The 57,671-nt window shown below is 39.0% G+C and carries 44 protein-coding genes and 1 pseudogene (2 of these 45 cut by a window edge); 36 read left to right on the top strand and 9 right to left on the bottom strand.

What is annotated here, in order from left to right:
* The 33 genes from RM545_RS00460 to RM545_RS00300 all read left to right on the top strand — a co-directional run.
* Nucleotides 1–28: the 3' portion of a glycoside hydrolase family 43 protein gene (locus tag RM545_RS00460; RefSeq protein ID WP_311493298.1), read on the top strand. 1,601 nt of this gene lie to the left of the window's left edge; 28 of the gene's 1,629 nt are visible here — the last part of the coding sequence; its start codon lies off the left edge, out of view; the stop codon is at nt 26–28.
* Nucleotides 29–138: 110 nt separating this feature from the next.
* Complete coding sequence (locus RM545_RS00455; protein WP_311493297.1) at nt 139–2,958, top strand: right-handed parallel beta-helix repeat-containing protein; 2,820 nt, start codon at nt 139–141, stop codon at nt 2,956–2,958.
* Nucleotides 2,958–3,749 carry a rhamnogalacturonan acetylesterase gene (locus RM545_RS00450; RefSeq protein WP_311493296.1) on the top strand — a complete coding sequence of 264 codons (792 nt, stop codon included), beginning with the start codon at nt 2,958–2,960 and terminating at the stop codon, nt 3,747–3,749. Before RM545_RS00455 ends, RM545_RS00450 begins: the two co-directional genes overlap by 1 nt.
* A complete protein-coding gene (locus RM545_RS00445; RefSeq protein WP_311493295.1) occupies nt 3,749–6,202 on the top strand; it encodes a glycoside hydrolase family 95 protein in 2,454 nt (817 codons plus the stop codon). Before RM545_RS00450 ends, RM545_RS00445 begins: the two co-directional genes overlap by 1 nt.
* A gap of 1 nt (nt 6,203) precedes the next feature.
* Complete coding sequence (locus tag RM545_RS00440) at nt 6,204–8,099, top strand: pectinesterase family protein (protein ID WP_311493294.1); 1,896 nt, start codon at nt 6,204–6,206, stop codon at nt 8,097–8,099.
* 13 nt (nt 8,100–8,112) lie between these two features.
* Nucleotides 8,113–8,883, top strand: coding sequence for a rhamnogalacturonan acetylesterase (locus RM545_RS00435; protein WP_311493293.1), 771 nt, complete (start codon nt 8,113–8,115; stop codon nt 8,881–8,883).
* Between the two features lie 113 nt (nt 8,884–8,996).
* Nucleotides 8,997–10,094 (top strand): pectate lyase, encoded by a 1,098-nt coding sequence (gene pelA / locus RM545_RS00430; protein WP_311493292.1) that lies wholly within the window; start codon nt 8,997–8,999, stop codon nt 10,092–10,094.
* Nucleotides 10,095–10,223: 129 nt separating this feature from the next.
* On the top strand, nt 10,224–10,559 hold the full coding sequence (locus RM545_RS00425) for a cupin domain-containing protein (protein WP_311493291.1): 336 nt from the start codon (nt 10,224–10,226) through the stop codon (nt 10,557–10,559).
* 109 nt (nt 10,560–10,668) lie between these two features.
* Nucleotides 10,669–11,865 (top strand): mannonate dehydratase, encoded by a 1,197-nt coding sequence (gene uxuA / locus RM545_RS00420; RefSeq protein ID WP_311493290.1) that lies wholly within the window; start codon nt 10,669–10,671, stop codon nt 11,863–11,865.
* A gap of 12 nt (nt 11,866–11,877) precedes the next feature.
* Nucleotides 11,878–12,885, top strand: coding sequence for a class 1 fructose-bisphosphatase (gene fbp / locus RM545_RS00415; RefSeq protein ID WP_311493289.1), 1,008 nt, complete (start codon nt 11,878–11,880; stop codon nt 12,883–12,885).
* Between the two features lie 386 nt (nt 12,886–13,271).
* On the top strand, nt 13,272–14,669 hold the full coding sequence (locus RM545_RS00410) for a Gfo/Idh/MocA family protein (RefSeq protein ID WP_311493288.1): 1,398 nt from the start codon (nt 13,272–13,274) through the stop codon (nt 14,667–14,669).
* A gap of 101 nt (nt 14,670–14,770) precedes the next feature.
* Nucleotides 14,771–15,133 carry a hypothetical protein gene (locus RM545_RS00405; protein WP_311493287.1) on the top strand — a complete coding sequence of 121 codons (363 nt, stop codon included), beginning with the start codon at nt 14,771–14,773 and terminating at the stop codon, nt 15,131–15,133.
* 408 nt (nt 15,134–15,541) lie between these two features.
* Complete coding sequence (kduI, locus tag RM545_RS00400) at nt 15,542–16,378, top strand: 5-dehydro-4-deoxy-D-glucuronate isomerase (RefSeq protein ID WP_311493286.1); 837 nt, start codon at nt 15,542–15,544, stop codon at nt 16,376–16,378.
* Nucleotides 16,379–16,386: 8 nt separating this feature from the next.
* The gene (locus RM545_RS00395) at nt 16,387–17,148 is read left to right on the top strand and encodes an SDR family NAD(P)-dependent oxidoreductase (protein WP_311493285.1); all 762 of its coding nucleotides are present in this window, start codon (nt 16,387–16,389) and stop codon (nt 17,146–17,148) included.
* A gap of 88 nt (nt 17,149–17,236) precedes the next feature.
* Nucleotides 17,237–18,640 (top strand): glucuronate isomerase, encoded by a 1,404-nt coding sequence (gene uxaC / locus RM545_RS00390; protein ID WP_311493284.1) that lies wholly within the window; start codon nt 17,237–17,239, stop codon nt 18,638–18,640.
* 41 nt (nt 18,641–18,681) lie between these two features.
* Nucleotides 18,682–19,722 carry a PfkB family carbohydrate kinase gene (locus RM545_RS00385; protein WP_311493283.1) on the top strand — a complete coding sequence of 347 codons (1,041 nt, stop codon included), beginning with the start codon at nt 18,682–18,684 and terminating at the stop codon, nt 19,720–19,722.
* Between the two features lie 16 nt (nt 19,723–19,738).
* Nucleotides 19,739–20,407 carry a bifunctional 4-hydroxy-2-oxoglutarate aldolase/2-dehydro-3-deoxy-phosphogluconate aldolase gene (locus RM545_RS00380; protein ID WP_311493282.1) on the top strand — a complete coding sequence of 223 codons (669 nt, stop codon included), beginning with the start codon at nt 19,739–19,741 and terminating at the stop codon, nt 20,405–20,407.
* 97 nt (nt 20,408–20,504) lie between these two features.
* A complete protein-coding gene (locus tag RM545_RS00375; RefSeq protein WP_311493281.1) occupies nt 20,505–21,530 on the top strand; it encodes a sugar kinase in 1,026 nt (341 codons plus the stop codon).
* 24 nt (nt 21,531–21,554) lie between these two features.
* On the top strand, nt 21,555–22,535 hold the full coding sequence (locus RM545_RS00370) for a TRAP transporter substrate-binding protein (RefSeq protein WP_311493280.1): 981 nt from the start codon (nt 21,555–21,557) through the stop codon (nt 22,533–22,535).
* Between the two features lie 4 nt (nt 22,536–22,539).
* Nucleotides 22,540–23,007, top strand: a complete 468-nt coding sequence (locus RM545_RS00365; RefSeq protein ID WP_311493279.1) for a TRAP transporter small permease — start codon at nt 22,540–22,542, stop codon at nt 23,005–23,007.
* Entirely contained in the window at nt 23,004–24,293 is a 1,290-nt protein-coding gene (locus tag RM545_RS00360) for a TRAP transporter large permease (RefSeq protein ID WP_432264565.1), read from the top strand. Before RM545_RS00365 ends, RM545_RS00360 begins: the two co-directional genes overlap by 4 nt.
* Nucleotides 24,294–24,311: 18 nt before the next feature.
* Nucleotides 24,312–25,775, top strand: coding sequence for a tagaturonate reductase (locus RM545_RS00355; RefSeq protein ID WP_311493278.1), 1,464 nt, complete (start codon nt 24,312–24,314; stop codon nt 25,773–25,775).
* 18 nt (nt 25,776–25,793) lie between these two features.
* Nucleotides 25,794–27,410, top strand: a complete 1,617-nt coding sequence (locus tag RM545_RS00350; protein ID WP_311493277.1) for a UxaA family hydrolase — start codon at nt 25,794–25,796, stop codon at nt 27,408–27,410.
* Between the two features lie 11 nt (nt 27,411–27,421).
* Nucleotides 27,422–28,609 (top strand): Gfo/Idh/MocA family protein, encoded by a 1,188-nt coding sequence (locus RM545_RS00345; RefSeq protein WP_311493276.1) that lies wholly within the window; start codon nt 27,422–27,424, stop codon nt 28,607–28,609.
* Between the two features lie 242 nt (nt 28,610–28,851).
* A complete protein-coding gene (locus RM545_RS00340) occupies nt 28,852–29,667 on the top strand; it encodes an SDR family oxidoreductase (protein ID WP_311493275.1) in 816 nt (271 codons plus the stop codon).
* 12 nt (nt 29,668–29,679) lie between these two features.
* Nucleotides 29,680–30,915, top strand: coding sequence for a tagaturonate epimerase family protein (locus RM545_RS00335; protein WP_311493274.1), 1,236 nt, complete (start codon nt 29,680–29,682; stop codon nt 30,913–30,915).
* 334 nt (nt 30,916–31,249) lie between these two features.
* Nucleotides 31,250–33,664, top strand: coding sequence for an ATP-binding protein (locus RM545_RS00330; protein ID WP_311493273.1), 2,415 nt, complete (start codon nt 31,250–31,252; stop codon nt 33,662–33,664).
* Nucleotides 33,661–34,029, top strand: coding sequence for a response regulator transcription factor (locus tag RM545_RS00325; RefSeq protein WP_311493272.1), 369 nt, complete (start codon nt 33,661–33,663; stop codon nt 34,027–34,029). Before RM545_RS00330 ends, RM545_RS00325 begins: the two co-directional genes overlap by 4 nt.
* A gap of 33 nt (nt 34,030–34,062) precedes the next feature.
* Entirely contained in the window at nt 34,063–34,893 is an 831-nt protein-coding gene (locus RM545_RS00320; RefSeq protein WP_311493271.1) for a hypothetical protein, read from the top strand.
* A gap of 1 nt (nt 34,894) precedes the next feature.
* Nucleotides 34,895–36,328, top strand: a complete 1,434-nt coding sequence (locus tag RM545_RS00315) for a glycosyltransferase family 2 protein (RefSeq protein ID WP_311493270.1) — start codon at nt 34,895–34,897, stop codon at nt 36,326–36,328.
* A gap of 266 nt (nt 36,329–36,594) precedes the next feature.
* Nucleotides 36,595–37,911 carry an L-fucose:H+ symporter permease gene (gene fucP / locus RM545_RS00310; RefSeq protein WP_311493269.1) on the top strand — a complete coding sequence of 439 codons (1,317 nt, stop codon included), beginning with the start codon at nt 36,595–36,597 and terminating at the stop codon, nt 37,909–37,911.
* A gap of 272 nt (nt 37,912–38,183) precedes the next feature.
* On the top strand, nt 38,184–39,761 hold the full coding sequence (locus RM545_RS00305; protein WP_311493268.1) for an NADP-dependent glyceraldehyde-3-phosphate dehydrogenase: 1,578 nt from the start codon (nt 38,184–38,186) through the stop codon (nt 39,759–39,761).
* 1,073 nt (nt 39,762–40,834) lie between these two features.
* Nucleotides 40,835–41,872 (top strand): helix-turn-helix domain-containing protein, encoded by a 1,038-nt coding sequence (locus RM545_RS00300; protein ID WP_311493267.1) that lies wholly within the window; start codon nt 40,835–40,837, stop codon nt 41,870–41,872.
* A gap of 6 nt (nt 41,873–41,878) precedes the next feature.
* Here the strand turns inward: RM545_RS00300 and RM545_RS00295 are convergent, their stop codons facing one another.
* The 3 genes from RM545_RS00295 to RM545_RS00285 all read right to left on the bottom strand — a co-directional run bounded on the left by RM545_RS00295 (nt 41,879) and on the right by RM545_RS00285 (nt 43,583).
* Nucleotides 41,879–42,619, bottom strand: coding sequence for a TrkA C-terminal domain-containing protein (locus tag RM545_RS00295; RefSeq protein WP_311493266.1), 741 nt, complete (start codon nt 42,617–42,619; stop codon nt 41,879–41,881).
* Nucleotides 42,620–42,707: 88 nt separating this feature from the next.
* A complete protein-coding gene (locus tag RM545_RS00290) occupies nt 42,708–43,169 on the bottom strand; it encodes a hemerythrin domain-containing protein (protein ID WP_311493265.1) in 462 nt (153 codons plus the stop codon).
* Between the two features lie 66 nt (nt 43,170–43,235).
* Nucleotides 43,236–43,583 carry an SCO family protein gene (locus tag RM545_RS00285; protein WP_311493264.1) on the bottom strand — a complete coding sequence of 116 codons (348 nt, stop codon included), beginning with the start codon at nt 43,581–43,583 and terminating at the stop codon, nt 43,236–43,238.
* A gap of 104 nt (nt 43,584–43,687) precedes the next feature.
* Between RM545_RS00285 and RM545_RS00280 the strand changes: the two are divergent.
* The 3 genes and pseudogenes from RM545_RS00280 to RM545_RS00270 form a co-directional block, all read left to right on the top strand.
* Nucleotides 43,688–43,819 (top strand): annotated as a pseudogene (locus RM545_RS00280) (helix-turn-helix domain-containing protein); the annotation flags it as partial.
* 149 nt (nt 43,820–43,968) lie between these two features.
* Nucleotides 43,969–44,742, top strand: a complete 774-nt coding sequence (locus RM545_RS00275) for a sterol desaturase family protein (protein ID WP_311493263.1) — start codon at nt 43,969–43,971, stop codon at nt 44,740–44,742.
* Nucleotides 44,743–45,122: 380 nt separating this feature from the next.
* Entirely contained in the window at nt 45,123–45,995 is an 873-nt protein-coding gene (locus RM545_RS00270; RefSeq protein WP_311493262.1) for a manganese catalase family protein, read from the top strand.
* Between the two features lie 96 nt (nt 45,996–46,091).
* Here the strand turns inward: RM545_RS00270 and RM545_RS00265 are convergent, their stop codons facing one another.
* The 6 genes from RM545_RS00265 to RM545_RS00240 all read right to left on the bottom strand — a co-directional run.
* A complete protein-coding gene (locus RM545_RS00265) occupies nt 46,092–47,108 on the bottom strand; it encodes a hypothetical protein (RefSeq protein WP_311493261.1) in 1,017 nt (338 codons plus the stop codon).
* A gap of 115 nt (nt 47,109–47,223) precedes the next feature.
* Nucleotides 47,224–48,033 (bottom strand): SDR family NAD(P)-dependent oxidoreductase, encoded by an 810-nt coding sequence (locus tag RM545_RS00260; RefSeq protein WP_311493260.1) that lies wholly within the window; start codon nt 48,031–48,033, stop codon nt 47,224–47,226.
* A 652-nt stretch (nt 48,034–48,685) separates the two neighbouring features.
* Nucleotides 48,686–52,105 (bottom strand): PAS domain-containing protein, encoded by a 3,420-nt coding sequence (locus RM545_RS00255; protein WP_311493259.1) that lies wholly within the window; start codon nt 52,103–52,105, stop codon nt 48,686–48,688.
* A gap of 232 nt (nt 52,106–52,337) precedes the next feature.
* A complete protein-coding gene (locus tag RM545_RS00250; RefSeq protein WP_311493258.1) occupies nt 52,338–54,314 on the bottom strand; it encodes a glycoside hydrolase in 1,977 nt (658 codons plus the stop codon).
* Nucleotides 54,292–55,281: a glycosyl hydrolase gene (locus tag RM545_RS00245; RefSeq protein ID WP_311493257.1), complete on the bottom strand. Its 990-nt coding sequence runs from the start codon at nt 55,279–55,281 to the stop codon at nt 54,292–54,294. Before RM545_RS00245 ends, RM545_RS00250 begins: the two co-directional genes overlap by 23 nt.
* 9 nt (nt 55,282–55,290) lie before the next feature.
* On the bottom strand, nt 55,291–57,671 hold the 3' portion of the coding sequence (locus RM545_RS00240; RefSeq protein WP_311493256.1) for a glycoside hydrolase family 9 protein. 118 nt of this gene lie beyond the right edge of the window; 2,381 of the gene's 2,499 nt are visible here — the last part of the coding sequence; its start codon lies beyond the right edge, outside the window; its stop codon occupies nt 55,291–55,293.

The following is a 57,671-nucleotide window of genomic DNA, read 5'->3' as shown; positions in this document are numbered from 1 at the left end:
TGTTCAATATTTTAGAATCATTAAGTAGGATTAGTACCAGCGCGCATCATGCTAAATCTGTTTCAGCACATCAAGAATCTGAATAGTTTTTAAGTAACAGAGTCTTTTGAAGATTACGAAATCACAAATAAGAAGTAAATGAAAATAATCAATAAAATATTGCTGTCGATTTTCGTCCTTTCCGGATTGGGAGTTATTAATGCGCAGCAAAACTCCTCCTGGGATCCTGCCAACATCTATAAGAATATAGAATTTGACATGCCCAGGGTGCAGGAACCTGCATTTCCCGATTATGATGTAAATATTATCGATCTTGGCGCTGTGGGGGACGGACTTCATAAAAACACTGAAGCCTTTAAAATGGCCATTATCGATGTTGCCGAAAATGGTGGGGGGAAAGTAATTGTGCCAAGAGGAATGTGGTTAACCGGGCCTATCCACTTCCGCAGCAATATCAACCTTCATTTGGAAGATGGTGCTTTTATTATTTTCAGCAAAGATTTTGATGATTATAATCTTGTTAAAACGAGTTTTGAAGGTTTGAACACCGTGCGTAATGAATCACCTATTAATGCCATAGAAGTTGAAAATATCGCTATTACCGGCCAGGGAGTAATCGATGGTAACGGGGGCGCATGGAGACCTGTTAAAAAAGGAAAAATGACGTCCTCCCAATGGAATGGCCTTCTAGAGTCTGGCGGAGTCCTATCTGAAGACGGAAAGCTGTGGTTCCCTACAGAAAGTTCAAAAAAAGGATATAATAGCACCACCAATTTTAATGTGCCTGATAAGCTTTCAGATGAAGATTTACAGTCGGTTAAGGATTTTTTACGGCCGGTAATGGTGAGCATTGTAAACAGTAAAAAGATTTTGCTGGATGGACCAACTTTTCAGAATTCACCTGCCTGGAACATCCACCCGCTAATGAGCGAAGATATTACTATTCGAAATCTTACCGTTAGAAATCCCTGGTATTCGCAAAACGGGGATGGACTTGACCTGGAATCCTGTAAGAATGTAGTGATCTACAACAATACCTTTGATGTGGGAGATGACGCAATTTGCTTTAAATCTGGTAAAAATGAGGACGGCCGTGAACGCGGAATTCCTACCGAAAATGTGATTGTAAAGAATAATATTGTTTACCACGGCCATGGAGGCTTTGTGATTGGCAGTGAAATGTCCGGCGGAGTTAAGAATGTGCATGTTTCAAATTGTACTTTTATGGGCACTGATGTAGGCCTGAGATTTAAGAGTACCCGTGGCCGCGGCGGAGTGGTGGAAAATATTTACATTTCTAACATAGATATGATCAATATTCCTACTGAAGCCATTCGTTTCAATCTTTTTTATGGCGGAAATTCACCAATCCTTGAGGGAGATCAGGATGCTGCTGATGAAGCACGGGACGAATCTGTGGTTCCTGTAACTGAAGAAACTCCTTCTTTTCGTGATATCCATATGAAGAATATTACAGTAACAGGATCAAATACCGCTGCCTTTTTTATGGGTTTGCCAGAAATGAAGCTGAAGAATGTGACTCTGCAAGATGCTATTCTTGAGGCAGAAAAAGGAATTACAATCATAGATGCAAATGGTATTGAACTAAAAAACGTAAAGGTTTTACAAAAGAAAGGACCTTCCCTGGTTCTTTATAACACTAAAAATGTTGATATAAATAATTTTGATTATAATAAAAATGAAAATGCAGCTTCCATACGTGTACTTGGAGAAAGTGCAGATATAGATTTTTCAGAAAGTAATATTTCTGAAGAAGATATTGAGAGAAAAGTCTCTGCAGCACTACCATCAAAAAAAAAAGCTAAAAAACTTATAGAGGTCAGCACATCCCGGCAGCTTGTAAAAGCAATTGACGATGTAGAACCCGGAGACTCTATTTTTGTTAAAGCAGGGAGATATTCTATTAGCGAAAGGATATATGTAAATGATTCCGGGACTTCAGATTATCCTATTTTTCTGATTGGCGATACATCAGGAGACAGACCTGTTCTTGATTTTTCTTCTATGAAGGAAGATTCTTCAAATCAGGGAATTGTACTAAAGGCCGATAATTGGCATATTAAGGGTCTGCAATTTTATAAAGCCGGGGATAATGGACTGCACGTAAGGGGGAATAATAATATTATTGAATTCTGCAGTTTTTCTGAATGTGCTGACACAGGTCTCCAGCTCGATGATGGTGCTTCAAATAATACTATTTTAAATTGCGATTCTTTTTATAATGCCGATTCAAAGCTGGAGAACGCCGATGGCTTTGCGGTAAAAATGGATGTGGGTTCCGGAAACAGATTTATAGGTTGTCGTGCCTGGAACAATCTTGACGATGGCTGGGACGGTTACCTTAGGGAAGCGGATAATGTAAAAACCACCTATGAAAATTGCTGGGCTTTTAATAACGGCTATTTAAAAAATGGCGACAAAGGAAAAGGCGATGGCAATGGCTTTAAAACCGGCGGGAGTGATGATAAGACACGAAAGCATAATGCTTCTTATTATCGTTGTATGGCAGTAAATAATGTGAGCGACGGGTTTGATCATAACAGCAACCGTGGTGAAGTTTCAATTTTAAACTGTTCTGCCACCGGCAATGGCCGCAATTTCGCCTTTGCTGAAAAAAACGGACTTGAAAAAATAACAATTATCAATAGTCTGGTTTTGGGAGATTTAGGAAAATATAATGCTGAAGTTGAGGAAGTGAGAAATAACAGCTGGCAGATGGATATAACCGTTGCTGAAAAGGATTTTGTTTCTGTAGATATATCTGAATTATCAAAGTCAAGAAAAAGGGATGGCAGCCTGCCGGATATCGGTTTTATGAGGCCCAGGAAAAATACTGAATTAGTAGATGCCGGTGTTGTTTTAGACAAAATTTATAGTGGTAAGGCCCCGGATCTAGGTGCTTTGGAATCAGAACCTATTGAAAATTACCTTAAGTAATGAAAAAGATATTTACAATAGCCTTGTTAAGCATTGGATTTCTGGCCTTTAATAGTCAGCAGAAGCCGGTTTCAATTTATCTGGTTGGAGATTCTACAATGGCCGATTATTCAGGAGACTATGATCCCGGAGAAGATTACATGAAAACCCGGTATCCGGTTATGGGATGGGGACAGGTTTTTCAGCAGTTTATGGTTTCAGATAGCCTTTCTAAGATCAGAGGATTAATAAAAGCAGATAGTGCCATTGTTAAAGATGTTGCACGTGGAGGTAGAAGCACCCGTACATTTTTTCAGGAGGGCCGCTGGCGTTCTGTTTTCGAAGATCTGGAAAAAGGAGATATTGTGATGATACAGTTTGGTCATAATGATGCTTCAGAAGATCATCCAATGCGTTACGTGAATATCGAAGGTTATAAAGAGTTTTTGAGATTATACGTCAGTCAGACCAGGGAAAAAGATGCTCATCCAATTATTCTTTCGCCGGTCGCCAGAAACTATCCCTGGGAAAATGGGCAATTACAAAATGTCCATGGGGAATATGATCAGGCTGCAAAAGATGTAGCTGAAGAAATGAATGTAATGTTGATAGATTTGAATCAGCGCAGCATGCACTATTTTTCTGAAAAAGGAAGAGAATATGTGACTAGTAATTATTTTATGAACCTGCCTGCGGGAAAGTATGAAGCCTATCCTGAAGGTCAGGACGATAATACTCATTTTCAGCCGGAAGGAGCCAAAGCAGTCGCCCAAATGGTTTTTGATGGAATGAAAGAATTAAAAACAGAGTAATGTTTAAAAATTTATTCATATCAGTACTCTTATTTTGCGCGTCTCTTTCTGTGGGAGCTCAGAATCATTTGTTGTGGTATGATGAGCCTTCAGAGAACTGGAATGAAGCATTACCTATAGGAAATGGTAGAATTGGGGGAATGGTCTTTGGTGAAATCCAAAATGAAAAGATTCAGCTAAACGAAGAAACTGTCTGGGCAGGGGAGCCGGGAAATAATGTGCCACAGAATGTTTTTCCGCAAATTCAGGAACTACGGAAACTTCTTTTTTCCGGTAAATATGAAGAGGCCCAGGCACTTGCAGATAAAACCTTTCCAAGACATGCCCCTGAAAATGGCAATTATGGGATGCCATATCAAACGGTTGGGGATCTTACTTTGGATTTTTCGAATCATCATAATGTAGAAAACTTCAAGCGTGATCTGGATATCAGTAATGCCATAGCTTCCGTAGAATATGATCTGGAAGGAGTTCACTATAAAAGAGACTATTTTGTTTCTAATCCCGATCAGGTAATGGTTATTCATCTTATGGCTGATGAGCCTGGCAGAATTTCTACTGAACTTGGTTTTGAAAGTCTGCAGGAAGTTCATCAGGTTTTTGCTGAAAATGATATGCTCTGGCTTACAGGTAAAAGCGGGGATGTAGATAATAAAGAAGGAAAAGTAGAATTTACGACGCTGGCTTATCCTGTTGCGGTTAACGGAGAAATTATTCCGAAGGAAAAAAGTATTAAAATAGAGAATGCAGATGAGGTTCTTATTATTGTAAGTATAGGAACCAATTTTAAAAATTACCAGGACTTAAGCAATAATGCAAACGAAATTGCTGCGGAATATTTGGCTAAGGCAAAGAAAATGTCTCTTGTCGAATTACAAAAAAATCACATAGAAGATTATAAAAACCTTTATGATAGAGTAGCATTACAGCTGGGTGATGGCGAAGCTACACATCCTACTACAGACGAAAGACTGGAAAGTTTTGCTGAAACTAGTGATCTTTCGCTGGTGTCACTTTATTTCCAGTTTGGGAGATATTTGCTTATTTCCAGTTCCCGGCCAGGAGGCCAACCCGCAAATTTGCAGGGCATTTGGAATCATCAGTTATCGCCGCCCTGGGACAGCAAGTACACGGTGAATATAAATACGGAAATGAATTACTGGCCGGCAGAGGTGACAAATTTATCTGAGTTGCATCATCCACTTTTCACAATGATCAAAGAGTTGTCTGAAACCGGGCAGGAAAGTGCAAAAGAGATGTATAACGCACGTGGATGGAACATGCATCACAATACAGATTTGTGGCGGGTAACAGGTATAATTGATGGTGGTTTCTACGGGATGTGGCCAATGGGCGGTGCCTGGCTCACTCAACATATCTGGCAGCATTATCTTTTTACAGGAGATGAAGAATTTCTAGAAGAATATTATCCGGTTTTAAAATCCATTGCACAATTTTACGCAGATGTACTTCAGGAAGAGCCGGAAAATGGCTGGTTGGTAGTAGCACCTTCTATGTCTCCTGAAAATAAATATCAGGATGGCGTGGGAATTAGTTATGGCACCACAATGGATAATCAATTGGTTTTTGATGTTTTTTCTAATGCCATTCGTGCGGCAGAAATCCTCAACGAGGACCAGCAGTTTTCAGAAAAACTAAAAAATTACAGGAAGCGGCTTCCGCCAATGCAAATCGGACAGTATTCACAATTACAGGAATGGATAAATGATTGGGATAATCCTGAAGATAAGCACCGGCATATTTCCCATTTGTATGGTCTTCATCCTGCAGCCCAGATTTCCCCTTTTAAAAATCCGGAGCTATTTTCTGCGGCAAAGAAAACGCTGGAATACCGGGGTGATAAATCTACCGGTTGGTCCATGGGCTGGAAAGTAAATTTTTGGGCACGTTTGCTTAACGGAGAGCGTGCATATGATCTTATAAAAACACAGCTCACCCTGGTGGAAGACGGAACTGAATCTGGCGGGACTTATCCTAATTTACTCGATGCCCATCCTCCCTTTCAGATAGACGGAAACTTTGGTTGTACTGCAGGGATAGCCGAAATGTTACTGCAGTCTCACGATGGAGCGGTTCATTTATTACCTGCCTTGCCAGAATCCTGGAAAAACGGAAAGGTAAAAGGACTAAAAGCCCGTGGCGATTTCGTTGTTGATTTAGAGTGGAATAATAATCATTTAGAAAATACAACGATTATCTCAAATTTGGGAGGCGTTTTGCGTATTAGAAGTGAAGGGCGCTTATTTGATAATAATGGAAATGAACTACCTAAAGCATCAGGAGAAAATCCCAATCAATTTTATCAAAATCCTGAAATAAAAACACCTCTTGTTTCAGAAAAAGCAGCGGTTGACGAACCGAATTTACCCGATTATCATATTTATGATGTAGCAACCGAAAAAGGAACAGCCTATATCTTTAAAACTAAATGAAATGAATCTTAAACACATCCTTATTTTTTTGTTTGTTTTGTTGGGCTTCACTTTCAAATCTGTTGCCCAGGAACACGAAGTAAAACCCTATACTATCGAGGGAACATATGAAAAACTGAAAAAGGATTACCCGTTCATTCGTCCGGTACAAGCGTTTTCTTCTGATAATTTTATTGCTGAAGAAGACATAGTTTATAAGAAAACGCCCGAAAAGGATTTAAAGGCAGATGTTTATATTCCAAAGGCTGAAAATGGCCAAAAATACCCTGCGGTTTTGCTGATTCATGGGGGAGGCTGGTTAACCGGGAGCAAGGAAAACGAGCGGGTGATGGCCCAGCATTTAGCTGATAATGGCTATGTTGCCGTAACTGCTGCTTACCGACTGGGAACTGAAGCAATATATCCCGCAGGAGTCCTGGATTTAAAAGACGCTGTTAAATGGATGCGGGAGAATTCTGAAAAGTATCATATTAATAAGTCGAAAATTGCCATTTTAGGAGCTTCAGCCGGAGCACAACTGGCAACATTGCTGGGAGTAACTCCCGATGCTGAAATTTATAATACTGAAAATAATAATTTTTCAGATAAAATCCAGGCGATTGTTAATGTAGACGGAATTGTCTCTTTTGTTCATCCTGAAGCAGAAGAAGGCTGGATGGCTGCCACCTGGCTGGGCGGCTCAAAATCGGAAAAACCAGAGTTATGGCAAGAAGCATCTCCGCTAGAATACATAAATGAAGATACACCGCCTACCTTGTTCATAAATAGTTCCTTTCCGAGGTTTCATGCGGGCAGGGATGATATGACCGGGATCATGGAGGAGAATGATATATATTATGAGGTGCATACCCTTGAAAATTCACCACATTCCTTTTGGTTGATGCATCCCTGGTTTGAAGAAACTCTGGAGTTAACCACCGCTTTCCTGGATAAGGTGCTTCAAAATTCTTCTTCGGCAAAAGAAGTTTACAGGGAAATTACTGTGGCACAGGATGGTTCGGGAGAGTTTAAAAAAATTCAGGAGGCAATTAATTCCACCCGGGATCTTGGGCCCGGCGAAGTGGTTATTCATATTAAAAATGGAACCTATAACGAGAAACTGGAAATTCCGAGCTGGAAACATCAATTGTCATTGGTTGGTGAAAGTAAAGATGGAACTGTAATTGTTAACAATGATTATTCAGGAAAAATGAATCCGCACACCAGTAAAGAGCATTCTACCTTTACTTCTTATTCCTTATTGGTTCGCGGTGCTGATATTAAAATTCAAGATCTGACTATCAAAAACTCTTCCTGTGGAGAAGGTCAGGCGGTGGCACTGCATGTAGAAGGCGACCGTTTCGTGATTAAAAATTGCAATATTCTGGGATGCCAGGATACCATTTACACCGCAACGGAAGGCAGTCGGCAGCTGTATCTCGACTGCTATATAGAAGGCACAACAGATTTCATATTTGGAGAAGCCACGGCCGTTTTCAAAAACTGTACGATTAAAAGCTTGCGGGATTCTTATGTCACTGCGGCTGCTACTCCTCAAAATCAGGAATTTGGCTATGTCTTTATCAATTGCAGACTTATAGCTGCCGAAGGTGTGAATGAGGTGTATCTCGGCAGGCCCTGGAGACCATATGCGCAAACGGTTTTCATTAATTCTGAACTAGGAAACCATATAGTTTCGGAAGGTTGGAACGCATGGCCTGGCGATGAAATGTTTCCCAATAAGGAAAGAACCACCTACTATGCTGAATATAATAGTTTCGGCCCCGGCGCGGCGCCTGAGAAACGGGTAGACTGGTCACATCAGCTAACCAGTGAGGAAGCGAAAAAATATACTCTAAAGAACATTTTCAGCAATACTAATGACTGGTACTGGGCTTCTCAGAGTGAGCAATATTAATTAAGAATATTAAATGATGAATTTTATTTTCTGTTTTCTGATTCTTTTTTCTGTTGCAATTTCTGCACAGGAAAAGCCAACTTTATATCTGATAGGTGATTCCACAATGTCTGATAAAAAAGATCCTGAAGAAAATCCAGAACATGGATGGGGGCAGATGCTGCCGGAATTAATGACTTCAGAAATTAATATTGAAAATCATGCGGTAAATGGAAGAAGTACCAGAAGTTTTATTGCTGAAGGAAGGTGGGAAGATATTAAGAATAAGCTGGAGCCGGGGGATTATGTTTTTATACAGTTTGGTCACAATGATCAAAAAGTAAAAGATCCAACCCGGTACACAAACCCTTTTACTCAGTACCGTGCTAATCTCGAGAAATTTGTAGAGGAAACAAAGGAAAAAGAAGCTAATCCCCTGTTATTAAGTTCTATAGTGAGGAGGAATTTTAATGAAGAAGGAGTTCTGGTAGATACTCACGGAGAATATCCGTTGGTAACCCGTATGGTGGCAAAAGATCTCCAGGTGCCTTTTATCGATATGCAGTTACTCACGGAGCAGCTGGAAATCAAATATGGGCCTGAAGATTCTAAAAATCTGCATCTGCACCTGGAACCTGGTGAGGATTCTTACGAGCCTAATGGAATGGAAGATGATACTCATTTATCTGAAATTGGAGCAACCATAGTGGCCAGCTTAGCGCTTCAGGAAATAGCAAAAAGGGATCTTGAATTGAAAGAATTTATAAAGCCTGAAATTTTAGAGAAAGATTTAATGAAAAAGTAAAAATGTCATTAGAGAGCATTATGGGCCGTGCTGAACTGTTTTTAGGCAGATAATAATAATCTCTGTATAGATCTCAGATAATTTCAGGATAATGATAATTTATAAATAAGGTGATGATGATAAATTTAAAGAAGTATGTAAAATCTGTAGTTTTTTTAATTGGTTTTTTATTGGCATTGCAGCAATCAGTTTTTGCTCAAAATGAACAAATTTCATGGGGCAGGGCGCAACACCAGGATAAAGAATGGTATGCTTCAGATGAGGCACAGCGAATTGCAGATAATGTTCTCCTTTACCAAAATGAAAATGGTGGCTGGGATAAGAATATTGACATGGCAGATAAGCTGACTTCCGCAGAAAAAGAAGAACTAAGAAATCAAAAACTTAAAAAACTGGGTGCTACAATAGATAATGGCGCCACCCATACTCAACTGAGATACCTGGCAAAAATTTATAATACCACAGGTGAAGAAAAATATAAAAAAGCTTTTCTGAAGGGCATAGATTATCTTCTTGAAGCGCAATATGATAATGGGGGCTGGCCGCAATTCTATCCCATAAAACAGGGCTATTACGAGCACATCACCTACAACGACGGCGCAATGATTGGCGTGATGGATTTATTGCGTGACATTGCCATAGAGAAACAGGATTATTCTTTTGTAGATGTCCAACGGCAACGAAAATCACAAGAAGCTATAGATAAAGGTCTTGAAGTAATATTGGCAACACAGGTAAAAGTTAATGGAAAACTTACTATTTGGTGCGCCCAACATGATAAAGACGATTTTAGTCCGGCAAAAGCCAGAGCTTATGAACTTCCTTCCTTAAGTGGAAAAGAAAGTACCGGAATTGTAGAATATCTGTTACAACTGGAAAATCCTTCAGATGAAGTTAAGCAATCAATTAGAAGTGCAGTGCAATGGTTTCAGGATCATAAGGTGATGGGTAAGAAAGTAGTTTGGGTAAAGGATTCTACTTATACTGATGGCCGGGATCGGATTGTAATAGAGGATTCTGCGGGAGGTCCGTTATGGGGACGTTTTAATGATATTACAACCGGAACACCAATATTTGTAGGCCGCGACGGAATTGTTAAATATCATATTTCCGAAATTGAGCAGGAACGAAGAGTAGGTTACAATTATATTGATAATTATGCTGAAGAATTGCTGAAAAGGGATTATCCTGAATGGGAAAAGAATCATTGAATGCCATAGACCGCTTCGCTCAAAGAAAAAAGTGAAGAGTGAAGAGTGAAGAGTGAGAAGTTCTGACTTAATATCGAAAATGGAAAAAATGAACAGATGTAAATAAATTTAAAGGTTCAAAAAGTAAATATGCTACAGGGAAAAACTTATTCAAAAGAAGAAAAATCAGGCTGGGAAGCAGCCGGAGAAGGCATCACCAGGAAAATTACCGGCCATAATACCCAAATGATGATGGTGAAAGTTAAGTTTGAAAAAGGCGCAATCGGGCATGTACATGATCATTTTCATACTCAGTCTTCCTATGTTGCCTCCGGAAAATTTAAAATAACCATAGACGGTAAGTTTGAAATTTTAGAAGCAGGAGACACATTTTTTGTACAACCAAATTTAAAGCACGGGGCAGAGTGTATGGAAGCAGGGGTTTTAATAGATGTATTTGCCCCGGTGAGAGAAGATTTTATATAAACATTCTTTTAACCATAGCTTTAAAAAAGGTTTTCCTGACACAGAAAATTTTCAGTATAAAGCAGGTAAGAGATATTAGTTACTAACTTGTTGTTCCAAAATTAGAATTATGAAAAAGATATTCGAACAAAGCTGGAGGTGGTACGGTCCGCAGGATCCTGTAGATTTAAAAACCATAAAGCAGGCCGGAGCCAATGGAGTGGTTACCGCTTTACATCATATTCCGGTGGGAGACGTGTGGAGTGTGGAGGAGATAGAAAAGCGGAAGAAGCTGCTGGAAGACAGCAATAATGAACATCCATTCCCACTGCATTGGAACGTGGTGGAAAGCCTTCCCGTGCACGAACATATTAAACAGGCAAGAACCGATAGGGAAAAGTATATTGAAAATTATAAGCAAAGCCTCAGGAACCTGGGCAAATGCGGTATTACTCGTGTATGTTACAATTTTATGCCCGTATTGGACTGGTTGCGAACCAATGTAAGATATCTGCTGGAAGATGGCAGTACGGCACTTCTTCATAACCTGGAAGACCTTATTATCTTTGATTTGTTTATTCTAAATCGTGAAAATGCAGAGGCAGATTATGAAGCAGGACTGGTGGAGAAAGCCAAAGCAAAACATGCTGAAATGAAGCAGGAAGAACTGGAGGTTCTAAAGAAAAGTCTACTGATGGCGCTACCTGGCGATAAAGAAGGTTTCACACTTGAAAAACTGAGGAATGGCCTGAAGGATTACGAAGGGATTTCAGCAGAACAGTTAAGGGAACATCTGGTAGAATTCCTTGAAAAGGTAATTCCCGTAGCTGAAGAAGCCGGGGTGGTAATGGCCATTCATCCAGATGACCCGCCATGGCCGGTACTTGGTCTGCCAAGAGTGGTGAGCACTGCTTCAGATTTGGATTATCTTTTTAACAAGGTTCCGCAGAAAGCAAACGGACTCACCTTTTGTAGTGGAAGTCTTGGTGCTTCAGCAAAGAATAATTTACCGCAGATTATCAAAGCCTATTTTGAACGTATTCATTTTGTTCATTTAAGATCGGTTCAGCGGGAAGAAAATTCAAGATTCTATGAAGCTAATCATCTGGAAGGCAGTGCAGAAATGTATAAACTGGTAAGAACCTTTTATGAACTTCAGAGTAAAGACGACAAGCAGCCACTTCCAATGCGGCCAGATCACGGGCATGAAATGCTGGACGATCAGGAAAAGCCTTATTATCCCGGTTATTCTGCAGTGGGAAGATTACGTGGCCTGGCGGAGTTACGCGGACTTGAATTCGGAATAATAAAAACATTAGAAAATTAATAGTTTTAAAAGATGGAAAGACATATTACTCTCGGGGAATTTATAATAGAGAATCAAAAAGATTTTCCATATGCAAAAGGAGAATTAAGTGCCCTGTTAAGTTCGATTCGCCTTGCCGGAAAAGTGGTGAATCAGGCGATTAACAAAGCCGGACTTTCAGAAATACTGGGAAAAGCCGGAAACGAAAACGTGCAGGGGGAGGACCAGGCTAAATTAGACGTCATGGCAAATGATGTTTTTATTGAGACGCTAAGGAACCGCGGAGAGATCTGTGGAATAGCATCAGAAGAACTGGAGGATTATCTGATTTTTGATGAGGATATGCATAAGGATGCAAAGTATATTGTTCTAATGGATCCTCTTGATGGCTCCTCCAATATAGATGTCGATATTACCGTAGGTACTATATTCAGCATTTACAGGAGGATATCAAAACCGGGAGAGTCGGTAAACAAAGAAGATTTTTTGCAGCCCGGTGAGAATCAGGTTGCAGCGGGTTACATCATTTATGGTACCTCTACCATTTTAGTTTACACCACGGGCAATGGAGTAAACGGTTTTACCTTTGATCCCGGAATAGGGTCTTTTTTCTTATCTCATCCCGAGATTAAATTTCCGGATCATGGGAAGATATATTCGGTTAATGAGGGCAATTATGTGCATTTTCCAACTGGTGTAAAGAAATATATAAAATGGGTACAGGAGATAGATGAAAAAGATGGGAGGCCATATACTTCGAGATATACCGGTTCCTTAGTTGCAGACTTTCATAGAAATATGTTGTTGGGAGGGATATATTTATATCCTACAGGAACAACATCACCTAAAGGTAAGCTACGTCTTTTGTATGAATGTAATCCAATGGCTTTTTTAACAGAACAGGCAGGAGGAAAGTGTACCGATGGCTTTACCAGAATACTTGAGCTAAAGCCTACGGAACTTCATGAAAGAGTACCCTTCTTCTGCGGAAATAAAGAAATGGTAGAAAAAGCCGAAGAATTTATGAGGGATAACCAGTAGAAAATTTTTCTGCAGGTAATACTGAAAATGAAGCAATTAAAGAAAGGTAAGCAAAGATTTTCTGAAATAAAGAAATTCTGAAAATCGGAAACCTTCAGTACCTGGGAGGATAAGAAACATTGCTATTTTAATTGAATAACCGGAACCTGTCGGGTGGATTCTCTGTGAAGGATGGAAGTTTTAATTACTTTATGTTGGGGTTCGGTAAAAGACTCTTTTAACCTATCTACAAGCACATTGCCCGCATGAATATGTTGCGGAATATAATTCCTTTTAATCAGTAAGTTCTATCAAAAAAAAGTTAGTAGTTAGTTGATTTTATGTAATTTACTTCAACTATTTATATATAAATTTTTTCTGAAGTTCATTAATTAAAGCACAAATCTATGGAAAAGTCCCGACGAATTTTTTTAAAATCAGTCAGTGCATTGGCTGCAGGAACTATGATTTTACCTTCCTGGGGTTTTGGCCTGGATAATCGAAAATTGAAGGTAGTATTGGTTGGTACAGGTGTTCGGGGCACCAGTTTCTGGGGAAAACGCTTAGTGGAGAAATACAGTGATAGTTTGGAATTTGTGGGATTATGCGATATAAACCCCGGTAGACTGGAATATGCAAAAAATTATATGGAAGTAGATTGTCCGACATTCCTCGACTTTCGGACCATGATCAATAGTTCCAGACCCGATCTTGTAATCGTGACCACTGTAGATGCCACACATCACGAATTTATTATTCAGGGGTTGGAGATGGGATGTGATGTACTTTCCGAAAAGCCTTTGACCACCGATGAAGATAAATGTCAGCAAATAGTTGATGCCGAGAGGAAGTACGACAAGAAACTTGTTTTAGGTTTTAACTATCGCTGGAGCCCGTATAATACTAAAATAAAAGAATTACTTTCAGAAGGTACTATAGGTAAAATTACTTCAGTAGATTTTCACTGGTATTTAAATACCTATCATGGTGCTTCTTATTTCAGAAGATGGCATGGCTTAAGAGAAAAGGGCGGGACTTTGCTCGTCCACAAATCCACACATCATTTCGATTTACTTAACTGGTGGCTGGATTCAGATCCTAAAGAGGTTTTTGCTTATGGCGATCTTGAATTCTATGGAGCCAATCATCCCTTCCGCGGAGACTATTGCAGACCCTGTACCCATAAATCCAACTGTGATTTTTACTGGGACATCACCGAAAGTAAAAGGGATATGGAACTTTACGTAGAAAATGAGCACCACGATGGATATATCAGAGATAATTGTGTGTGGGGAAAGGAGATTAATATTTACGATAAAATGTCTGCACAAATCAAGTACATGGATAATACGGTTGTGAATTATTCTCTCACTACGTATTCACCTTTCGAGGGGTGGCGTATCGCTTTTAACGGTACTAAAGGAAGAATTGAAGCTTCGCTTGATATCCCTTACAACAAGGAGATGGAGATGAGTCAGGAGGAATTGCATGCTATGGAAATGGCCCAGGGGGAGGAAGAACTCACTTATGAACCGATTGTTACCCATAAACTTTGGAACGATTTCGAAACTATTCAGGTAGGTATGGAAAAATCGGGACATGGCGGAGGAGATAAGCGTTTGCATGATCAGGTTTTTACACATCCGGATAAAAAAGATCCTTATGACCGTGCTGCAGGTTTGCGTGACGGGGCAATGTCTGTTTTGATCGGTGTGGCAGCACGTCACAGTATTGAAACAGGTAATCCAATAAGGATAGAGGATCTGACAGATATAAAATTAATGGAGTCTGGGAGAGGAGCCTGATAAGGCTTAGCTTTCATCTCCATTTAACCAATAGTCGTTTTCGTCTATTAGCTTTTTATGATGAAGAAATTTAAATTAGAAAAAACAGCAATTTTTGATCTATGTTCAGGAAAATGTTTACCTGGCCACCGAAAGTGCAGCGGATTCTTATACAAATCCAGAATATAAAACCGATTGCAGTTTTAGCTGCTTATGGGATGTTGCCTGATACAAATTTGCTGGATATGGAAATCATGGAGAACACCCTTGATAAAGTATGGAAGGTTTGGTCCTGGGAAGAAACCTGGGGCTGGGATTTCCCGATGACCGCTATGACTGCTGCCAGACTGGGGCAACCTGAAAAAGCTGTTGATGCATTATTTATAAGTTTGCATACCAAGACTTATTTAAAAAATGGTTATGATTATCAGGATGAGCGGCTAAGGCTTTATCTAACGGTAATGGTGGATTGCTTACTGCAGTAGCAATGATGTGTGCCGGTTGGGAGAGGGAAGCACAGAAAGAAATCCTGGGTTTCCGGATGATGGGAATTGTGAGGTAAAGTGGGAAGGTCTCGTGAAGATGCCGTAAGACCTTTTCTCTCAGGTAAAAGCATTTTTATTAAAAAAGAACTTTTTAATAACGATTTCGATTTCATGAGGTAAGAATAATTCATTTAATTGTAAAAAAGTTACGATTAATTGATGGATTCGTTTTTTTGTTTATATTTGTGTAATCGATTACATTTTTTGGTAATGTTCAGTTAATTTCTTAATATGTTCGGTGAACCTTTCAGGACTGTACAGGATACATAATAATCCGCTACTTGAGAACTTACTGAAAAGTGATTTTATCAAAAAAATAATTCAGAATTAACCAAGAATTAAAAAATTATGACAAACTCAGAATTTCGATACGCACATCACCCGGAAGATGTAAAAAGATACACAACAGAAGAGCTTCGGGACCATTTTCTAATTCCGGAAATCTTTAAGAAGGATGAAATCAATCTAACTTATACGATGTATGACCGTTTCATCGCGGGTGGAGCTTTTCCTGTAGATAAAGCTGTAAAGCTGGAAACCATAGATTATCTTAAATCTGAAAATTTCCTTGATCGTCGTGAACTTGGAATTATTAATGTTGGTGGAACCGGAAAGGTTACTGTAGATGGAGAGGTTTATGAACTTGGTCATAAAGAAGCCTTATATGTAGGCCAGGGAAATAAGGAAGTTATTTTTGAAAAATCCGGTAATGAACAACCTTATTTTTATCTGAATTCTGCTCCTGCCCATAAAGCTTATCCTACAAAAAAGGTAAGCAAGAAAGATGCTGAAGTGGTAGAGTTGGGAGATTCAAAATATTGTAATAAGCGTGTTTTAAACAAATTGATTGTAAATAGTATTGTTGAAACTTGCCAGCTACAGATGGGAATGACAGAGCTGGTAGAAGGAAACATTTGGAATACCATGCCTCCACATACACACAGCAGGAGAATGGAAGTCTACTTCTATTTTGATTTGGAAGAAGATCAAACCATCAGTCACTATATGGGACAACCTCAGGAAACCCGCCATATTTTCTTACAGAACCACCAGGCGGTAATTTCTCCGGAATGGTCTATTCATGCTGGTGCAGGAACATCTAATTATACTTTTATCTGGGGAATGGCCGGTGAGAACCTGGATTATGGCGATATGGATAAAGTGGCTGTAAACGAATTGAAATAGGAGAAAGTATGAAAATGTTTAGTTTAGAAGGTAAGACAGCTTTAGTAACCGGCTGTAAAAGAGGAATAGGGTTTGCCATGGCTGAAGCTTTGGCTGAAGCCGGAGCAAATATTTTAGGAGTTTCAGCTTCTTTGGAAACTGAAGGTTCTGAAATCGGTAAAGCTGTAGAAGCTAAAGGAAGAATTTTCCAGGGCTATCAATGTGACTTTTCAGATAGAAAATCACTTTATGCTTTTATAGAAAAAGTAAAATCTGAGCATTCTCAAATAGATATTCTGGTGAACAACGCAGGTACTATAATGAGGTCACCTGCCGCAGAACATTCTGATGAGTATTGGGATAAAGTGATTGAGGTAAATCAAAATGCACAATTTATTCTTACCAGGGAAATTGGAAAGGAAATGCTGAAAAGAGGTAGCGGAAAAGTTATTTTTACAGCTTCCCTTCTTACTTTCCAGGGCGGGATTACAGTACCGGGTTATGCCGCTTCCAAAGGCGCAATTGGCCAGTTAACCATGGCTTTTTCCAACGAATGGGCATCCAAAGGAGTGCAGGTAAATGCAATTGCTCCAGGGTATATTGCTACGGACAATACTCAAGCCCTTCGCGATAATGAAGAGAGAAGTGAAAGCATTTTATCCAGGATCCCTGCAGGAAGATGGGGTGAGCCTGAAGATTTTAAAGGGCCTGTTATTTTTCTTGCATCACAGGCCAGTAACTACATGAGTGGTTCGGTTATGTTGGTAGATGGTGGCTGGATGGGCAGATAAAATCAATAATTGCCAAATTTCCGGCATCGCTTAAATGTGTATTTGTATATTTCCGGAAATGAAAATAAATCACGAATAACAACCTCAAATGAAGAATAAAACATTTATAAATGATAACTTTTTGCTGCAAAACAGATATGCAGAAGAACTTTATCACAAATATTCGGCCGATCAGCCCATAATAGATTACCACAACCATTTATCTCCAAAAGATATTGCTGAAGATCGCAGTTTTGACAATATTACTCAGGTGTGGTTGGCAGGAGACCATTACAAGTGGCGTGCTATGCGTACTTTAGGTGTGGATGAAAAGTATATTACCGGAAATGCTTCAGATAAGGAGAAATTTCTCGCATGGGCCAGGACGGTTCCGTACACGCTAAGGAATCCGCTTTATCACTGGACACATCTTGAATTAAAAAGATACTTCGGAATTGATGAATTGCTTAATGAAGATTCCGCAGAACGTATTTATGAAGCTGTAAATAAACAATTGCAGCAACCGGAATTTTCCTCTCGTGGATTGCTGAAGAAGATGAATGTGGAGACAGTTTGCACTACTGAAGATCCTATAGATACCCTTGAATATCATCAAAAATTGGCAAAAAGTGACTTCAGTATTAAAATGAGTACTGCTTTTCGCCCTGATAAGGCTGTGATGATCGAGGCAGAAGGTTATAATGACTACCTCAATAAGTTGGGTGAAGTAGCTAAAATGGAGATTGATTCTTTTGAAGATCTGCAAAAAGCGCTTCGTAAGCGTATTGAATATTTTGATGCTAACGGTTTTAAACTTTGTGACCACGGTCTTAACTACGTGTCTTTCGAGAAATTAACCGAAGAAGAGATTGCTGGTATTTTCAGCAAGAGAAGGGAAGGAGAAGCTATTTCAGAATTGGAAGCTGAGAAGTTTAAGACAGCTATTTTGTTGTATCTGTGTGAGACTTACCACGAATTTGGCTGGGTACAGCAATTTCATCTTGGTGCCTTAAGAAACAACAACAAAAGAATGCTGGCACAGCTGGGTCCCGATACTGGTTGGGATTCTATTGCAGATTACAGTCAGGCGGAAAATTTATCTAAATTTCTAGATACCTTAGACGGAAAAAACAAGCTTACCAAAACGATACTTTATAATCTTAATCCTTCTGATAATGAGATTTTTGCGACCATGATCGGAAATTTTAATGATGGAAGTGTTAAAGGAAAGGTACAACTCGGTTCCGGCTGGTGGTTTTTAGACCAGAAGGATGGTATGGAAAGGCAAATGAATGCTTTATCTAACATGGGGCTTATCAGTTGTTTTATTGGGATGCTTACTGATTCCAGAAGTTTTCTGTCCTTCCCGCGGCATGAGTATTTTAGAAGAGTTTTATGTAACTTGTTCGGGGAAGAAATGGAAAGTGGCGAATTACCTGATGATATGGAGTTGGTTGGAAAAACTATTGCAGATATCAGTTACCACAATGCTAAAGAATACTTTGAATTTTAAAAGTTAGAGACAAATAATTTATAATAATCAACCAGAATAATATGAAAAAAGTAGTGACATTCGGTGAGATAATGCTTCGTCTTGCACCTCCTGAATTTTTAAGATTTTCTCAGGCAAACAGTTTTGACGTGGTATACGGTGGCGGCGAATCTAACGTGGCAGTTTCTCTTGCCAATTATGGAGTGCCGGTAGATTTCGTTACACGCTTGCCTAAGAATGATATTGGAGAGTGTGCCTTAATGGAAATGCGTAAAAGGAATGTTGGAGTAGATAAAATTGTATTTGGTGGCGATCGCCTGGGAATATACTTCCTGGAAACCGGTGCGGTTAACCGTGGTAGTAAGGTGGTGTATGATCGTGCTCATTCAGCCATAGCTGAAATTGAGAAAGGAATGATCAATTGGCAGGAAGTTTTTGATGGAGCAGATTGGTTCCACTGGACAGGAATTACTCCTGCAATTTCTCAGGGTGCGGCAGATGTATGCCTGGAAGCCGTAAAAGCTGCTAAAGATTTAGGTCTTACTGTTTCTACAGATTTAAACTATCGTGCGAAATTGTGGAAATATGGAGTGGAGCCTGAAGGCATAATGACAGAACTTACTTCTTATTGCGATATCGTTTTAGGAAATGAAGAAGATGCTGAAAAGCATTTTGGAATAAAGCCTGAAGGTTTGGACATTACTACTCAGGGTGAAAACGTAAAAGCAGAAGCTTTCTTGTCTGTTTGTCAACAGATGATGGAAAAATTTCCAAATGCAAAAAAAGTGATTACTACGTTACGTGGCTCTATTTCAGCTTCTCACAACACCTGGGCCGGAGTGCTTTACGACGGTAAAACCATGTTAAAATCTTCTGAATACAATATTACTCATATTGTGGACCGTGTGGGAGGAGGAGATTCCTTTATGGCAGGATTGATTTATGGTTTATTACAATATCCTGATGATGATCAGAATGCTTTGAATTTTGCAGTAGCTGCATCAGCATTAAAGCATACGATTAAAGGAGATGCCAATCTTGCAACTATTGATGAAGTGAAAAAATTAATGGGAGGGGATGCTTCAGGGCGTGTTTCCAGGTAACAGAAACAGAGAAATTATGGCTAAGTATACAAGATTAGAAGTAGCGTCAGTAATGAAAGAATCGGGGATGGTTCCTCTGTTCTTTCATTCTGATGTAGAACTGGGAAAAAAGGTCCTGAAAGCCTGCTACGATGGTGGAGCCCGATTGCTGGAATTTACCAGTCGTGGGGATTTTGCCTTTGAGGTATTTGGGGAGCTTAACAAATATGCTCTTAAGGAGCTACCCGGAATGATATTGGGAGTAGGATCTATAACCGATGCGGCAGCAGCGTCTCTTTATATGCAGTTGGGTGCAAATTTTATTGTAACCCCGGTTTTGAGAGAAGATATTGCTATTGTGTGTAATCGTCGTAAGGTATTGTGGTCTCCTGGTTGCGGTTCACTTACAGAAATTGCCCGCGCTGAAGAATTAGGATGTGAAATAGTTAAGTTGTTTCCTGGAGATCTTTATGGACCTAAGTTTGTTACGGGAGTAAAAGGACCCAGTCCATGGACCAGCATTATGCCTACAGGAGGTGTTTCTCCTACTGAAGAAAACCTTAAAGGCTGGTTTGATGCTGGAGTTACCTGTGTGGGAATGGGTTCTCAATTAATTTCTAAAGATATTCTGGCAAATAAAGATTTTGATAAGCTGCAAAAAACAGTAGAAGAAACCTTATCGTTGATTAAGCGACTTAAAAAATAGTGCAATAATTAATATAAATTTTTATCGGCAATGGACAATTGATCTTGTCCATTGCCGGTTTATAAGCATAAGCTTATACTATAATCTGGAACACTAAGTGAAAACGAAAAAAAGTCATACAGGAAAAGTAGTCACTTTTGGTGAAGTGTTAATGCGCTTATCCCCTACTGAAAACCGGAAATTACAGCAGGCATCAAATCTGGACTTTTTTTTTGGAGGAACAGAAATGAATGTGGCAGCTTCCCTTGCTTATTTGGGAGTTGAAGTGCAACATGTAACCAATGTTTCTAAAGATTTTGTGGGCGAATCTGCAATTGCAGCTTTACGTAAATTTGGGATTGACGTTTCAGCGGTTAAAAAAGTAGATCACCCATTGGGAATATATTTTCTCGAGGTAGGATCTGCAATGCGTTCCAGCCAGATTTCCTATAACAGACTTCATAGTTCCTTTGCCAATATTACCCCCGAGAGTGTTGATTGGGAAAATATTCTTGAAGATGCAGATTATTTTCACTGGGCAGGAATATCTCCTGCAGTTTCAGAGGGTGCTTATCAAACCTTAAAAAGAGGTTTGGAAATCGCCAGGGAGAAGAAGATCACTGTAACAACAGATCCCGCATATCGGAGTAATCTCTGGAACTATGGCCGGAAAAGTAATGATGTTTTATCAGAACTCATAGATCTTTCCTCTGTGTTTATTGGTGGTGTTAATGAAATTAACGAAATTTTGGAGTCTGATTATGCTTTTGATGAAGAAGGCTTTGTTGCTGCCAGTAAAGCACTTATTACTGCTCATCCTTCGATTAAGAAAATATTTGATAAAGTGCGGACCAGTGTAAGTTCCTCATGGCAAAAAGTTTATGGGCGTGCCTGGACCGGAGAGAAATATTTACAAAGTGAAGAACTGGAAGTAAGGGATGTTGTGGACAGGATAGGAACAGGTGATGCCTATGCAGCCGGAATATTATATGGGTTGCAATTCTTTGATGATCAACATGTACTTAATTTTGCCAATGCAGCCTGTGCTTTAAAACACACACATGTGGGAGATGCCAATCTGGTAAGTGTCGAGGAAGTGGAGGAGGTAGTGAATGGTAATGTGAGTGGAAGGATTAAAAGATAATAAATACAGCAAAAAAATAAAAATATGAGAAGTAGCATGAGTGCTTCATTTCTTGTTGTACTGGTGGCATTATTGCTGACAGGCTGCGAAAAAGATGGAAACACACGAGTGATAAAACTTGGGCATGGTCTTGATGTTAGTCATCCGGTTCATAAGGCTATGGTTTTTATGGGCGACCGTCTTAAAGAAAAGTCAGACGGAAAAATGCTTTTGGATATTTATCCGAGTCAGCAGTTAGGGTCTGAACGAGAATCCCTGGAGCTGCTTCAGATTGGAAGCCTGGGGATGACAAAAGTGTCTACCGGAGTGATGGAAAATTTTGCACCCGGACTAAAAGTATTCGGATTACCATTCCTTTTCAAAGATCGTGAACACCGTTTTAATGTTCTGGAGGGAGAAATTGGAGAACATTTCTTAAATGCCAGCATCGATAAACGGCTAAAAGGTCTCACCTTCTACGATGCAGGAAGCCGTAGTTTTTATAGTAAAACCCCGATTGATAGCCCTGAAGATCTTGAAGGGCTCAAGCTTAGGGTAATGGAAAGTCAGACCGCTATAAATATGGTGAAACTCTTAGGAGGATCGCCTACTCCTATTGCGTGGGGGGAGCTATATACCGCTCTACAACAGGGGATAGTTGATGGTGCAGAAAATAATTTACCCAGCTTTTACCTTTCAAGACATTATGAGGTATGTAAATATTTTGTCCTGGATGAACACACGGCCTTGCCGGATATACTGGTTATAGGAACTCCTGTATGGAATAGTCTTTCAGAACAGGAACAAGTTTGGTTAAAGGAAGCTGCTATGGAATCTTCAGAATTTGAAAAGGAGATTTGGCGTGAGGCAGAGCTGGAGGCACTCGAGGAAATACAGAAGGCTGGCGTAAAGGTTATCGAAACAGATAAAGATGCATTCAAAGAAAAGGTACAGCCAATGTATGAAGAGTTTAAGGAGAACCCTGAAATGAAAGAAGTAATTGAAGCTATTCAATCTTTAAATTAAATTAATGAAAACAAAAATGGATAAAACCTTAGGAGGTATTTTGGTTCTTCTAATGGTTCTAATGGTATTGTCTGTATTATGGCAGGTTTTTTCCCGTTACTTACTTGATTCGGCAAGTTCTTTTACAGAAGAATTGTCTCGTTACCTTTTTATCTGGATTGGAATTTTAGGAGCAGCATATGCTTCGGGACAGCAAACTCATTTGGCTATTGATATTTTACCTCCAAAACTGAGTCCGGTAAACAGAGTGAGGCTACGTATTGGAATTAATATTCTCATCATCCTGTTCAGCTTAACTGTTTTGGTTATAGGAGGAGGGAATCTTGTTTATGTAAATTACCTGCTTGGGCAGTATTCTGCAGCTCTTAATTTACCACTTTCTTTCGTTTACATCGTGGTTCCGTTAAGTGGCATACTGGTTATTTACTATAAAGTAAATGAAATAATTTATCCGAAAAAATATTTAGTATGATGTCAGAGGTTTTAATTCTCGTAGTATCCTTTGTTGTCCTTTTGGCGATTGGAGTTCCGGTAGCCTGGTCTATTGGTATCTCCTGTATACTCACCATCCTGGCATCTATCGATTCTTTAGCTGCCTTTACTACTGTTGCACAGCGAATGGCTACCGGTCTGGATAGTTTTTCCCTGCTGGCCATTCCGCTCTTTATTCTGGCCGGCCAAATTATGAACCAGGGAGGTATAGCCAACCGACTTATTGATTTTGCCAAAGCGCTCATGGGGGCGCTTCCAGGTGGATTAATTTATGTAAATGTAATTGCCGCTATGTTGTTTGGAGCAATTTCTGGATCTGCAGTGGCTGCCACTTCAGCGATGGGAGGAATTTTAGGTCCGGCTATGAAACGAGAGGGCTATTCAAACGAATTTGGAGCGGCCGTTAATATTACAGCGTCCACTACGGGGTTGGTAATTCCGCCATCCAATGTGCTAATCGTTTATTCCCTTGCCAGTGGAGGTGTTTCTATTGCTTCTTTATTCCTGGCAGGATATCTTCCGGGAATTTTAATGGGACTTGCTTTAATGCTCGTGGCTGCAGTTTGGATCAAAAAGAAGAAATATCCTGCTGGTGAACGAAGTAGTTTTAAACATATAATGACAACTTTTCTGCATGCCTTTCCCAGCTTACTGCTATTGGTAGTCGTAATAGGAGGAATAGTAACAGGTATTTTTACTGCAACAGAAGCTTCAGGAATCGCAGTACTATATACTTTAATACTTTCCTTTATAAACCGGGAGTTGAAGGTGAGTAGCTTATACAGTGTTTTTCTTGGGTCGGTAGGTACAACAGCAATTGTAATGTTGCTTATAGCAACATCAATGAGTATGTCCTGGGTAATGTCATATGAAAATATACCTCAGGCTGTTAGTGATAGTTTGTTAAGCCTGAGCGATAATATATTTGTAATTCTGCTTATCATCAACTTACTACTGCTTTTTGTTGGAACCTTTATGGACATGACTCCGGCGGTTCTAATTTTTACGCCTATTTTTCTGCCTGTGGTAGTTGCATTGGGTGTAGATCCTGTTCATTTCGGAATAATGATGGTAATGAACCTTTGTGTGGGGCTTTGTTCACCACCTGTGGGTGCTGTTTTGTTTATAGGGGTAAGTGTTGCAAACACAACTATTCAGAAAGTAATAAAACCCCTCTTGCCGTTATATGTGGCTATGTTTATCGTATTGCTGCTAGTAACCTTTATACCAGAAATTACCCTATGGCTTCCAAGTCTATTTGAATAATTAAAATGATATTGTAAAATGGAAAAAATAAAAAAGAAAAGCTTAAACAGAGAGACTGCAGGCATTACTAAGAAATTACCTATAAAAGTTATCCAATATGGAGAAGGGAATTTTTTAAGGGCGTTTGTAGATTATGTTATCGATAAGCTTAATAAAAAAGCCGACTTTAATGCAGGGGTGGCAGTTATTCAGCCGTTAGCCGTTGGTATGGTAGATATTCTGAATGAACAGGATGGCCTTTACAACCTTTTTATGAAAGGTATAAAAAAAGGCAAAGAAATCCAGGAACAGGAGACCATATCCTGTATTCAGAAAGGGATTAATCCGTATGAAGATTATCAGGTTTACCTCGATCTGGCAAAAGAAGAACAACTGGAATTTTTAATTTCCAATACGACTGAAGCCGGGATTGCCTTTGATGAAAATGATACTCTGGAAGGATACCCGCACAGCAGTTTTCCGGCAAAGGTAACTGCTTTGCTTTACAAAAGGTTTCAGCATTTTAATGGAGCTAAAGACAAGGGTCTTAGCATAATTCCTTGCGAACTTATAAACTACAATGCAGACGCTCTTAATGAAATCATTTTGAAGTATGCGTCGCTATGGAAACTGGAGGACAAATTCATTAGCTGGATTAAAGATCATAACGATTTTCATAATACTCTTGTAGACAGGATAGTTCCCGGGTACCCAAAGGATGATATCGATGCTTACCAGGAGAAGCTGGAGCAGGAGGATAAATTAATCGTGTCTGCTGAAGTATTTTTGTTATGGGTAATTGAAGGAGATGAGAAGCTGAAGTCTAAAATACCTTTTGATAAAATAGATGAAAATATTCTTATTGTTGACGATTTACAGCCTTACAGAACTAGAAAAGTACGTATTTTAAATGGTGCCCATACTACGATGGTGCCTTTCTCTATTCTCTATGGAAATGAAACCGTTAAGGAAACTGTAGATCATGAATTCACAGGAAAATTCATTAGTGAAGCTGTATTTGAAGAGATAAATCCTACTCTTGAACTTTCAGAAGAAGAATTAAATTCCTTTGCTGAAGAAGTTTTTGACAGGTTTAGGAATCCGTTTATTAAACATCAGCTTTCAAGCATTGCGCTTAATTCCATTTCTAAATTTAAGGTTAGAGTCCTGCCAAGTCTTCTTACTTTTCAGGAAAAGTACAATCGATTACCCTTGCGCCTTACCTTTGCGTTTGCTTGTTTAATAAGGTTTTACAAAGGGGAGTGGAATGGTGAAATTCTGCCCGTAAAAGACGATGAAAAAACCACATCTGAATTAAAACAGGCATGGGAATTAAATAACTACAATGAAATTTCGGAGAGGGTACTCAAAAATGGCAATTTTTGGGATAGAGATCTGACCGAAGTTCCACAATTGACGGAAAAAGTTGCATCTGCCCTGGAGCTTATTGATCATAAAGGGATAGAAGAAGGATTTAAGATATTTTCGGAGCGATCTGAATAAGATGAAAAAGGAGAAATTATGAAAAGTAAATTGATAAAAGTACATCCCGAAGATAATGTTGCCATTGCATTGGTAGATTTATGGCAGGGTGATACGGTAAATTTCGAGGGAGAAGATATATTTATTACAAGCGATACAAAAGCCAAGCATAAAGTTGCCATGGTAGATTTTGCAGCTGAAGATAAGATCTATATGTATGGTGTTTTGGTAGGTAAAGCTACCGAAGAGATTAGAAAAGGCGGAGTTCTAACGGTAGACAATGTAAAGCATGAAGCGAATACTGCTTATGGGAAAACAGAAACTACCGCGTGGAATGCCCCCGATATCTCCAAATGGAAAGACCGCACTTTTAATGGGTACCACAGACCTGACGGGCAGGTAGGAACAAAAAATGTATGGTTGTTTTTTCCGCTGGTTTTTTGTGAGAACCGGAACATTGAGCTCTTAAAGGATGTTTTTGAAAACGAGCTCTCTTTTCATAAATCCAGTAAGCAAAGATTATTGCTGCGTAGCCTTATTCACGGTACAGATTCTGAAGCAATGGCAGATGTCGAACCTGAGGAAAGTAGCATATTTGACAATATTGAAGTCAAATTTATTACGCACCAGGGTGGATGTGGTGGTATACGGCAGGATTCTGCTTCTTTGGCACGATTACTCGCGGGGTATATAAATAATCCCAACGTGGCCGGTGCAACCGTTTTAAGCCTTGGGTGTCAGAACCTTCAGATAGATATCTTTAAAAGTGCTTTAAAGAGAATAAATTCTGATATTCAAAAACCCTTACTTATTTATGAGCAACAGCAAATGGGAACGGTAGATGATATGATGAATACGATCATCAAAGAATCTTTTGCTGAAATTAAAAAAGCAAACCAAATTCCGAGAAAACCGGCTCCTTTATCTAAACTGAAGTTAGGGCTGGAATGTGGCGGATCTGATGGATTTTCAGGTATATCTGCAAATCCGGCTTTGGGTTATGCTTCAGATTTATTATCGGCATTAAAAGGTTCTCCAATACTTTCTGAATTTCCTGAGTTATGCGGAATTGAGCAGGAATTGGTAAACCGTTGTGTGAATGACGAAATTGCAGACAGGTTCATTTCACTTATCCGCGCATTTGAAGATTCTGCAATTGCTGCCGGTTCCGGATTTGATATGAATCCTTCCCCCGGAAATATAAAAGACGGACTTATTACAGATGCGATGAAGTCTGCCGGAGCGGCTAAAAAAGGTGGAACTTCACCTATTGAAGATGTACTGGATTATGGCGATTACGTTACCAGACCAGGCCTCAATTTACTTTGTACTCCCGGTAATGATGTTGAAAGTACAACAGCGATGGTTGGAGCCGGTGCAAGTGTAGTGGTTTTTACCACCGGCCTGGGAACACCAACAGGAAATCCTGTGGCACCTGTTATAAAAGTTTCCTCAAATTCTACCCTGGCCAGATCTATGCCAGATATTATTGATATTGATTCCGGTGGAGTGATTCGGGGAGAAAAGACTATTGAAGAAATGGGAGAAGAAATCCTTGAATATATAGTTAAAGTTGCCAGTGGAGAAGAAGAATCCAAAGCAGATCAATTAGATCAGGATGATTTTATCCCTTGGAAACGTGGAGTTTCTTTATAAAATAGAAAAAAATGGAGCCAGGAAAAAAGGTTGTACGTGCAGGAATAGTAGGATCGGGTTTTGCTGCCCGGTTCCATTTTGATGCTTTGCAGCGGGTTTATGGAGTCACAGTGGAAGTGATAGGAGCCTATTCCAGGAATACGGAGAATTTAAATAAGTTCTCAGAGGAAAAAGGGGTGAAAGCTTTTTCAACGCTTCAGGAATTAATTGCAGCATCAGATGTTCTTCATTTGTGTACGCCGCCGGTTACTCACGAACCTCTGGCTATTCAGATTTTAAAGGAGGATAAAAATGTTATCATTGAGAAGCCGTTAACCGGATATTTTGGTGACGATGAAGAAGATTTTTCAGGAGATGATTTTCCGAGGGAAAAGGGACTGGAGCAGGCCTTGCGGAGTATTAAAAATATGCTCAAGGCCGAAAAGCTGAGCAAGGGTACGATTATGTATGCCGAAAACTGGATTTATGCACCTGCCATTCAGAAAGAGCGGGAGGTCATAGAAAAAACTAAAAGTCAGATTTTATGGATCCAGGCGCAACAATCCCATTCCGGGTCACATTCGCTGGACTATGGCAAGTGGAAACGTTCTGGAGGAGGTTCCCTAATGGGCAAAGGTTGCCATCCGCTTGCCGGAGCTCTTTATCTCAAATATGTGGAAGGCAAAGCAAGGAACGGAAAATCTATTCGTCCTAAAACCGTAACCTGCAGGGTTCATGCAATTACCCGAATGCCAAATTATAAAAATGAAAAACATCTCAAAGATTCATGTACAGATGTTGAAGATTACGCTTTAACTCACATAGTTTTTGAAGATGGAACGGTTGCCGATATAGTGGCCAGCGAATTGCTGCACGGCGGAGTAAAAAATTATCTTGAAGTACATGCCAGCAACCATAGAACGGTATGTAACCTTACTCCCAATAATGCAATGCAAACCTATAATCCGGTTGAAGAAAACTTTGAAGACATTTATGTTGTGGAAAAAACCGGAACCAAACAAGGATGGTCCAGTATTTCTCCCGATGAAAGCTGGTTTAATGGTTATCAGCATGAAATGGAGGCTTTTTACAGGTCTTTGGCTTACGGCGAGCCCCTGGAAAGTAATAGCAGTCTTGCTGCAGACGTTATAGCGACTATTTATGCAGCTTATCTTTCAGCGGAAAGAAATGGAAGTGAAGTGGTAATTCCTTTATCTTAAGTCCCAAATGTTTATCTAATCACCTTTTGAAGAATTTGGAAGGAAGATTTACGGAATTCTACTAATCATTTCGGGAGACCAGGAATAATTGCGTAAATTAGAATGATTGGCTTCAGTGAATTTCCGGAAGAAAATTTTGACCTTAGCCTGGATTTTTTTGCTTGAGGTAAACTTTTCGAAGAATTAGAAAAATTCCGATTACGCTGATTTTACACTTTTTAGTACAATTCCAAAAAATAAAAATGATAAAGATGTTGAGTTTAAAAAATAAAGTAGCAGTAATAACAGGAGGAAACGGCGTGCTTGGTGGTGCAATAGCAAAGGGGCTGGCGCAAAATGGAGTAAAAGTAGGAATCCTTGGTAGAAGTAAAGATACCGTTCAAAAACGTGTAAACGAGATAAAAGCCGAAGGAGGAGAGGCTTTTCCGCTTGTTGCAGATGTCTTGGACAAAGCAAAACTACTTGCTGCCAAAGATGCCATTCTCAAAGAATATGGAACTATTGATATTCTCGTAAATGCTGCCGGTGGAAACGTGAAGGGAGCGACCATCACGCCAGATCAATCTATTTTTGACCTAGACCTGGACGATTTCGATAAGGTAAACCACCTCAATTTTAAAGGAACTGTTTTACCAACGCTTATTTTTGGAAAAGGAATGGTAGAACAGAAAAAAGGAAGTATTATAAATATATCCTCTATGGCTGCTGAAAGGGCGCTAACGCGGGTGATGGGATATGGCGCGGCTAAAGCTGCGGTAGATAATTTTACCAAATGGCTTTCCGTAGAAATGGCGCAGAAATATGGCGATGGAATCCGTGTAAACGCTATTGCTCCGGGATTTTTTATTGGAGAACAAAACAGGGATTTTCTGCTTAACAAAGATGATAGCCTTACCTCCAGAGGCCAAACAATTATTAATAATACTCCCATGAAACGTTTTGGTAAACCCGAAGAGCTTCAGGGCGTGGCGAACTGGCTGGCGGGAGACGAGGCTGCTTTCGTGACAGGTGTCGTTATTCCTGTAGATGGAGGTTTTGGTGCGTTTAGCGGAGTTTAAAAACTATAGGTCATGCGAAAATTAGGAAAATATTCATTTGGAACAGGTGATAGATTTGGGAAAGAAGGAAAAGCGCAGTTAAAAGCTGTTTTAAAGATGAGGGATTTAGGTGTTCAGGTGACACCGGTCTGGAACAAATCCAATCGCGAACATGAAACAGTGGGAACTAAACCTGCAAGTACCCGCGAAGAGGCAGACAAAGCGGTGAGCGCTTTAAATTACTCGGGAGATTACCTTGTAGATGCAGATCACATCAATTTGGAAACTGTTGGTCCATATATCCCCGTCAGCGATTTTTTCACGATAGATGTAGCCGACTTTATAGGTAAGGAAGCTTCAGAAAATGAAAAAGATAAATTTATTGAATTTTTTCAGAAGTATTTGAATGAGTTTCAGATTGAAGGTATAGAGTCGAAAATTGCCATTTCTGAAGCTCAGTTAAAAGGAATGCTGAACAATTTTCTGTTTGCGATGAAGAAAGCAGGAGAGGTTTATGATCATATTAAAGCTGAAAAAAAAGCAGATTTTTTTACTGAAGTTTCTATAGATGAAGTGGAAGAGCCGCAATCTCCTGTAGAACTTTTCTTTATTCTCGCTGCTTTGGCCTTTTATAAAGTGCCGGTGAATACTATTGCTCCAAAATTTACCGGAGAATTTAATAAAGGTGTGGATTACCGCGGAAATTTGGAACAGTTTCAAAAAGAATTTGAAGAAGATCTTTTAGTGCTGAAATTTGCCAAAAAAGAGTTTGGACTTCCGGATAACCTGAAACTAAGCGTGCATAGCGGCAGCGATAAATTCTCTATTTACCCGGTTATGCAGAAACTTATTGGCAAACATGATTCTGGACTGCATTTAAAAACCGCCGGCACTACCTGGCTGGAGGAGTTAATAGGTTTGGCAGAAAGTGGAGGTGAGGCCTTCAATTTTGCAAAAGATATTTATACTGAAGCGTTAGAACGTTATGATGAGCTCACCAAAGATTATGTTTCTGTACTTTCTATAGATCGTGATAAACTTCCGGCTGCAGATAGCTTCAAAAACGGAAAGGAGTTTGCAGATGCTTTACGTCACGACCAAAAGTCTGATGCCTATAATGCCAATTTTCGGCAATTATTACACTGCGCATACAAACTTGCCGCTGAAAAGGAAGATTTTCCGAAGTTATTGGATAAGTATCGCGAAAAAATTGAAGAAAATGTCACTTTCAATCTTTATGAAAGACATTTGAAGCCACTTTTTTCTTAAGATGAACGAATTTTTTCTGAAAAACACAACTTAAGCTTGTTTTTATAAGGTGAAGTTGTGTTTTTCAGGTAGCAATTTTTATTTCTGCTATATCAGGAACACGTTGGTTACCAACATCTAAAAGATATAACTATTAAAATATTACAGTTTTTAGTAATGTGCTCTGCGTAGAATTTTCTTTAATATTCTACAGATGTTCCAATCAGTGCTTGGGGTAATTAATAGTAAAAAGTAACCTGCTGACATTCGGTTCTTAATTTTTTTTATCTTTATGCCCTAGATGAACAATTTGAATTTCCCCAAATTCCACGAAATTGAACGACTTAAGACACTTTTGTCGTACAATATTTTAGATACTCCCTACGAAGAAGACTTTGACGGACTCGTCAAACTTATTTCCATAATTTGTGATGTACCTGTTGCTATAATCTCTATGATAGATGATCAAAGGCAGTGGTACAAAGCCAAAACAGGTATAGATTCGTCTGAAATGCCGATAAAGGAAACCTTTTGCCAGTACACCGTGGTACAGGATGAGCTTTTGGAAATTCCCGACGCAAGGCTGGATGAGCGTGTAAAAAATAATCCTCACGTAACCATAGAAGAGGGAATCCGGTTTTATGCGGGTATGCCTTTAAAGGCCTCCAATGGTCATAACATAGGCACGGTTTGCGTTGCTGACAGTAAGCCAAGAACACTTAATAAAAATCAAAAAACGGCTCTCAAATTATTGACGAATCAGGCTATGCTGTTGCTTGAAACCCGCAAGAAAAATGTGAAGTTGGGCGATGAACTGGAATTTCAGCTGGAACAAAAAATCAAAGAAAACCAGCGTCAGCTCCTTTACCAGGAAACACAGTACAACAATCTTCTTAAAGCTATAAGAAAATCCAGTGGCGTTATAGAATTCAATCCCCATGGCGTTATTGAAAGGGTGAATACGCATTTCCTCAATATTGTTGGATACGGTAAAGAAGAACTGGTAGGTCAACACCACTCTTATCTTTTAGGTGAAGAAGAAAAGGAAAATGATGAGAATTTTTGGAAGTCCCTTCGGCATGGAAAATTTAAATCGGGACGTTTAAGAAGAAAGCATAAAAATGGCAGTACGGTTTGGATCCAGGCCACTTATAATCCCATTCTTGATCTGGATGAAAACGTGATTAAAGTGATCAAGATCGCAACTGATATTACCCAGGAAATACTGGCAGAAAAAGCCCTGCTTCAGGCGAAAGAGCAGGCAGAAGCTTTAAATATCCAGAAGGATAACTTTATTGCCAATGTTAGTCATGAGATACGTACTCCTATCCACGCTATATTGGGATTTACTGAGCTTTTACTGGAACAGGAGAAAGATAATTTAAGAAAGTCCTATTTGCAATCGGTAAAAACAGCAGGGGATAATTTACTATTTATAATTAATGATATTCTGGATCTTTCCAAATTGGAAGCAGGAATGATACACCTGGAAGAGGAACAATTTAATCTTCAGCAGGTTGTGAAAAATGTTTTTGCCATTCTTCATTTAAAAGCACACCAAAAGAAGATAAAATTTGATTTCCATATAAATTCCGGTGTTCCCCTGGATCTAAAAGGAGATAAGAACAGATTAAGCCAGATCCTCATCAATTTTTTGAATAATGCCCTTAAATTCACTGCGGAAGGTGGTGTGGATCTAAAGGTCGAATTAATTAAACTTGCGAATAATGAAGCCGTACTTAAATTTAAGGTAAGAGATACGGGAATAGGAATTCCTCCGGAAAAACTTAAAGTTATATTTGAACGATTCTCACAGGCTGAAGAGAGTACTTTTCGTAAGTTTGGAGGGACAGGTCTGGGATTAAATATCTCAAAACATCTCATTGACAGGCAGGGAGGCACTGTGGAAGTTAGCAGCGAACCGGGAGAAGGATCCTGTTTTACCTTTACCATTCCATTTAAAATTGCTGAAAAGGAATTTCAGGATCATACCGTTACAGGAGTAGCAGCGACTAGCTTTCAAAAACCCGCAAAAATATTGTTGTGTGAAGATAATGAACTTAACCAGAGGCTTATAAGAGCGATCTTACAGGAAAAAGGTCATGAAATCGATATGGCGGAAAACGGCAATAAAGGCGTTCAGCTGGCGAAAGAAAGGGAATACGATCTGATTTTAATGGATATTCAGATGCCTGAAAAAGATGGCTATCAAACTACAGAAGTGTTGCGTAAAGATTTAAAAATTGTCACACCTATTATAGCGCTCACTGCTAATTTCATGTTAGCAGAAAAAGAAAAATGTCTTCGTGCAGGAATGAACGATTACCTTTCGAAACCCTTCACCAGGGATGACCTGCTGGCAAAAATAAATGAATGTTTAGGCAATAATGGCAACTCCGGGAATTATGAGGGAAATCAGGAAAAATCAGATGCAGGTCTTTCCTTTGAAACCCTTGAGGAAATGTCGGGAGGAAATAAAGATTTTGAAAAGGAAATGTTGTCCTTGTTTGTGAAGCAGGCTTCAGAAATGTGGAGTCAGCTGGAATCAGCTTATGAAGAAAGGGATCTCCCCGCGATTAAAGCTACAGCTCATAAATTTAAAACTTCATTTGGAATAATTGGTGCAGATCAATATTATTTATATCAGCTTGAAAATGTGGATAAAGAGAAGCTATCAGATGAAAAGCTGGATATTACCTTAACGAGATTTAAAGATCAACTTCAGCAAATTTTACAGACAGTAAACACCAAACTAAAATCATACTTATGAATATTCTGCTTGTAGAAGACGATGAGATGCTAAGAAAATCACTCGCTTTCTTTCTAACATCCAAATCTTATAAAGTAATTGATTTTGAGAACGGACTTGATGCCATTTCCTGTTTAAATAATAAGGGCGGCGAAATAGACCTTGTGATCACAGACCTTAATCTTCCTTTTGCCGGGGGACAACAGGTGATAAACGCTACCCGCGAGATTCTTGCAAAAGAAATTCCTGTTATTGTCCTAACGTCTTCCGGTGTAGAGTCTACAGAACTGGAAGTATTTGATTTGGGTGCGAATGAATTTATTACCAAACCATTTAGCCCTCCTGTTTTGCTGAAGCGAATGGAAAAATTGCTTCCCAAAAATTAGCTTTATTTAAGTATGATTAAAATTGAAATTTAGTTGATCGCTTTATCTCCCCAATATCAGTTCAATTACTATCAATTGGAGACTGTTATCTATTGGGCGATAATTGTTATTTTCGGCATTGCACTTTTTTTTCTGGGACTTACCTTAAGCAAGAAGCTTAGACGGATAAAAGAATTAAAGTGCAGACAGGCACTTCAAAAAAGGATAGACAGCTTATTGTTCGAAATGTTGTTTACAGATATACCTGTAGAGGAGGTAGTAAATTCTCCTGAATTTCAAAAAAATCTTCAGTCTGTACTTTTTCAGCGGGTTACCATAAAAGCCATTATTGGTCTGCATCACAACTACAGCGGAAACTACAGTAAGAAACTGGAACAATTTTATGCCGAATCAGGACTTGCCAGTTACTCCCTTAAAAAATTAAATTCCTCTCAGTGGCCGCATGTAGTGGAAGGAATACGCGATCTGTCGAGCCTGAATTATCAAAAAGCCTATCCCAGGATAGTTTCACTGCAAAACCATAAAAGTACCTTTGTACAAACAGAAGTCCTGTTGGGAATGATAAAATTGAAGGGGATCGCTGAAATTTTAAAATTCAGGAATAAGAGTTTATATTTAAATGACTGGGTACAGAGCAACATACTTTTTTCGGTAAAGAAACACCGAATTAGCGCTCCAGACGATCTTTCAGATTTACTGGAAAGCAAAAATAACTCAATTGTACTTTTGGCTATCAGGCTGATGAATTACTATAAAAAGGCAGAACATTATGATGCTCTATTGGTATTTTATCAGCAAACGAAAAACCTTCAGCTAAAGAAAGAAATTGCACTGGTACTAGAAAAAACCGAATACATAAATTAACATGACAGGAATAGCATCTATTGATTTATTTATTACTGTATTCAATTATCTAATACTAATATTTGCAGTTCTCGTGATGTCGTCATACATCATTTTGGCAATAATTTCCTCGGTTTCTTTAAAGGAATACCTTCGGGAAAACCGTTTTGTCAATTATAATGCGTTGCTGTCATTGGAAAGTGCACCACGGGTTTCTTTAATTGCCCCGGCCTATAATGAAGGAAAGACCATTGAAGAAAATGTAAAGTCTCTGCTGGCCATTAACTATAATAACTTTGACGTGATTGTGGTTAACGACGGTAGTAAGGACGATTCTATTCCTGTGCTAATTAAAGCTTTCGACCTGGTAAAATCATCTAGAGAGTACCATCCCCAGATTTCCACAAAGGAAGTTAAGAATATTTACACTTCTACCAATTCCGCTTTTTCGAAGCTTATTGTAGTCGATAAAATGAACGGAGGAAAGGCTGATGCTCTAAACGTAGGAATGAACGTTTCTAAAAACCCTTACCTGGTTTGTATAGATGTAGATTGTATTATGGATAAAGATGTGCTGCTGAAGTTGGCTAAACCTTATCTCGAACAATCTGATAAAAGGGTCATTGCCACCGGCGGGGTGGTGAGAATAGCCAATTCCTGTGTTATAAGATCTGGAAAACTAGTAGAAGTAAAGGCTCCCGATAATTTCCTGGCCAGGGTACAGGTAATTGAATATTTGCGCGCATTTATACTGGGAAGAATGGCCTGGAGTAAGCTCGACGGACTTTTAATTATTAGTGGCGCCTTTGGAATGTTCGATCGTGAAATTGCTATGAAGAGCGGTGGTTATGATACAAATACTGTAGGAGAGGATATGGAACTTATAGTCAGGATGCGTCGGTATATGATTGATCACAAGCAGCCTTATGCCGTACAATATATTCCCGACCCTCTTTGCTGGACAGAAGCGCCAGAATCTTATAAAATCCTGGGAAAACAGCGTAGCAGATGGATGCGTGGAACTATTGAAACTCTTTGGACTCACAGGAAGATGATGTTTAATCCGAAGTATAAAACTCTGGGACTCCTGAGTTACCCTTACTGGCTGTTTTTTGAATACTACGCCCCGCTAATTGAATTTACAGGATTGGTAATCACTATAATTCTAGCAGCGTTGGGAATTATAAGCTGGACCTTTTTCTTTCTGTTCATTTTGCTGGTGTATTCTTTTGCAGTGTTATTTTCTATGATAGCACTATATTCTGAAGAAGCTACTTTTAAGCGCTATGAAACTTTGGCTGATTTGAGAAAATTGGTCGCAGTAGCATTTCTGGAACCAATAATTTTTCATCCTTTTACTGTATATGCCGCTCTAAAAGGAAACTGGGAAAAAATAAGCGGAAATAAAGGCTGGGGAGATATGACCCGAACCGGGTTTGATAAAAGACCGCAATAAAATTGTCTGAATAGCACATATCTGCTTTACACAAAAAAATCTGCTGCCCGAATTGTCAATTTTCGGCAACTATTATACAACGTATACAAAAGAGCTGCTGAAAAATGCTTTTTCCGGGGGATGGTTGGATAAACCCTTAAAGGGAACCACTTCTTCTTACAAAAGATTTTCTATAAAATTTAGTCTCTCTCCAGAGTATAAAACTCGTAAGAAAACTCAGGTTTATTTGTATATTTTGAACTTATTTCAAAATATTATTTATTTTAATGAATACTTCCTCAAAGATACCTGTTGTTCCAAATAAATTTCTTCTGCCATTTATTCTCATCACTTCTCTCTTTGCGCTCTGGGGTTTTGCAAATGCAGTAACGGACCCCATGGTGCAGGCTTTTAAAAAAGTTTTGGAGTTAAGTAATTCTCAGGCGGCATGGGTGCAAATGGCGTTTTATGGCGGATATTTCTGTATGGCACTTCCGGCAGCGCTCTTTGTGAGGAAATATTCTTATAAAACCGGTGTTCTAATTGGCTTGGGATTATATGCTGCAGGGGCACTTTTATTTTATCCAGCGGCCACATCAGAACAATTCTGGTTCTTTTGCCTTGGTTTATATGTTTTGACCTTTGGTCTCGCTTTCCTGGAAACCACCGCAAATCCTTATATACTTTCCATGGGACCGGCGAAAACTGCAACGCAACGGCTAAATCTGGCGCAGGCTTTTAATCCAGTAGGATTGTTGGCCGGATTACTGGTTGCCAAGTTTTTTATTCTGGATAAGTTACGATCAGATGATATTGCGAATTATTCTCAGTTAGAGGAGGTACAGAAAACGATTATAAGAACAACAGATTTAATGATTATCCGCGATCCTTATGTTGGACTGGGTCTTGTGGTACTTATAGTCTTTATTCTTATTGTCGTGAACAAGATGCCACAAGCGAAAGAGGATGGAGGTATTCCGCCATTATCCGAAACCTTTTCGGCCTTAGCCGGGAACGAGCGTTTCTATTTCGGGGTATTCACGCAAATTATGTATGTTGGCGCACAAATTATGTGCTGGACCTACATCTATCAATACGCCGAATCTATAAATATCTCCAGTAGTGTGGCAGCCAATTATCAGTTGTCTGCATTTGTGCTTTTTACAACGGGACGTGCCATAGGGACTTATCTGTTAAAATTTATGAACCCGGGGAAACTTCTGGGGATTTTTGCTGTTTTGGGTGTGCTGAGTTGTACAACAGTGATTTTCGTTGAAGGAACAATTGGTCTTTACAGCCTTGTAGCTACTTCTTTATTTATGTCTGTTATGTTCCCCACCATTTATGGTATAGCACTGGAAGGTTTAAAAGAGGAAGAATCTAAAATAGGAGCTGCGGGATTGGTAATGGCTATTGTGGGTGGCGCATTAATGCCGAAATTGCAGGGAATGATCATAGACCTTGGAGGTGCTGCTGTAGACGACTATGATATTCTAGGTGTTTCTGAAGTCAACTTTTCCTTTATTTTACCTGTGCTGTGTTTTGCTGTAATTATGATCTATGGTTTTTGGTCCTCAAGGCAGAAGATTGATATTCAGGATTAAACCGTTATAATCTTCATTAAGAAAAAATAAAACTGAAGTCTCCTGGGAAATTTTTAAGACGCTTAAAGCACTGTTCCGGGATTTTCTATCTTAATACACTTTTCAAAAATTTTGAATTAGCGCGTCCATCTTAAAGATGTAATTATTAGGACAATTTAAAAGGAGATGTATGATTTCGATTATTTTTTTTGTAGTATGAGCAATATAGTATCTCTTGCACTGATATTATTAACAGAAATTCTATAATTTTATTTCAAACCAATCATCGAATTATGAGTAATTCAAATTATTCTCAAATTAGCGAACTTTTACATCAGGAAACCTATTTAGGTAACGGAGAGCTGAAAACCTGGAATGGTAAAAAAGATGAAGTGCATTCCACTATTTCTTCAACTTCTGAATATAGTAAAACTTTATTGGGCACTGTACCACATATGGATGAAGCCACGGCTTTGGAAGTTCTGGATCATGCATGTAAGGCTTTCGACAAAGGCAAAGGAACCTGGCCGACAGCGAAGGTTTCATTCAGGATTAAGTGTATGGAAAAGTTTGTGGAGCAGATGAAAACCAAACGCGAGGAAGTGGTGAAACTGCTTATGTGGGAGATTGGAAAGTCTTTACCAGATTCAGAAAAAGAATTTGACCGTACTGTAGAATATATTTACGACACCATAGAAGATTATAAACAGCTGGACCGCAATAGCGCTAAATTTTCCAAGCGGGATAACGTAAATGCGCATATTCGCCGTGGTCCATTAGGAGTTGTGTTATGTCTTGGACCATATAATTATCCCCTTAACGAAACTTTTGCTTTACTCATTCCCGCAGTGATTATGGGCAATACGGTGATTTTTAAACCCGCCAAGCATGGGGTACTGCTTTTATCCCCGTTATTGGAAGCGTTTAGAAACAGTTTTCCTCCGGGAGTGGTGAACGTGATTTACGGCAGGGGAAGAGAAGTGGCTGCGCCAATTATGAAAGATGGTAGGATTGATGTTCTGGCGTTAATAGGAAACAGCAAATCTGCTATCGCCTTACAGGATCAGCATCCGCATAAAAACAGGCTGAGACTCGTTCTGGGTCTTGAAGCAAAAAATCCTGCAATTATTCTTCCCGATGCAGACCTGGATTTGGCTATTGCGGAATGTATCTCGGGAACTTTATCCTTTAATGGACAGCGTTGTACTGCACTTAAGATTATTCATGTTCATGAAGATATTCGAGAAGAATTTAATAAACGTTTTGCTCAAAAAGTAGACGAACTTAAATTCGGAAATCCGTGGGAAGAAAAAGTACAGCTTACTCCGCTACCAGAACCCGATAAACCACAATATATCCAGGAGTTAATTACAGATGCCAAAGAAAAAGGTGCCGAAATCCTCAATGCTAAAGGTGGACAGGTTTCTGAAAATTATATTTTTCCGGCGGTTCTTTATCCGGTGTCCAAGGATATGCGGGTGTATCAGGAAGAACAATTTGGACCTGTAATTCCAATAAAACCGTTTAATTCTATTGAAGAATTACTGGACGAAATTGCCGACTCAAATTACGGCCAGCAGGTAAGTTTGTTTGGAAAGGATATTGAGCAGATTGCTCCGCTTATTGATACGTTGGTAAACCTTGTTTGCAGGGTGAATTTAAATAGTTCCTGCCAGAGAGGACCAGATGTTTTTCCATTTACAGGAAGAAAAGATTCTGCTGTAGGGACGTTGAGCGTCCATGATGCGCTAAGATCGTTCTCCATACGAACATTTGTTGCTTCCAAGGACAATCCTTATAACAACGATATCCTACAGAAATTGCTGGCGAGTAAAGAATCTAATTTTGTAAATACCGACTATATTCTGTAACTCTAAAATTTCTTCAGTAATTTTTAGCTGAAGAAATTATATCATAAATTATTTAATACCGGAAACTGAAGGGCGATAATTGCCATTTTCAGCTTCCGGTTTTTTTTGCTGAAAAAGAAACACTGAAGATTTCAGTTTTTGTTGGTTTTCTTCTGAAAATATTAGGGGTGCTTACTGGTGCGAAGATCCTGATACAGTTGCTCACTGCTATTCCGTATTTTGCTGATTTGTCTTTTTTGTATACCGATTTTGTAATTGGGTATTTGCACTGGGTCTTCCTTTGGCGCTGTAAGCATCGCGATATTCGCCTATTTTCAGCATTTTAAGCTAAGGAAGCTCCCAAAACCTATATTTTCGCTCTATTTCACCGGTTTTGTGCTTTCAAAAGCCTTAATTTTCTATAAAGGAGCTTTGATGTGGCTTGGATTGCCTTTTTTAAGGAATATTTCTCGCTTTTGGTGCTTGTAAGTTCTTTAATATTAGTTTCAGTAGGAATATTGACATTAAAAAATATGCGTTCCTGAGATGACAGGTTTAAAATGGCAATTTTCGGCCTGCAGCAGATAGTTCTGTTTAGTGTTTTCTGTAGAAGGACTTCAGGAATTGTTACAGCTTTCTCTTTTTTCTAAATCCTTATAGGCGGAAAGGTCATTAACCGGGAAAAAAGGGAGCCGACGATTCGGTAGAGAACTAAAAGGAGTTCTTGCTGGCCTTGTTCCTTCTTTAACATTAATCATTTTCATTACTAAGGAATAAGCCACTATTAATACTACGAGTATTTCAAGAGCACCAACTAGATAAATATATGTCAATCTGTTCTCTTTATTTTTGGTTTTGGACCAAATTGTTATCGGCGCAAAGTTGAACTATTATTCCTGTCTCGTTTGCCGTTTTTGGACATATTTATCATAGAAATAACACGATTTTAGCTTTATATAAGTATTATTTTTTCATCTTAGATTAAGACTCTTGGCCCGTCTTTGACATTAGATAAGCTGAATTAAAAATAGAAATAGATTAGATATTTAAATGAAAGAGTTGAATCTAATAAAATTAAAAATTAAAAATACAAGATGGGAATTTCTGTAACTGCTTTACCCGTAGAGGATATTATTAAAGATCTTTCGCAACAATGGGAGATACCAATAAATAACGACAGTGGAGAATTAACTATTAAAGTGCCGGAAGTACTTGGAGAAGGTTTTATTCAAGGGACAAGTTTTGATTCCGGAATCGGGGTTATTGAATATGACTGTACTTTTTTTAACGATTATGAAATTACATTTATAAAGAAAGAAACTCACCCCCTTAAGTTTATTTTTTGTTCAGAAGGAGAGGCAGATCATGGCTTTAATGAAGATAATGACAGGCATACTATAGAGACCTATCAAAATGTAATAGTTTCGAGCAGTGGCGAAAACGGTCATCTTCTTAAATTTAAAGCTAATAAAAAAGTACATGTAACCAGCATAGAGATCATGCGAAGTATTTTCAATCGTCGGGGAAATCATCATTACAAAGGAATTCCGTCAGATTTAAAAACTTTATTTGAGGACTCTGTAGCAGAAAAAAAGTTTTTCTACCAGGGTCACTATAGCATGAGATCTGCAGATATTGTTGAGGAAATAAATCAAAAAGAACTCGATGGTTTTTTGAGGTCACTTTTTGTTGAGGCAAAGCTCTATGAGATGCTAACACTTCAAATCCGCCAATATAAAGATGATAACCAGGGAGGTAACCTTCCACAGATCCTTAGGAAATCTGATGTAGACAAAGTGGAAAGAGCCAGCAGGATAATTAATGATGGCCTAAATGAAAATTACTCTGTAGAGCATCTGGCGAAAGAAGTAGGGACCAACGTAAATAAACTTCAGGAAGGTTTTAAACATTTATATGGACTCACTGTAAATAAATATGTACAACAGGTAAAATTGGATGCCTCCAAGGAAATGCTGGCGACATCAGATCATAATATATCTGAAATTGTTACTGCAATAGGTCTTAATAACCGGAGTTATTTTTCTAAAATTTTTAAAGAAAGGTATGGCGTAAGTCCAAGGTATTTTCTGAAATTGTATAAGGACAAAGGGGAAGAGGATCTTAAAGATTAGAGTTTTTTATCTTTCTTCTTCTGATTTTGCTTTGCTGGTATCTTTGTGCTGCTGATTCCCTTCGTTTCCCTGCTGTCTTTTCTCCAGAGAGTTCAGAAGCGATCCATGCCCGTAGATAATTGCAATGTCACCTTCCTTAACTTCTGTTGTACCTGTCGGGGCTCCTGTAAATTCTCCATTAGCCCTTTTTATGCCTAGCACCAAAAGGCCTTCTTTGTCGAGTTCTAAATTATGAAGACATTTTCCTGTGATCCAGTGTGATTCTAAAGCTTTTATTTCTGTCACCCGGTAGTCTCCTTCTAAGTTTAAAAGGTTATAATAATCCCTTACATCCAGCTGGGTATATTTGTTTAGCGCTTTATTAATTAGAACCGACAAATTTTTGTCAACCCATTTACTTTGAGTCAGGAAAATAAGGAGGATTAAACCTGAGAACAGCACCAGTACTTCAAGAGAAAGAAAACCGGAACCTTCGAGTGAGATAAAACTGAAGATAGCTGAAGATACAGTAGTGATTATTCCGGCGTTTCCAAGAAAAATCAGGAGTGTTAAAATTTTTCTTCTAACAGGATGGTTTACGACCATTTCTGACTCTTTTGTCGTAAAGCCGACTCCCATAAAGGCAGAGCGAGCCTGGAATTTTGCCGTTTCTTTGGACATTCCCGTGTGAATCAGTGCTAACGTAGCTATACGCGTAGCCAGAATCGACAGGGAAATGATTATTAATAAAGAAATAATTGCTGTCACCTAAATTATTTTATAGTGAAGTAAGATAAAAAGAATTACATAAAGAAGCAGGATGGGACAGGGAAAGCGGTTTGAGAGACAACAGTTTTTATTTCACCCAGAATTCGTCTTCCCATTCTTCAGCGGTTTCACTTTCCTGGTGGATTTCTTCAATTTTTGCTAATTGTGCAGGAGTTGCAATTTCCTGTATTTCCTGAAATAAAACACGCTCTTCAAATCTTATGTGGCTTTGAAGTTCCTCTTCAATTGCCTGCAAAGCAGACTTTATTTCTACTTCTTCGTTAAATAGATCTTTCAGCCTTCGGTGTTCTGTAATTGCTTTTTTTACCAGATCATTTTCCTCGCCAAGAATTGGAAAGATGTGTTGTTCTTCAGCATCAAAATGAGGAATCAGGTGATGTTGCCAGAACCAGTCGGTGTAATTTTTTATCCGTTCAAGATCAATATTTTTTTTAAAACCTTCTCTTAGTTTCCAGGAAAGTAATAATCCGTAATGGTGTTGCCGGCTAAGAGGTATTAAGGCTTTATGGCGTTTAAGTGGCTTTTTCATGGTTTCTTTTACTGGTTGATAAAATAGGTAATGCTGTCGTGAAATTCAACACAAATTACCTAAACCTTAGTTGGAAATTTCCAGATTAATTGCTGCCACTGTTTCTTCATTATCTACGCCCAGTCCTTCCTGCTGGTGAACCATAACCCCATTTTTGTCGAAGACGCTTAAAATGTTGGAATGTGAGAAATCTATGGTTGATATTTGCTTATAGCTCACAGCAAGCACAGCAGCAAATTCCCCGTTGTCTCCGGGAGTTCCTCTTAGGAACATCCATTGGTTGTCTTGCATAAAGTTTTCTTTGGAGAATTGCTTTAATCGCTGAGGTGTGTCTGTTTCAGGATCTATGCTTACCATTATAAATTTTACATTTTCGAGATTTTTTTCAGCTACTCGTTTTTTAATATTCCTCATATCTGCAACCACTCTGGTTCAGGCAGCCTTGCAGGATGTATAGATCATCACCATAACAAGAACTTTTCACTGTAGATCCTTCAGTTCAATCTGTTCGTTGTTTCAAAGTGGACCTTACCAGGCAACAAATAGCAGATCTAACCGGTCTTAGGGTTGAAACCGTGATAAGGGCAACAAAATCCCTTCAGAAGAAAGGGGAATTGAAAATTTTACAGCGAAAAGTCTATAGACAATAGGTTAAGAAGGCTTTATACGGATCGGTACGCCACTATAACTGATATACCTGTTTCTGCTTAAAAAAATGTTATAATTTCTGTCTAAAAACCTTTACCTGAATTTTTCTGCTATATTGAATAATCAAGATTTTTAAGTACATCAATAAGTAATGATCGACGTAAATGAACCATCGGGATTCCTGATATGTCTTCTAATCCTGTTTTGTGCAGTTTTGCTAAGGTATTTGCTGGCTGCAGGATTTTTCTATTACTACTATTTTGTGTGGAACTCGGGCAGGTTTCAGAAAAGAGTTTTAAGTCGCAGAAAGTTAAGAAGAGATCAGCTAAAGAAGGAAATTGGCTGGAGTGTCATTTCTTCGGCGATATTTGCCATTTTTGGGGCATGGACGTATTGGCTTTGGCAGAACGGATATACAGCCATCTATCTAGATCCTGCTGAATTTGGATATTGGTACCTTCCGGTGGGTCTTCTGGTGATTTTGTTTATTCACGAAACCTATTATTACTGGGTACACAGGTGGATGCATCATCCTAGAATATTTAAAAAAGTACACAAAGTTCATCATGACAGCCTTACACCAACTCCGTGGACTGCTTTTTCTTTTCATCCATGGGAATCTTTCCTGGAGGCTTTAATTTTACCTGCAATTCTTCTTCTAATTCCTGTTCATTTTGCTGTCCTGGGAGTATACCTGTTGTTAATGACCTTAAGTAGTGTTATAAATCATCTGGATATTGAAATTTATCCTGAATCTTTTCAGAATAGCAAATTCGGAAAGCTTTTTATTGGAGCAACCCATCATCATTATCATCATGAAGAATTTCAGACAAATTATGGACTCTATTTTACTTTTTGGGATAAATGGATGAAGACTGAAAGTTCCAAAATGAGAATTTCAGAAGAAAAGCGGAAATTAGAGTAGGGGATATTCTTGAACCTCCTCTTTAATGCAGACAGACATATCTTATTCATATTGGGTTTAATAAGAGCCGACCTTGATTTTGCCAATTTTCACTTTTTTATTTTTGCTCCAGGCTTGCAGATTTGATGTGTAATCTGTCACTTCCGGGCATCTTCATGAATCCTGGATTTTTTTCTTATACAGCTCTGCTATAATAAAAAGCAGAGCACATATCAGCTTTTTATTGTTTTAGTAACAATTGTTTGGGATGTGATTAACGCCAGATGCGTACTGCTTTTTCTAATTTAGAAATAGTGTAAAAAACGGGTAACCCGATAATCAGTGGATTACGAAATTTTTACAATAAATTTTTTTATTAACCATTCTAAATTTATTTAAACATGTTTTATCACGACGGAAAATTACAGTACGATGTAAAAGTCGACAAACCTAATCCACAATTTGCAAAGATGTTGCAGCAGGCAATCGGCGGCATAGAAGGAGAAATGAAGGTATGCCTGCAATATCTTTTCCAGGCCTGGGGAGCCAGAGGACCTGAAAAATACAGAGATATGCTTCTGGAAACAGGTACAGAGGAAATAGCTCATATTGAATTGCTGGCAACAGCAGTGGCACTAAATCTTGAGGGGGCGACCAACGATTTAAAGGATGAAGCTGCAAAAGATCCATTTATGGAGCAAATTATGGGCGGAGCAAGTGCCAGGCACATACTTTCCAGTGGAATGGCTGCAATGGCAGTAGATAGTAATGGAGTTCCATTTAATGGCTCCTGGGTGGTAGGTACAGGAAACCTTGCTGCCGATATGTACGCCAATGTAATGGCAGAATCTGCAGGTAGAGTTCTCGCCACAAGATTATGGAAATCAACTGACGATAAGGGAATGAAAGATATGCTGTCCTTCTTAATTGCGCGAGATACGATGCACCAGAATCAGTGGCTCGCGGTGCTGGAGGAACTAGGTGGGCCGGAAGGAGTGCACCCAATCCCGAATAGCTTTCCTCAGGAAAAGGAAAATCAAAACTTCAACTACAATTTCCTTTCCACCCATATAAATGGTGATTCCAAAGCACATGGTAGATGGAGTGAAGGCAAATCCATAGACGGAAAAGGTAGCTTTTCTTTTGAAAAAGCAACTCCCCAGGGACGTAAACCAGATTTAGGAGCTGCGCATCCTGCAGGGTTTGCCCAAAAGGAACAAATGATGGAAAACGATTCTTTTATAAAATCTGCATTTAAGAAAATAAAGGAATGATCTGATGTTCAGGAATTATAGACTAGAATTCAGTCTAAAACTAAAAATGCCCGAATTTTTTTCGGGCATTTTTAGTTCTTTATATTTAAAAGGGATCTAAAACTTCCTGTTTATCTCTCTTTTTTCTATTACATCTTCCCAGGCCCAGCCATCTTCTTTAACAGATCCCGCTAAATATTTTCTTCGGATCCCGGATTCCTCAAGGATTTCTTTATGTTTTTTATCTGAAGTTAATTCAGAAAAATTAAGATCATCTGAATAGTTGAATGGTGGAGCATCATCTGTAGGTTGAACGTAAGAGGAGCTTAAAATGTCCAGGTAAGAATTTAAAGATTTCTTCAGGATTTTCCAGTTGTAAGCTTTGTCAGATTTATCAATCTCATAGACTTCCTGAATAGTTACAACTTCATCTAAAATAGCCATACATAGCGGTGCTGAATACTTTAATTCGTTACTGTGGAAATAGCGGATAACCGGATAGGCAAGATGCCTTTCGCTATGTTCAAGGATCATTGTGTGCAAACTCTGGAATTGATCATGTAGAATAGAAAAATCTTTGCCGTTCCAGCAGTTTCTAATTAATTCCTCGGGCGTACGTCCCAATTGCCATATATAGGCAGATAAAGTCCGCTTTTTAATAACCGCATCTAAAACGGGAATAATATAAGAAATAGAAAGTGTGACAAGAAAGGTTCCATGCAGGGACATGACGTTGGACAGAATTCGCCAAGCATCACCTCCGGATTTTAAATCTCCGTTTCCTAAAGAGCTTAGGGTGTAACCTACAAAATAAATCTTACCAACCCAATTAGAAGGTAATAAAGTAGCAGTGTCGACTACAGAAGATGCACTGGAAAGGTATATTAGACTGTATCCCATCCATATCAGGCCTATCCAGATTACGAAAAGGCTTATAACAATAAAAAAACCGGCGTGGGAAAGGATAGGGGAGTGGCCATTCCTTTTGCTTAAAGCAAAAATGGTTTTCCATATTCCCTTTGCAGCAAAGTTTGAAATAAAACCTCCTCCGCTCATCCGGAGGATGGTGCTAAGCATGTCAATAGTAACAAGAGTTATAACTATTACACCGATAACTATTAACAAAGTACTCATCTTAAATTTATAGCTAATCAATGGAAAGCATGATCTTAGCTTTTTTTAAAGCTTTCTAACGATCATGCTTCACCAGAGACTATTTTATTCAAAGGCATCCAATTGCAAAATTGGCTTACTCTTCATGGGTTTCGTAAAACTTTTTCTGTATTTTAGACTGAAGACTTTTAGGTATTATCCGGCGGGTAAAAGTCATTACTTTATTTGAAGCTCCGGGAATGTGTGTACGTTCACCTTTCATCAAAGCATCATAACCTTCTTCAGCTACTTTTTCAGGAGATTCCATTAACTTGTCTTTATGCGCCACTACATTTGTATTTTCCATGTCACCCCTGGAGAAGAAATTAGTGTCTGTTGGTCCGGGGCATAAACAGGTAACAGTCACAGCGCTATCCATGTCTTCCAGTTCTGTAGCCAAAGCTTCAGAGAAAGAAACTACAAATGCTTTTGTGGCATGATATACGGCAAGCAGCGGCCCCGGCTGGAATCCGGCAACAGAACCTAAATTGAGTATCCGACCTTCATCTCTTTCCACCATTTCCTTCGCATAGAGTTTGGTGAGTTGCGTAAGTGCCAGGACATTTAGATGAATTAATTCTGAGTCTTTCTCTTTAGGAATATCGACAAATTTTCCCCGTTGTCCCATTCCGGCATCATTAACTAAAATATTTACTGTACGTTTTGTTTGCTTTACTTCGTTATAAACTTCTATTGCAGCCCCATCGCTGGCAAGATCTTTTTGAATAGTGAATACTTCAATATTGTGCTTTTTCTGAAGTTCTTCTGTAACTTCTTTTAATTTATCCTCGTTACGGGCTACTGCTATAACATCATAACCATTGCTTGCGAATTTGTTGGCAAGTGCTCTGCCTATACCGCTTGTTGCGCCGGTAATTAATACTGTTTGTTTCTCGTTTTTCTCCATAACATCCTTTTTTAAGATAAAAATTAAATTCCATTTAAGGTAGTCAGGTCCCGGCTATCTCTGTTTTAAGAATATCATAAAAGATGTTTTCTTCTTCATAAAGTTGACTTATATGAACCAAATTTTTCTAAATAAGTCTGATCTTATACATAGATTGCCATTTTCCGCTACTAATTCTGAAGAAAATTTTTGAATTCTAAGTTTTTATGCAAGATCATCTGAAATTTCAAGTGATACTTATAAATGGCAATTATCGAACTTTAGTTAAAAATGAAGTGTGGTAAAATTTAAATTAAAAATGAAGATATTTTGAAAAATCCGAAGGCTTCAAATGGCAAAATTGAGCAGTTGTCTTCAGGGTAGTCTATTTGTTTATTAAAATAGGCAATAATTTTTTAGAAAAAAAATTTCTTACTAAAAAATGCCCAGATTTACCTCAAAAAGGAAAAAATTTCTGTTTTTTACTCTTCAGAAGAAATTATTTCAGAAAAATATTTAGCAAAATTGAACGAAAATAAAAATATGAAGCTCAATTTCAAGTTGTCAGAAAAAGAGACCTGTTCCAAATGGCAGTTTTCGGCCTATAGTACCGGTGCTCTTTTTTGAGAATTAAAAGCAGAGACAATTAAGATTTTAGGTTCACCTCTTTTTTCTAATTAGGTTCTCCAACTTGTCTTAGCTCGATTTCTTCCTGAATATTCTCTGTTTCCAAATATTCTGACTTTTTTACTACATTTTTTACAACCTCATCCAGCTCTTTAGCAGAACACATTAAGTAATTGAGAATTTCTTCCTGATCCTTTTTACCTTTAGCTTCAGGGAGTAGTTCCACAAGGCTCAGAATTCTGCTTAACGGCGCTCTTACTTTATGGGATTGAATCCAGGTGATATCTTTTAAAAGCTTATTTTGAAGTTGTATTTCCTGAATCATTTCTTTGGAACGGGTAATATCTCTTGCAGCACCAACAATACGTACAGCTTCTTTTTCTTTATTTCGCACAATAAAAGCTTTGTCTGATACGTGGGCCAGCTCTCCATTAGCCTTAATAAAGCGGTAATGCATCGCCCATTTTTTCTTGCTTTTGCTGTTGACGGCTTTTAAAAGTGATTTTTTGACTTTCTTTCGATCGTCGGGATGGATATTATTAAACCAAAAATTTTGAGAAGAAGTAGATTCAGAATTTTTGTACCCAAAAACTTTGCAAAAGCTTTTTCCCCGCACGGTTTTATCAGCTTTCAGGTCCCAGTCCCATATCATTTCCTCTGTGGCCTTCATCGCCTTCTTAAATCTTCCGTTACTTATATGTATCTGAAGTTCCTTTTCTTTCTTTTCATTAATATCCTGAATAATACCCTCCAGTCTTAGAGGTTTATTCTGATCATCTGTTACTAATTTTACTCGCTGCAGGACCCACTTTATTTGTCCTTTAGAAGTAATAATGCGATGTTCGAAATCCTGAAAGTGGTTCTTGTGTATATTTTTTTTCAGAAAATGCCTGTCATCAGGATGGAAGATATTTTTGACATTCTCCAGGTTTGGAATGAAATTCCCCGGTGTAAGTTCTAAGATTTTATATACTTCAGAAGACCATTGAAATTCATTACACCTAATTGGCCGGCTCCAATATCCCAATTTTGCAATTTCCTGGGCGTATTTTAATTTCTGCGTACTCTCCAGCAGCTGGACGGCCGAACGTTTGGAAGAAGTTATATCTTTACCCACAGCATAAACAAGTCCTTCACCTGGAACAGGGGATGTCGTCCAGGAAATCCAGACGGTGCTGCCATTCTTGTGGTAATACTTGGCTTCAAAAGAGGTTGTTGCTCCTCCTTGGAGTTTAACTAGTTCATTTTTTGCAGCTTCTATATGTTCAGGGTGAAGAATTTCGGCATAGGGAATATTGTAAATTTCTTCTTCAGTATACCCAAGGCATTTTGAAAATGCAGGATTAATTCTTTTAAAAAAGCCATCCATCCCTACAATGCAAAGCATTTCATTGGAGAGGCTAAAAAAGCTGTTCAATTCTTCTTCCTTCTTTCTATTTAGAATAGCCAGTCCTATTTCTTCATTTATGGCCTCAAGTATCTCCCTGAACTTCTGTGTCTCTTCCTGGTTCTTCTGACTAAAAAAGGAGAAAACACCAATTATTTCTTCTTTACTTTTTAAAGGGATTCCGTAGGCTCTGGTGAATCTTTTATTGTCTCTGACTAAAAAATTAAGCTCATTTTTATCCCAGGATTGAAGTGTTTTCTTTCTCCATATTTCTCCGGGAAGACCTTCTCCTTTTTGAAAAACTATAACTTTTTTGTGGATATTAACAAATTGTTCTCCAACAGGAGTAGTTGTTTTTTGGCATACCAGGTTAAGGTGTTTATTATCCCTAGAGGTAAGCCATAGCTCCGCAAGGTCTACGTCAAAGTAATAGATTAGACGTTCCATCATTTTGCCAAGCCCTTTCTTAAAGCTTGCGGAATTATGAATGTCTTTTTGAATTCCTGAAATGAGATTTTTCCTTTCAGCACGGTTCTTTTCCTTACTAATATCCTGAAGTGCGCCTACAATCCTTTTTGCTTTTCCGTTTTTATTTCTTAAAATAGTGGCCCGGTTAATTACAGCGGCTAGGGAACCATCTGCTCTGTAATGGCGGTAATTTGCTTTCCAGTCCTCTTCTTCCGGGTTTTCCAAAGCTTGTTGCAGGCTTTTAACCACAGCCTCTACATCTTCGGGATGAATGGGTCTGTATAATTTTGGCTTTTGGAGATCTAAGAAAGTATGGGTAGCATTGAATCCGAAAATTTTCTTGTAACCTTCTCCCCAATGGATTTCTTTTTTAGAAATGTTGTAATCCCACAAAGCATCATTAGTGGCTTTATTGGCGAGGCGATAACGTTCATTGGCTTTTTGCAGTTCTTTTTTGTGCAAAAACTCGGTAGTTATATCCTTGGAATTAACCACTATGCCGAGTACGGCAGGATCGTCCTGTAAGTCTGTAGCCATTGACTGTAACCACCGGAAATTTCCTTCTCTATTTCGGAAGCGGAATGGTGGCGTTTTTACCTGTTTCTGATGTTTAAGCTCTGCAAATTTACCCTCTACTATTCCGACATCATCGGGATGTATAAAGTCAAATACACTTTTTCCCAGATACTCTGCTGCAGTATACCCGAGTAATCTTTCTGCACTGGCACTGGCGAAAGTAATTGTGGCATTTTCATTTAAAATTGCAATTATATCTGAAGCCTCCTGAACGAGAGCTTCAAATCTTCTGTTATAATTATCGATTTCTCTCTGTTGGAAAAGTTTTTCGGTAATGTCGGTAAGTACGCCATCGATAAACAAAAGCTTTCCTTCAGAAGAAAGAATACCCGAGCCGCGATCCTGGATCCATGTAATTTTACCATCGGCCGTGATAATCCTGTATTCTGCAAAGTACGGTTTTTTATTTTTTACCTGATCAAAGGCGCTATAGGTAAGGTGCAAATCATCTGGGTGAATAATACTGGCAAAATCTCTTTTTTCGTTATTAATAAAATCTGATGCGGGATATCCGGTAATAGCTTCTACCTCAGAACTAAGGTATTTCATTGTCCACTGTTCATCGGGTAAACAACGGTAAGCAATACCGGGAGAGTGGTTTATTATGAGTTGAAAATCTTTTTGAACAGCTTCTTCTGTTTGTATTTTCTTATCTGATTTCTCAACAGTCTGAAGAATATAAGTTACAGTTCCATTATCGTCCAATATGGGCTGATGAGTAAGTTTTAAAAATATAGATACTGAAGCATTTTTTTCTTCTGAAGCCAGACAGGTTAAAATGTTCTCTGATTTTGATTCCTGAACTTGTCTTAGTGATTTTAAAATATCTTGTTGATGTTCTGCCTTAACAAAACTAAAATCTTTAGCATATGAAGCACAGTTTATCTCATTCTCACCTGTGGCGATGTATTTTTTTCTAGCATCAAGTTGGGAATATTTTTCATTCGACAGATGAATGGATAAATTTTCGGGATCAATTACAGCAGATGCAATAGGAAACAGTCCGAAGACAGTCTTCAATTCTTTTAAAGTCATATAAGTTCAGGTCGTTTTAGGGATACGATCCTATTTTCTAACTATATTTTTAAGTCAGGTGTTTTAGCAAATAATTAACAAAGTATAAAAATTCCGCGAGATGGCAATCGATTGCTTTATTAAAGTATGTTTAATGGCTATTAGTTTATGAATCAGGTGAGTGGTGTAAATAAAGTAAAATAAAAAAAGCAGCATCACAAGTGAGCTGCTTTCTCATTATCAGTAATTTAGCTTAAGATTGGGAAAAGAGAGAAACATAACTTGCCCCCTCAAGTTTAAAATTTACTTCTCCATTTTTAACTTCTACCGTCTTTGTCTTTTTGTAGGAATTTTCTTTATTGGTGAGATAAACGTCCAGATTCTTTACACTGTTTGGTAAGCCGGTTAGCTTAACGTCTCTTGTAGCTCCTTTATTTACCAAATGGATGGCATAGGAGCCTTTGCTTTTGTCACCAAATGCGGCTGCCGTAACTGCTTCCTTATCTTTATTAATTGGAATAGCAAAAAGTCCCTTTGGAGTGGAACCTAACTGTTCAAGATTATAGAAACGTTGAGTTGGATAGAGTTCATCCTCATCATTTCCAAAAATTCCGCCTCCGGAAAGCGGAGAATAATCTGCAGTAAGCTGCCATTGTAAAATAGTTAAAGGTGTGGCAGTTCTAAGGATTTTAAGGTAAACATCAATTTCGTCCAAAGCATAGGTGGGTTCTTCAAAAATTTGCGGATAGCGCCATGCTCCCGCGTCTATACTTCCCTCACCCACAAAAAGTGGTGCATTTACACGATTCGAAATATCTGCCCACTTTATAAGGTTTTCCCTCGTCCATCCTCTCCAGGAGTGGAAAGAGACTCCTCCAATAAAGGGTATGGCCTCAGGATCTGTAGAGGCAAGGGTAGTGAAATCCCAACCATTGGCATCTGCAGTGTCCCCCAACAGGAATTTAGTCTGAAGACCTTCAGAACGGAATTTTTTTCCCAGCTCCTTGATCAGTTCATTATGTTCTTCTGCAGTTTGTCTTACGTCTATTCCCAAATCAGATTCGTTAAAAGAGAACATGACTGTTTTTACTCCATATTCTTCTTTAAGAAATTTTATATAGGAGGTAAGGGAGTTGTAGATCTTTTCTTCCTTGGTGAGATCCAACGAGTTACCCATGCTGCCATCCGGATGTTTACCTTTAAAAGGTTCTCCAATAATAGCCCAGTTGGGTGCAAACCACGCGGCAAGAATTACAGGAATACCTTTTTTGTCCAGGCGTTGCGCCATTTCCATAGCTGCCTTTACTTTTGGATGGAGATTGCCTTTCCTGGCCTCTTCCAAAGGATCTTCATTTTCGTTTTGATGCCATTCCCTCCATGGCATTTCCACACGGGACCAGGAAACCCGTAGGTTTTCAAGGCTATAGTCAATTACCTGAGGATCTGTTTTGGGGTTCTGAAGCCTGAAATTCCCTCCAATTCCGTCAAATTTATCTCCTTCCTGGTCGGGATATACTTTTAGGTTTAGTGGTGAGGTATCGATCTCCCCGGTTGCTTTAATGGTAAAGGTATTTGCATAGGTCTTACCGGCTTCTACCTGACCGGAAGCCAGAACAAAATTTAACCTGATCTCCGGGTTTAAAGAATCTTCAGTTTTAATATTAACTTCAGTAGTTTCGGCAAAATTGATTTCGATTTTCCTTGTTGGCGACTCTACAATAATACCTTTTGCAGGTGCTTTGTATCCTGCATCAGAAAAGTTGGAACGGATATCACGGAGACCAATTTTATCAGGAGAAATAAGTCTGAATTCTGTTTCTGTTCCAAATTCTTCGAGAAGATCTACTGTAAAATATGCACCTTTTATTAAAGTATCTGTGGGAGAACTGAAGCTAACTTCCACTTCGGCTTCGCCTTTTCCTGTAGATTCTATATAGTTGGTCCATTTTATATCCCGCATTTCGTAGGAGAATCGCTTTTCCTGTCCATCTCTTTTAAAATCTATGGTTTGTCCTTCTTTTCGGGTGCGCCAGGTGCGGTCGTTTTTATTAACTATGGCCAGGCTGGTACTAAATTCCATTAACTGGTTGTCCACCCGTATTCCTGTCATGTTTCCCCAAGTGGTAAATTCGGCCTGCGCACTGGTTTGTTTTGATACCAGCAGCATGGTAAAAAGGATCATTGCCGGTAAAATGTTTCTGATAAGGCTAGTCGTCAATCTCAACTTCATCTTGTGTAATTGTTTTGGGATAATTATAAATTTCTTTTACTCTTTCAGGCGAATTTGCCGTTTCTAACCAATTAGACCAAACCATAAACCAGGACCATTTTGGCTGTTGCTCCAAAATGGCAATTTTCGGCAATTGTCCTACCTCTCCTAGGGCAATAGGTTTACCTTCAGCTAAATCCAGCAATTTCTGGTAATCTTTCTGTTCGTAATCGAAGTGGTAGACATCTGTAGCAAGAATATCCACATATTCATGACCGGGATAAAACTCATTATAGGGGAAAGCTTCATCCTCCGGAATATCCCTCGGTCCATTGGCATTCCAAACCCAGATAAGATTGTTTAATTGATGATGATTGACCATGCGATCGTACAACATCTTCCAAAGTTCTTTAAAACCCTTTTCGCCTTTTTTATCTCCCCACCAGAACCATACACCATTCATTTCATGATAAGGTCTCCAGAGAACAGGAATGTTTTCTTCCTGCAGTTCTTTTAAAGATTCTGCAACCACGTCTACCTGGTCCTGCCAACGCTTATTTAACGGAGTTCCGGGAGTAACAAGTTGCTCCCAGTCTTCATCAGAGAGGTCTGCCTGCACACTGGTACTCCAGTCAAAAGGTGGATTATCTGTAGGCCTGCCAACGTGCCACATAAGGGTAATAATTGCACCTTCTTCATGTTTTTTCTTAGCCGCTTCTACAATCCTTTCACCCGGGTCATCTTCCCGGTTCCAATAGAAATCTGTTCCCCAAACAGCGGGATACTTACCTGAAATTTCTTCAGCTAAATTATAATAGCTTTCCGGCTCTTCATTGTAGCTGTGCTGTCCCGAAAGTACTCTATCCCCAAGGGAATAGATGTAGTCCAACAACTGTTTGGCTTCTTTGGTAGCATTTTTATTTACCGGTGTTTGTGAAAAACAATTTCCAGCGATGAGAAGTGCCAATATTAAGATGGATCTTTTCATTTTTTGTTTTTATTCTTGATTAAGAAGTTTATCTGCAGCGATTATCAGGAACAAATAATCTGTGGTTCCACCTCCCAATACGTATTCTGTTTGTTGCCAAAGGAAAGGCCACTCCAAAAGTTCAGGAAAGTCAGGACGTATTAGCGCCGTACCAGATCCTATCCCACCCGGGGTGAAAGAGAAATCTCCGCGGTTAATTCCGTAAGCCTGTGTTAAAGATCTTGAACCTACTCCCGAAGCAAATGAAGAGGTATTAACCCCCGGATGAACTCCCAGCACAAAATTCATGGCGTGTAGCATATAATCTTCTGGAAAAATATCAGGAAAACCGGTATGTAAGAAATATTGCCTTACTCCAAAACTTTGAATACCCCAGCCTGCTCCCCAGATATCGGGTTCATACGGCAAACCGTAAGGTGTTTTTCTCTCTCTTTCCTGTACTACATTTAAATACTCCTTAACAGCATCACGTACTTCTTTTTTAAATCTCTTATTATCTATTTGAGGGAGTGCGCGTCCTACAATCCATCCGGTCCTTTCTATATTCTCAGTAATAAGTTGCCTGTTTTCAACTATAAAATCGGCATATTTCTGATCTCCGGTGGTTTGTAGTAATTCTACAGCCAGTTCAATCTTGTTTAGCGGATTGTCGGTTTCAGTAATGTTCCAAACCTCTTCTGCAATTTCCCGGCTGTCCTGTGCAAGTTCAGGATTATAATCCTTAAGAGCTCGGGCAGTTGCAGCTAAACCTGCCGCTGCGCCAAGTTCCCTTCTCGGGTTATCTTCTGTGAAAACCCAACGGTCATCCTGGTCTCCCGGGCGTCCCCAGTCAACATTTTCTGTTGCATCTTCCTGGCCGAAAGCTTCGTCAAACGGTTCGCCGTCTGAATGGTTTACAGGATCTCCAAGCAAAATGTACTGGTCCAGGGATGGAACAATTATTCCTCTATAGAAACGACCAAGTGCTTTATAACCTCCTACTACAGATAATGCACCATGTTCAATTTGCTGTAGAATATCAGCTTTCCCGTCGGGTTTAAGAATATCTACAGTTTTAGTGTCCTGATCTATACTTGTGTTGTCGTATTCTATATTGAAAAGTTCATAAATATGCGATAAACCCTGAATGGTAGAAGCCTGGGATTCTACGCGCAAATCGAAGTCACCTGCATCGTGCCAGCCTCCAAGATTAAGACCCGGTACAAATTCACCTGGCTCATAATCTGTTAGGGTTTCACTTCCCTGGATGTAACCGTCAAAATGGTTATGATCTGTAGGGGCCATACGGGCATCGTCCAGGTGGCACCGGCCGTGCCAGATTTTATAGCGATCGTTTACAAGCATATGGCACATCTGTACAGGAAGAAAATACTCCAAAGTAGGCTGCCATACATTTCGTTTGTAAACGCTTTCTGAAATTTTAAACGGTTCTGTCGTGTAATCACCGTATTTTACCTGGTACATTCCCGGCTCTTCAACATCAGTAAAATCTAACTGGTAATAGTTATACCTTAAGAAATTACCCCATTCTGAAGGGTTTTCCGATTTAACGGCAGTAGTTCCTCCATTTTCATTAATACGAAGTAATTGAGCTTGTTGTACATTTTTGTCATTTTTATCGGTTTCGATCACTGCCACTTTTTGCTGGGCAGGATGATAACCTACCTGAGAAACCTGTACTACAGGACTATATGTAAAATCTTCTACCGCATTTGGTGTAACTAACCATTCTATGGCATTATCTGTCACACCTGCAGGTACAAGTGATCTCACAATAAACCAACCGTTGCTGTGTATTGCACGACCATCCAGTAGTTGCAGTTCATTGTCTTTTAAGTTTTCAATTTTAAGTGTTTGCTTTTCATCTTCAGGAACAATAACGAGCTCGTTGCCTGTAGCCATTGGTTCCAGCTCAAACTCTCCATCTTCATTGTAAAATCCCGGTCCGTTTGCCTGAAGGTTAAATATTCCGAATTCATCATTCATATAATATGATTTTCCGAAGAGGATACCCGGAAATAATTCGATATTCATGCCTACTTTGCCCACCCATTCTTCAGGCAGAGGTTGCTCCAGGTCTACGACAATCCTGAATGATTTTCCTTCAGGGATAATTCTCAGGTCGTATTCCATATTAAGATCCGGATATTCAATAGGATTAAAGCCCTTTCTGTTTTTGGAAGGATCGGGATAGCTCATATGTACACTAATCTGGTTTTCCTCCCTATCTACCTGCCTCTCTCCAACTTTGGGCACCGGTTGCCATTGCCCGGGGGTGGGCTCCAGCCTTAGGTCGCCGTTTGTAGCAACTCTAATCCCGTTTTGGATAATACCAACACCACCCTGGTGGCTTTCCGGATAAAAATCGTGCGCCAGCATAACGTTTGCGC

The sequence above is a fragment of the Autumnicola lenta genome (genome assembly GCF_031846515.1).
GTDB classification, from domain to species: domain Bacteria; phylum Bacteroidota; class Bacteroidia; order Flavobacteriales; family Flavobacteriaceae; genus Autumnicola; species Autumnicola lenta.
The sequence above is the reverse complement of the archived record's forward strand: the minus strand, read 5'-3'. Positions and strand labels throughout refer to the sequence as shown.

What these genes read in the sequence shown, in the direction of transcription:
- RM545_RS00445 (WP_311493295.1), top strand. Translation starts at nt 3,749, where the DNA reads ATGTTTAAAAATTTATTCATATCAGTACTCTTATTTTGCGCGTCTCTT.
- RM545_RS00270 (WP_311493262.1), top strand. Translation starts at nt 45,123, where the DNA reads ATGTTTTATCACGACGGAAAATTACAGTACGATGTAAAAGTCGACAAA.
- RM545_RS00405 (WP_311493287.1), top strand. Translation starts at nt 14,771, where the DNA reads ATGTTCAGGAAAATGTTTACCTGGCCACCGAAAGTGCAGCGGATTCTT.
- RM545_RS00395 (WP_311493285.1), top strand. Translation starts at nt 16,387, where the DNA reads ATGAAAATGTTTAGTTTAGAAGGTAAGACAGCTTTAGTAACCGGCTGT.
- RM545_RS00335 (WP_311493274.1), top strand. Translation starts at nt 29,680, where the DNA reads ATGCGAAAATTAGGAAAATATTCATTTGGAACAGGTGATAGATTTGGG.
- RM545_RS00345 (WP_311493276.1), top strand. Translation starts at nt 27,422, where the DNA reads ATGGAGCCAGGAAAAAAGGTTGTACGTGCAGGAATAGTAGGATCGGGT.
- pelA (WP_311493292.1), top strand. Translation starts at nt 8,997, where the DNA reads ATGATGATAAATTTAAAGAAGTATGTAAAATCTGTAGTTTTTTTAATT.
- RM545_RS00255 (WP_311493259.1), bottom strand. Translation starts at nt 52,105, where the DNA reads ATGACTTTAAAAGAATTGAAGACTGTCTTCGGACTGTTTCCTATTGCA.
- RM545_RS00385 (WP_311493283.1), top strand. Translation starts at nt 18,682, where the DNA reads ATGAAAAAAGTAGTGACATTCGGTGAGATAATGCTTCGTCTTGCACCT.
- RM545_RS00250 (WP_311493258.1), bottom strand. Translation starts at nt 54,314, where the DNA reads ATGAAGTTGAGATTGACGACTAGCCTTATCAGAAACATTTTACCGGCA.
- RM545_RS00285 (WP_311493264.1), bottom strand. Translation starts at nt 43,583, where the DNA reads ATGAGGAATATTAAAAAACGAGTAGCTGAAAAAAATCTCGAAAATGTA.
- RM545_RS00410 (WP_311493288.1), top strand. Translation starts at nt 13,272, where the DNA reads ATGGAAAAGTCCCGACGAATTTTTTTAAAATCAGTCAGTGCATTGGCT.
- RM545_RS00315 (WP_311493270.1), top strand. Translation starts at nt 34,895, where the DNA reads ATGACAGGAATAGCATCTATTGATTTATTTATTACTGTATTCAATTAT.
- RM545_RS00440 (WP_311493294.1), top strand. Translation starts at nt 6,204, where the DNA reads ATGAATCTTAAACACATCCTTATTTTTTTGTTTGTTTTGTTGGGCTTC.
- RM545_RS00380 (WP_311493282.1), top strand. Translation starts at nt 19,739, where the DNA reads ATGGCTAAGTATACAAGATTAGAAGTAGCGTCAGTAATGAAAGAATCG.
- RM545_RS00325 (WP_311493272.1), top strand. Translation starts at nt 33,661, where the DNA reads ATGAATATTCTGCTTGTAGAAGACGATGAGATGCTAAGAAAATCACTC.
- RM545_RS00275 (WP_311493263.1), top strand. Translation starts at nt 43,969, where the DNA reads ATGATCGACGTAAATGAACCATCGGGATTCCTGATATGTCTTCTAATC.
- RM545_RS00370 (WP_311493280.1), top strand. Translation starts at nt 21,555, where the DNA reads ATGAGAAGTAGCATGAGTGCTTCATTTCTTGTTGTACTGGTGGCATTA.
- RM545_RS00355 (WP_311493278.1), top strand. Translation starts at nt 24,312, where the DNA reads ATGGAAAAAATAAAAAAGAAAAGCTTAAACAGAGAGACTGCAGGCATT.
- RM545_RS00245 (WP_311493257.1), bottom strand. Translation starts at nt 55,281, where the DNA reads ATGAAAAGATCCATCTTAATATTGGCACTTCTCATCGCTGGAAATTGT.
- RM545_RS00450 (WP_311493296.1), top strand. Translation starts at nt 2,958, where the DNA reads ATGAAAAAGATATTTACAATAGCCTTGTTAAGCATTGGATTTCTGGCC.
- RM545_RS00300 (WP_311493267.1), top strand. Translation starts at nt 40,835, where the DNA reads ATGGGAATTTCTGTAACTGCTTTACCCGTAGAGGATATTATTAAAGAT.
- RM545_RS00305 (WP_311493268.1), top strand. Translation starts at nt 38,184, where the DNA reads ATGAGTAATTCAAATTATTCTCAAATTAGCGAACTTTTACATCAGGAA.
- RM545_RS00260 (WP_311493260.1), bottom strand. Translation starts at nt 48,033, where the DNA reads ATGGAGAAAAACGAGAAACAAACAGTATTAATTACCGGCGCAACAAGC.
- kduI (WP_311493286.1), top strand. Translation starts at nt 15,542, where the DNA reads ATGACAAACTCAGAATTTCGATACGCACATCACCCGGAAGATGTAAAA.
- RM545_RS00365 (WP_311493279.1), top strand. Translation starts at nt 22,540, where the DNA reads ATGAAAACAAAAATGGATAAAACCTTAGGAGGTATTTTGGTTCTTCTA.
- RM545_RS00350 (WP_311493277.1), top strand. Translation starts at nt 25,794, where the DNA reads ATGAAAAGTAAATTGATAAAAGTACATCCCGAAGATAATGTTGCCATT.
- RM545_RS00425 (WP_311493291.1), top strand. Translation starts at nt 10,224, where the DNA reads ATGCTACAGGGAAAAACTTATTCAAAAGAAGAAAAATCAGGCTGGGAA.
- RM545_RS00455 (WP_311493297.1), top strand. Translation starts at nt 139, where the DNA reads ATGAAAATAATCAATAAAATATTGCTGTCGATTTTCGTCCTTTCCGGA.
- RM545_RS00290 (WP_311493265.1), bottom strand. Translation starts at nt 43,169, where the DNA reads ATGAAAAAGCCACTTAAACGCCATAAAGCCTTAATACCTCTTAGCCGG.
- uxaC (WP_311493284.1), top strand. Translation starts at nt 17,237, where the DNA reads ATGAAGAATAAAACATTTATAAATGATAACTTTTTGCTGCAAAACAGA.
- fucP (WP_311493269.1), top strand. Translation starts at nt 36,595, where the DNA reads ATGAATACTTCCTCAAAGATACCTGTTGTTCCAAATAAATTTCTTCTG.
- RM545_RS00360 (WP_432264565.1), top strand. Translation starts at nt 23,004, where the DNA reads ATGATGTCAGAGGTTTTAATTCTCGTAGTATCCTTTGTTGTCCTTTTG.
- RM545_RS00265 (WP_311493261.1), bottom strand. Translation starts at nt 47,108, where the DNA reads ATGAGTACTTTGTTAATAGTTATCGGTGTAATAGTTATAACTCTTGTT.
- RM545_RS00340 (WP_311493275.1), top strand. Translation starts at nt 28,852, where the DNA reads ATGATAAAGATGTTGAGTTTAAAAAATAAAGTAGCAGTAATAACAGGA.
- RM545_RS00435 (WP_311493293.1), top strand. Translation starts at nt 8,113, where the DNA reads ATGATGAATTTTATTTTCTGTTTTCTGATTCTTTTTTCTGTTGCAATT.
- uxuA (WP_311493290.1), top strand. Translation starts at nt 10,669, where the DNA reads ATGAAAAAGATATTCGAACAAAGCTGGAGGTGGTACGGTCCGCAGGAT.
- fbp (WP_311493289.1), top strand. Translation starts at nt 11,878, where the DNA reads ATGGAAAGACATATTACTCTCGGGGAATTTATAATAGAGAATCAAAAA.